This window comes from Halorhabdus amylolytica (assembly GCF_004944975.1).
Lineage (GTDB): Archaea > Halobacteriota > Halobacteria > Halobacteriales > Haloarculaceae > Halorhabdus > Halorhabdus amylolytica.
This window is the reverse complement of record NZ_SPQG01000013.1, coordinates 32340-90010: the sequence shown is the minus strand read 5'-3', so window position 1 is coordinate 90010 and position 57671 is coordinate 32340. Positions and strand designations below refer to the sequence as shown.

General features: G+C 62.3%; 53 protein-coding genes, 2 tRNA genes, 3 rRNA genes and 1 pseudogene (1 of these 59 only partly in view). 35 read left to right on the top strand and 24 right to left on the bottom strand.

The features are described 5' to 3' along the window. A protein-coding gene (locus E3374_RS14225) for an LbetaH domain-containing protein (protein ID WP_136689621.1) crosses the window boundary here: on the bottom strand, positions 1-4 show its start. The gene continues 662 nt to the left of window position 1, outside the view; the window shows 4 of its 666 coding nt (coding positions 1-4); it begins with the start codon at positions 2-4; the stop codon falls past the left edge of the window. Beyond that, positions 1-1098 (bottom strand): phosphonate ABC transporter, permease protein PhnE, encoded by a 1098-nt coding sequence (gene phnE / locus E3374_RS14220; RefSeq protein WP_136689620.1) that lies wholly within the window; start codon positions 1096-1098, stop codon positions 1-3. Before phnE ends, E3374_RS14225 begins: the two co-directional genes overlap by 4 nt. Further along, on the bottom strand, positions 1095-1898 hold the full coding sequence (locus E3374_RS14215; RefSeq protein ID WP_136689619.1) for a phosphonate ABC transporter ATP-binding protein: 804 nt from the start codon (positions 1896-1898) through the stop codon (positions 1095-1097). Before E3374_RS14215 ends, phnE begins: the two co-directional genes overlap by 4 nt. A gap of 6 nt (positions 1899-1904) precedes the next feature. Beyond that, a complete protein-coding gene (locus tag E3374_RS14210; protein ID WP_136689618.1) occupies positions 1905-2981 on the bottom strand; it encodes a PhnD/SsuA/transferrin family substrate-binding protein in 1077 nt (358 codons plus the stop codon). A 220-nt stretch (positions 2982-3201) separates the two neighbouring features. Here E3374_RS14210 and phnG point away from each other — a divergent pair, with 220 nt between their 5' ends. From phnG to E3374_RS14165, 9 genes are read left to right on the top strand one after another with little or no spacing between them, the layout of a single operon-like run. Next, positions 3202-3645 (top strand): phosphonate C-P lyase system protein PhnG, encoded by a 444-nt coding sequence (gene phnG / locus E3374_RS14205; RefSeq protein ID WP_136689617.1) that lies wholly within the window; start codon positions 3202-3204, stop codon positions 3643-3645. Continuing rightward, the gene (phnH, locus tag E3374_RS14200) at positions 3642-4190 is read left to right on the top strand and encodes a phosphonate C-P lyase system protein PhnH (RefSeq protein WP_136689616.1); all 549 of its coding nucleotides are present in this window, start codon (positions 3642-3644) and stop codon (positions 4188-4190) included. Before phnG ends, phnH begins: the two co-directional genes overlap by 4 nt. After that, positions 4190-5338 (top strand): carbon-phosphorus lyase complex subunit PhnI, encoded by a 1149-nt coding sequence (locus tag E3374_RS14195; RefSeq protein WP_136689615.1) that lies wholly within the window; start codon positions 4190-4192, stop codon positions 5336-5338. Before phnH ends, E3374_RS14195 begins: the two co-directional genes overlap by 1 nt. Further along, positions 5331-6464, top strand: a complete 1134-nt coding sequence (locus tag E3374_RS14190) for an alpha-D-ribose 1-methylphosphonate 5-phosphate C-P-lyase PhnJ (RefSeq protein WP_136689614.1) — start codon at positions 5331-5333, stop codon at positions 6462-6464. Before E3374_RS14195 ends, E3374_RS14190 begins: the two co-directional genes overlap by 8 nt. Then, on the top strand, positions 6461-7291 hold the full coding sequence (locus tag E3374_RS14185; protein WP_136689613.1) for an ATP-binding cassette domain-containing protein: 831 nt from the start codon (positions 6461-6463) through the stop codon (positions 7289-7291). The genes E3374_RS14190 and E3374_RS14185 overlap by 4 nt, the downstream gene beginning before the upstream one ends. Beyond that, positions 7288-8025, top strand: coding sequence for a phosphonate C-P lyase system protein PhnL (locus tag E3374_RS14180; protein ID WP_136689612.1), 738 nt, complete (start codon positions 7288-7290; stop codon positions 8023-8025). The genes E3374_RS14185 and E3374_RS14180 overlap by 4 nt, the downstream gene beginning before the upstream one ends. Next, on the top strand, positions 8022-9200 hold the full coding sequence (locus tag E3374_RS14175) for an alpha-D-ribose 1-methylphosphonate 5-triphosphate diphosphatase (RefSeq protein ID WP_136689611.1): 1179 nt from the start codon (positions 8022-8024) through the stop codon (positions 9198-9200). Before E3374_RS14180 ends, E3374_RS14175 begins: the two co-directional genes overlap by 4 nt. Then, positions 9197-10006: a sugar phosphate isomerase/epimerase family protein gene (locus E3374_RS14170; protein WP_136689610.1), complete on the top strand. Its 810-nt coding sequence runs from the start codon at positions 9197-9199 to the stop codon at positions 10004-10006. The genes E3374_RS14175 and E3374_RS14170 overlap by 4 nt, the downstream gene beginning before the upstream one ends. Beyond that, the gene (locus tag E3374_RS14165) at positions 9999-10676 is read left to right on the top strand and encodes an HAD family hydrolase (protein WP_136689609.1); all 678 of its coding nucleotides are present in this window, start codon (positions 9999-10001) and stop codon (positions 10674-10676) included. The genes E3374_RS14170 and E3374_RS14165 overlap by 8 nt, the downstream gene beginning before the upstream one ends. An 11-nt stretch (positions 10677-10687) precedes the next feature. On the opposite strand, the gene E3374_RS14160 is transcribed toward E3374_RS14165, so the two are convergent. Beyond that, the gene (locus E3374_RS14160) at positions 10688-11263 is read right to left on the bottom strand and encodes an LURP-one-related/scramblase family protein (protein ID WP_136689608.1); all 576 of its coding nucleotides are present in this window, start codon (positions 11261-11263) and stop codon (positions 10688-10690) included. A gap of 134 nt (positions 11264-11397) precedes the next feature. Further along, entirely contained in the window at positions 11398-12012 is a 615-nt protein-coding gene (locus tag E3374_RS14155; RefSeq protein WP_136689607.1) for a thermonuclease family protein, read from the bottom strand. Between the two features lie 90 nt (positions 12013-12102). On the opposite strand from E3374_RS14155, the gene E3374_RS14150 reads away from it, so the two are divergent. The 3 genes from E3374_RS14150 to E3374_RS14140 all read left to right on the top strand — a co-directional run bounded on the left by E3374_RS14150 (position 12103) and on the right by E3374_RS14140 (position 16077). Further along, complete coding sequence (locus E3374_RS14150) at positions 12103-12858, top strand: endonuclease NucS domain-containing protein (RefSeq protein WP_136689606.1); 756 nt, start codon at positions 12103-12105, stop codon at positions 12856-12858. Between the two features lie 150 nt (positions 12859-13008). Beyond that, positions 13009-14055 (top strand): tRNA-intron lyase, encoded by a 1047-nt coding sequence (endA, locus tag E3374_RS14145; RefSeq protein ID WP_136689605.1) that lies wholly within the window; start codon positions 13009-13011, stop codon positions 14053-14055. 375 nt (positions 14056-14430) lie between these two features. After that, positions 14431-16077 carry a tryptophan--tRNA ligase gene (locus E3374_RS14140; protein ID WP_248299497.1) on the top strand — a complete coding sequence of 549 codons (1647 nt, stop codon included), beginning with the start codon at positions 14431-14433 and terminating at the stop codon, positions 16075-16077. A 68-nt stretch (positions 16078-16145) separates the two neighbouring features. Here E3374_RS14140 and E3374_RS14135 read toward each other — a convergent pair whose 3' ends face one another. After that, positions 16146-17933 carry an alpha/beta hydrolase family protein gene (locus E3374_RS14135; protein WP_136689604.1) on the bottom strand — a complete coding sequence of 596 codons (1788 nt, stop codon included), beginning with the start codon at positions 17931-17933 and terminating at the stop codon, positions 16146-16148. A 204-nt stretch (positions 17934-18137) separates the two neighbouring features. On the opposite strand from E3374_RS14135, the gene E3374_RS14130 reads away from it, so the two are divergent. The 4 genes from E3374_RS14130 (at position 18138) to E3374_RS14115 (ending at position 23730) form a co-directional block, all read left to right on the top strand. Then, positions 18138-19592 carry an MATE family efflux transporter gene (locus tag E3374_RS14130; protein WP_169051863.1) on the top strand — a complete coding sequence of 485 codons (1455 nt, stop codon included), beginning with the start codon at positions 18138-18140 and terminating at the stop codon, positions 19590-19592. A gap of 337 nt (positions 19593-19929) precedes the next feature. Next, entirely contained in the window at positions 19930-21432 is a 1503-nt protein-coding gene (pheS, locus tag E3374_RS14125) for a phenylalanine--tRNA ligase subunit alpha (protein WP_136689603.1), read from the top strand. Continuing rightward, entirely contained in the window at positions 21432-23180 is a 1749-nt protein-coding gene (gene pheT / locus E3374_RS14120) for a phenylalanine--tRNA ligase subunit beta (protein WP_136689602.1), read from the top strand. Before pheS ends, pheT begins: the two co-directional genes overlap by 1 nt. 328 nt (positions 23181-23508) lie before the next feature. Further along, positions 23509-23730: a hypothetical protein gene (locus E3374_RS14115; protein ID WP_136689601.1), complete on the top strand. Its 222-nt coding sequence runs from the start codon at positions 23509-23511 to the stop codon at positions 23728-23730. 36 nt (positions 23731-23766) lie between these two features. Here E3374_RS14115 and E3374_RS14110 read toward each other — a convergent pair whose 3' ends face one another. After that, positions 23767-24819 (bottom strand): quinone-dependent dihydroorotate dehydrogenase, encoded by a 1053-nt coding sequence (locus E3374_RS14110; protein WP_136689600.1) that lies wholly within the window; start codon positions 24817-24819, stop codon positions 23767-23769. 31 nt (positions 24820-24850) lie between these two features. Beyond that, positions 24851-25048, bottom strand: coding sequence for an AbrB/MazE/SpoVT family DNA-binding domain-containing protein (locus E3374_RS14105; RefSeq protein ID WP_136689599.1), 198 nt, complete (start codon positions 25046-25048; stop codon positions 24851-24853). Positions 25049-25303: 255 nt separating this feature from the next. Here E3374_RS14105 and E3374_RS14100 point away from each other — a divergent pair, with 255 nt between their 5' ends. The 5 genes from E3374_RS14100 (at position 25304) to rrf (ending at position 31299) form a co-directional block, all read left to right on the top strand. Beyond that, positions 25304-25615, top strand: coding sequence for a non-histone chromosomal MC1 family protein (locus E3374_RS14100; protein ID WP_136689598.1), 312 nt, complete (start codon positions 25304-25306; stop codon positions 25613-25615). A 688-nt stretch (positions 25616-26303) separates the two neighbouring features. Continuing rightward, positions 26304-27774: ribosomal RNA gene (locus E3374_RS14095) — 16S ribosomal RNA — on the top strand. Between the two features lie 99 nt (positions 27775-27873). Beyond that, positions 27874-27945, top strand: a tRNA-Ala gene (locus tag E3374_RS14090). Positions 27946-28144: 199 nt separating this feature from the next. Continuing rightward, positions 28145-31062 (top strand): 23S ribosomal RNA (locus tag E3374_RS14085). A 115-nt stretch (positions 31063-31177) separates the two neighbouring features. Beyond that, positions 31178-31299 (top strand): 5S ribosomal RNA (rrf, locus tag E3374_RS14080). The 16S, 23S and 5S rRNA genes sit together here with 1 tRNA gene alongside, the layout of an rRNA operon. A gap of 175 nt (positions 31300-31474) precedes the next feature. Here the strand turns inward: rrf and E3374_RS14075 are convergent. Continuing rightward, entirely contained in the window at positions 31475-31687 is a 213-nt protein-coding gene (locus E3374_RS14075) for a hypothetical protein (protein WP_136689597.1), read from the bottom strand. 427 nt (positions 31688-32114) lie between these two features. Here E3374_RS14075 and E3374_RS14070 point away from each other — a divergent pair. Then, positions 32115-32190 (top strand) — tRNA-Cys (locus E3374_RS14070). Between the two features lie 112 nt (positions 32191-32302). Here the strand turns inward: E3374_RS14070 and E3374_RS17760 are convergent. The 4 genes and pseudogenes from E3374_RS17760 to E3374_RS14055 all read right to left on the bottom strand — a co-directional run. Further along, positions 32303-32560, bottom strand: a pseudogene (locus tag E3374_RS17760) (ERCC4 domain-containing protein); the annotation flags it as partial. A gap of 302 nt (positions 32561-32862) precedes the next feature. Continuing rightward, a complete protein-coding gene (locus E3374_RS17465; protein ID WP_248299496.1) occupies positions 32863-33657 on the bottom strand; it encodes a hypothetical protein in 795 nt (264 codons plus the stop codon). Next, positions 33629-34159 carry a hypothetical protein gene (locus tag E3374_RS17755; RefSeq protein WP_169051862.1) on the bottom strand — a complete coding sequence of 177 codons (531 nt, stop codon included), beginning with the start codon at positions 34157-34159 and terminating at the stop codon, positions 33629-33631. Before E3374_RS17755 ends, E3374_RS17465 begins: the two co-directional genes overlap by 29 nt. Before the next feature lie 364 nt (positions 34160-34523). After that, positions 34524-34952, bottom strand: coding sequence for a hypothetical protein (locus tag E3374_RS14055; protein WP_136689596.1), 429 nt, complete (start codon positions 34950-34952; stop codon positions 34524-34526). A 151-nt stretch (positions 34953-35103) separates the two neighbouring features. On the opposite strand from E3374_RS14055, the gene E3374_RS14050 reads away from it, so the two are divergent. Further along, the gene (locus tag E3374_RS14050) at positions 35104-35982 is read left to right on the top strand and encodes a DUF6159 family protein (RefSeq protein ID WP_136689595.1); all 879 of its coding nucleotides are present in this window, start codon (positions 35104-35106) and stop codon (positions 35980-35982) included. 1220 nt (positions 35983-37202) lie between these two features. Here the strand turns inward: E3374_RS14050 and E3374_RS14045 are convergent. Further along, on the bottom strand, positions 37203-38525 hold the full coding sequence (locus E3374_RS14045) for a DUF6498-containing protein (RefSeq protein ID WP_136689594.1): 1323 nt from the start codon (positions 38523-38525) through the stop codon (positions 37203-37205). A gap of 150 nt (positions 38526-38675) precedes the next feature. Between E3374_RS14045 and E3374_RS14040 the strand changes: the two genes are divergently transcribed. Both E3374_RS14040 and E3374_RS14035 read left to right on the top strand, forming a co-directional pair. Next, positions 38676-39278 (top strand): hypothetical protein, encoded by a 603-nt coding sequence (locus E3374_RS14040; RefSeq protein WP_136689593.1) that lies wholly within the window; start codon positions 38676-38678, stop codon positions 39276-39278. A 72-nt stretch (positions 39279-39350) separates the two neighbouring features. Further along, positions 39351-39998 carry a CRISPR-associated protein Cas4 gene (locus E3374_RS14035; protein ID WP_136689592.1) on the top strand — a complete coding sequence of 216 codons (648 nt, stop codon included), beginning with the start codon at positions 39351-39353 and terminating at the stop codon, positions 39996-39998. On the opposite strand, the gene E3374_RS14030 is transcribed toward E3374_RS14035, so the two are convergent. The 3 genes from E3374_RS14030 to E3374_RS14020 are packed head-to-tail and all read right to left on the bottom strand — an operon-like array spanning position 39990 to position 41402. Then, the gene (locus tag E3374_RS14030; RefSeq protein WP_136689591.1) at positions 39990-40586 is read right to left on the bottom strand and encodes an L-threonylcarbamoyladenylate synthase; all 597 of its coding nucleotides are present in this window, start codon (positions 40584-40586) and stop codon (positions 39990-39992) included. The genes E3374_RS14035 and E3374_RS14030 overlap by 9 nt on opposite strands. Position 40587: 1 nt before the next feature. Then, positions 40588-41100 (bottom strand): redoxin domain-containing protein, encoded by a 513-nt coding sequence (locus tag E3374_RS14025; RefSeq protein WP_136689590.1) that lies wholly within the window; start codon positions 41098-41100, stop codon positions 40588-40590. Then, positions 41100-41402, bottom strand: coding sequence for a glutathione S-transferase N-terminal domain-containing protein (locus E3374_RS14020; protein WP_136689589.1), 303 nt, complete (start codon positions 41400-41402; stop codon positions 41100-41102). Before E3374_RS14020 ends, E3374_RS14025 begins: the two co-directional genes overlap by 1 nt. A gap of 128 nt (positions 41403-41530) precedes the next feature. Here E3374_RS14020 and E3374_RS14015 point away from each other — a divergent pair, with 128 nt between their 5' ends. After that, positions 41531-42934 (top strand): hemolysin family protein, encoded by a 1404-nt coding sequence (locus E3374_RS14015; RefSeq protein WP_136689588.1) that lies wholly within the window; start codon positions 41531-41533, stop codon positions 42932-42934. Positions 42935-42955: 21 nt separating this feature from the next. On the opposite strand, the gene E3374_RS14010 is transcribed toward E3374_RS14015, so the two are convergent. Together E3374_RS14010 and E3374_RS14005 are read right to left on the bottom strand one after the other, a co-directional pair. Continuing rightward, complete coding sequence (locus E3374_RS14010; protein WP_136689587.1) at positions 42956-44140, bottom strand: inorganic phosphate transporter; 1185 nt, start codon at positions 44138-44140, stop codon at positions 42956-42958. Between the two features lie 88 nt (positions 44141-44228). Next, the gene (locus E3374_RS14005; protein WP_136689586.1) at positions 44229-44918 is read right to left on the bottom strand and encodes a DUF5828 family protein; all 690 of its coding nucleotides are present in this window, start codon (positions 44916-44918) and stop codon (positions 44229-44231) included. Positions 44919-45075: 157 nt separating this feature from the next. Between E3374_RS14005 and upp the strand changes: the two genes are divergently transcribed. Next, on the top strand, positions 45076-45750 hold the full coding sequence (upp, locus tag E3374_RS14000; RefSeq protein WP_136689585.1) for a uracil phosphoribosyltransferase: 675 nt from the start codon (positions 45076-45078) through the stop codon (positions 45748-45750). A gap of 53 nt (positions 45751-45803) precedes the next feature. Here the strand turns inward: upp and E3374_RS13995 are convergent, their stop codons facing one another. Then, a complete protein-coding gene (locus E3374_RS13995) occupies positions 45804-46421 on the bottom strand; it encodes an IMPACT family protein (RefSeq protein WP_136689584.1) in 618 nt (205 codons plus the stop codon). 183 nt (positions 46422-46604) lie between these two features. On the opposite strand from E3374_RS13995, the gene E3374_RS17245 reads away from it, so the two are divergent. The 5 genes from E3374_RS17245 to E3374_RS13975 all read left to right on the top strand — a co-directional run bounded on the left by E3374_RS17245 (position 46605) and on the right by E3374_RS13975 (position 50893). Beyond that, entirely contained in the window at positions 46605-46763 is a 159-nt protein-coding gene (locus E3374_RS17245) for a DUF7837 family putative zinc-binding protein (protein ID WP_169051861.1), read from the top strand. Positions 46764-46876: 113 nt separating this feature from the next. Next, complete coding sequence (locus E3374_RS13990; RefSeq protein WP_136689583.1) at positions 46877-47224, top strand: hypothetical protein; 348 nt, start codon at positions 46877-46879, stop codon at positions 47222-47224. A gap of 49 nt (positions 47225-47273) precedes the next feature. Then, positions 47274-48317 (top strand): DUF7350 domain-containing protein, encoded by a 1044-nt coding sequence (locus tag E3374_RS13985; protein ID WP_136689582.1) that lies wholly within the window; start codon positions 47274-47276, stop codon positions 48315-48317. Between the two features lie 63 nt (positions 48318-48380). Continuing rightward, positions 48381-49661 (top strand): DUF7405 family protein, encoded by a 1281-nt coding sequence (locus E3374_RS13980; protein ID WP_136689581.1) that lies wholly within the window; start codon positions 48381-48383, stop codon positions 49659-49661. A 173-nt stretch (positions 49662-49834) separates the two neighbouring features. Then, positions 49835-50893: a hypothetical protein gene (locus tag E3374_RS13975; protein ID WP_136689580.1), complete on the top strand. Its 1059-nt coding sequence runs from the start codon at positions 49835-49837 to the stop codon at positions 50891-50893. Positions 50894-50909: 16 nt separating this feature from the next. On the opposite strand, the gene E3374_RS13970 is transcribed toward E3374_RS13975, so the two are convergent. Together E3374_RS13970 and E3374_RS13965 are read right to left on the bottom strand one after the other, a co-directional pair. Beyond that, positions 50910-51119, bottom strand: a complete 210-nt coding sequence (locus E3374_RS13970; RefSeq protein WP_136689579.1) for a hypothetical protein — start codon at positions 51117-51119, stop codon at positions 50910-50912. Between the two features lie 69 nt (positions 51120-51188). After that, on the bottom strand, positions 51189-51719 hold the full coding sequence (locus E3374_RS13965; protein ID WP_136689578.1) for a DUF1349 domain-containing protein: 531 nt from the start codon (positions 51717-51719) through the stop codon (positions 51189-51191). Positions 51720-51825: 106 nt separating this feature from the next. Between E3374_RS13965 and E3374_RS13960 the strand changes: the two genes are divergently transcribed. Continuing rightward, complete coding sequence (locus tag E3374_RS13960) at positions 51826-52455, top strand: class I SAM-dependent methyltransferase (protein ID WP_136689577.1); 630 nt, start codon at positions 51826-51828, stop codon at positions 52453-52455. 659 nt (positions 52456-53114) lie between these two features. Here the strand turns inward: E3374_RS13960 and E3374_RS13955 are convergent. Then, the gene (locus E3374_RS13955; RefSeq protein WP_169051860.1) at positions 53115-54992 is read right to left on the bottom strand and encodes an ABC transporter permease; all 1878 of its coding nucleotides are present in this window, start codon (positions 54990-54992) and stop codon (positions 53115-53117) included. A 205-nt stretch (positions 54993-55197) separates the two neighbouring features. Here E3374_RS13955 and E3374_RS13950 point away from each other — a divergent pair, with 205 nt between their 5' ends. Together E3374_RS13950 and E3374_RS13945 are read left to right on the top strand one after the other, a co-directional pair. Next, positions 55198-56106: an ABC transporter ATP-binding protein gene (locus tag E3374_RS13950; protein ID WP_136689576.1), complete on the top strand. Its 909-nt coding sequence runs from the start codon at positions 55198-55200 to the stop codon at positions 56104-56106. Between the two features lie 86 nt (positions 56107-56192). Further along, a partial coding sequence (locus tag E3374_RS13945) for a transposase (RefSeq protein WP_248299495.1) occupies positions 56193-57671 on the top strand: 1479 nt, incomplete at its 3' end.

Sequence of the window (57671 nt, the reverse complement as noted above, 5' to 3'; positions counted from 1 at the left end):
TCATGATCGTCGCCCCACCGTCGAGGCAAGGAGCTTCTTGGGGACGTTTGCGAAGGCTTCGAGGACACCCGTCTTCTCGACGGAATCTTCTTCACGGAGCGCGGATCGAACGCGCTGACTGAGGAGTTCTACCGTGCCGGCCAGCAGGAAGATGAGGATGATACACGCCATCATTTCGGTGTAGTGGAACGTCTGGCGCTGGATGTACAGCTCCAACCCGAGACCACCGCCACCGATCAGGCCGAGGCCGATGGCGGCACGGACGTTGTGCTCGATGTCGAAGGCGATCCAGGCGATGAACTGCCGGAACACCTGGCTGAGCATGCCGAAAGAGACGACCTGGGACTTGTTGGCTCCGGTCGAGCGGATCCCCTCGATGGGACCGTCCGCGATCTCTTCCAGTTCGTCGGTAAACAGGCGACCGAGATAGCCGATCGTGTCAACCATGATTGCGAGGGCGGCCGTGAACGTTGTCACACCCGCAAGCGGGATGAGGATGAGGAACCACACGAGCCCCGGGATCGCCCGGATGAGGCTCATCGTCAGTCGGAAGAGGAAATTGAACGGGTACGGGATGACCCGCTCACTGGACATGACCCCGAAAAACAGCGCCAGTGGCATCCCCAGCATCGAGCCGGCGAGTGCGACCGCCAGCGTCTCGAACATCGCACCAGGGACGATCGTTATGCCCTCATAGAACATGGGCGGGAACACGCCCAGTCCGAGCAAACTCCCGCCCATCTCGTAGGTGAGGATCAGGTTCTCCTCCAGCATGAACGCCCAGTACTGCCCCAGATCCACAAACGGGATCCCGACGCCGACGAAGGGGATCGATATTGTCGTCGGCGGGAAGTACTCGGCGAGAGCCTCGATGAACTGTGGCAATTGGGTGAGCAACTCCCCGATCGAGAACCCGATGAGTTCCAGGCTCAACCCGAACAGTACCGCTGTGGCAACGATACCCAGGAAGGTCAGTAGCCGACGTTTCGTCTTCCGGTATTTCAGGGCCGTCAGTTTCTGTTCGGCCGGTGTTTCGCCGACCTCGGCCAGGCCGAGATACGTCCGAACTGGGGCGTCGTCGTGTGGTTTCGTGCTCATTGGGCGAGCACCTGTTCGGTTTCCGGCCCGGGCTCTATCTCCTCGCTCGCCGGGCCATCTCCGTGGGTATCGGCCAGCCCCACCGTGTCAACGTTGCCGTAGAGATCGTCGATCAACTCCGGTGTGAGTTCCGCCCGACGGACATCGAACACCGTCTGGCCGTCGCGTAAGCCGATAAACCGCTCGCCGAAGTGCGCCGCGATGTTGACCTGGTGGAGACTCACGAGCGCTGTCACGTCGTGTTCTGTCGCGGCTTTTTTCAGGTACCCCATGACCGTCTCGGCGCTCGACGGATCGAGACTGGCGACCGGTTCGTCGGCCAGTAACAGTCGCGGGTCCTGCACCAACCCGCGTGCGATCCCGACGCGTTGCTGTTGGCCACCACTCATCTGGGAGACCCGCTGGTGGGCTTCCTCCAGCAACCCGACTGTTTCCAGTGCTTCGAGCGCCTGCAGTTTGTCCTCGCGGGATTGCCACTGCATGAGGCTCCGCAACATCGAGACGTGGCTCAGCGATCCCGTCAACGCGTTCATGTACGCCGAGACGCCTTCGACAAGGTTGTGTTGCTGAAAGATCATCCCGACGTCGGACCGGGACTCCGTGACCACTTCGCCGTCGAGCACGATCGATCCGGACGTCGGCTCGGTGAGCCCGTTGACACACCGAAGGAGCGTCGACTTGCCAGCACCCGACTCGCCAAGCAGGACGGCGAACTCGTCTTCGATCTCGAACGTGACGCCGTCCAGCGCCGTCACGTCGCCGTACTCTTTGGTCAAATCGTCCACAGTGAGCGTACTCATTGGCATTCAGGGTGCGAGACTGATCCCTACCTTGTTCATGCGCTTTCGAATCGGCTGGTAGTCCTCGATCGCTGTGTCCTGCAGTGTCGTGAAGGGGAGATCGTTCTCGTTGTAGTCCGGCGGGTAGTACTGCTTGATCGATTCTTTGTCCGAGTTGAGCAACACGTCGCCGATCTCCTGTTTCTTCGCTGAGTCCCAGGAGGAGCGCGCGTACACAGGCTGTTTCGGAATCGGGAACGACCACCAGATCGGCTTCAGTTTGGGCTTTTCCGTGTCGATCGTGTCGAGGGCCGAGCTTTTGTTGATCACGCGTTCCGGGAACTCGGACTTGAGCTTCTCGGGCACGTGGGGCATGCCGTTGCCACCGTAGGTCGTACAGCCATCGGCCTTTCCCTCGGCGACGCGCTTGACTGCCTGTTCGTGGTCGGACCAGGTGCCGTTGAAATCCGTCGCGGGACCTTTCGGAGCCTCGCCGATGTCGAGCCCGGCCTTCTGCAACGTATACAGTGCGAAGATCGAGCCGCTGGTCGAGAGTCGATCCGCGAACGCCCAGTCTTTGCCCTTCACGTCTGTGCGCTCGTCGATGGAGGAGTCCATCGGGACGAGCATCATCGAGAAGTAAAATGCTGATCCCCCGGTCACCGTCGTCCCGTAGACGTCCATGAGGTCGGGGGCCGAAAGCAACGTCACGTCGTCCATCCCGATCTCGGCCTGTTCGCTTTCGAGCGCCGGTCGGATTGCCGAGTAGTTCAGCGGGACGCGGACGGTGAGGTCGATGCCGTCGACCTTGTCCCTGATGAGGTTTTCCATCGGCTTGTAGCGTCGCTTGGCGTCACTGGGTGTCCCGGGCGTCAGTAGCATCGTGATCTCCTCGGCATTGGGCCCGGGCGTCCCGGTCACGGTCGGCGTTGGGGTGGTTCCGTCGCTGTCGCCGCCGTCACTCCCGCCGCTATCAGTCGTGTTCGAGCCGCCCGAACAGCCGGCCAGACCCATCACGGCTGCGGCCCCGGCCGTGATGAACCCCCGTCGACTGAACCGTCCTGTGCGTCCCGGTCGTCCGTCGCCGCCAGTGCGATCAGACATCGGTCTGGAATCCACAAGTTACCGGAATAACGATTGGCTGGGTAGTGTCCGACGCCGACCACATTCCGGATTGTCGGTCGGGGATCGAACCCGAATCTGCCGGTTCGGTCCAGACGGGTCCGGACTCACTCGTCCGAGCGGGGTACTGAACACACATTCTCGATGGCGAATGGAGAGTACCCAGCGAACCGTTATGGAGGCGCTGTTGGTGCCGTCCGGTATGGAGGATCCGACCGATCGAACCGACCGCTTCGAACTGATCGCAGCGGCCGGGCCAGCCGAACTGGCCGACCTGGCGAACGCTGTCCTGGAAACCGGCCCCAAACTTTCGATTCGTCAGGAGCCTCGGCCCCAGCTGCTCCTCAGCCAGGTACGTGAACCCGTCGAGCGCCGGCCGTTCAATCTCGGCGAGGCCGTCGCGACGCCTGCGGAAGTCACCCTCGACGGCGCGCGCGGCTTCGCGATGGTGCCGGGGAAAGCCGAACGGGCGGCTCTCTCCGGAGCGATCGTCGACGCAGCGGTTGCGGGCGACCATCCGGTCGCCGACGAGGCGACCGAGCGGCTCTCGGCTGTCGGCGAGCGTGACCGTGAGCAACGACGACAGGAGTGGGCCCGGACACGCCACACTGCGGTTGACTTCCGGACGATGGAGGACCAACAATGAGAGCCCTCGGCCTGCATCCCGTGGAGGACACCCGCCGCACGTTCCGGGCACTCCTCTCGGCAATGAGCCGACCGGGGACTGTCGAATCAGTCCCCGCACCGGCCGACCGTGCCGTCGTCTCCACGCTGGTCGACCACGAGATGAGTCTGGCGACCGACGACGACCGGTTGCGCGAGACCCTAGCCAGCCGGGGACGGCTGCATACCCAACCTGTCGAACGGGCTGCAGTCGTCCACGCGACCGATCACACCGGGTGGGACGTCCGTGAGTGCGCTCGCGGAACGCTTTCGGAACCCGCCGACGGGGCGACCGTTATCTATCGCGTCCCGACGATCGTCCCGGAGCCCGACCAGAACGCCGCAACGCTCACACTCACCGGTCCCGGCGTCGACGGCCGGCGGCGGCTCTCGATCGAACTCCCGGAGTCGGAACTCGACGCACTCGCGGCGGCCCAGGATCCGTATCCGCGCGGCGTCGATGCGATCTTCGCCTGCGACGCGCGGATCGCCGCCGTCCCGCGATCGGCGACGCTGGAGGTGGCCTGATGGGCTACGTGGCTGTCACGGCTGGCGAGGAGATCATCGAACGCGCCGAGGACCTCTTCGAGAAACAGCGAACGAGCGGTGAGGACGAGGACATCGGCATCGACCAGCTGGACTCACAGCTCGGCCGGGTTATCGGGCAGGCGATGAGCGAAGCCGGCCTCTACGCCCCCCGACTCGCCGCACTGGCCGTCAAACAGGCCCAGGGCGACACCGTCGAAGCCGCGTTCCTGCTCCGGGCCTACCGCTCGACGCTCGAACGGTTCGACGATCCGGTCACCGCCGATCCCGGCGAGATGATCACCACCCGCCGGGTCTCGCCCGCGTTCAAGGACGTCCCCGGCGACCAGTTGCTCGGTCCGACCAAGGACTACACCCAGCGGTTGCTCGACTTCGATCTCCTCTCGGGCGACCCCGACGATCCCACGGCCGACTGGGACCCCGACGACGCCGGCGAGCCAGAGCGACTGACGAACGTGATGGACCTCCTGCGCGCGGAGAATCTCGTCCCCGACCCCGACCCGCCGACCGACGACGACCCGACGGACACGACGCGGGAGTCGGTCACGCACCCGCCGGACCGGGACGCCGTCCTGCAGGAACTCGCCCGCGGGGAGACCGGTGCTGTCACCGCGCTGGGCTACTCCGCGTTGCGGGGATACGGCCAGGTTCATCCCACGCTCGCTGAGGTCCGGGTGGGCGACCTGCCGGTCCGGATCACCCATCCCTACACTGACGAACCGGCGACGGTCTGTCACGCGACCGTCACGGAGTCCGAGGCGGTCGTGCCCGTCTTCGAGAAACGCGACGACCCGCAGTTCGCCTTCGGATACGGCCTCACCTTCGGGCGCAACGAGCGCAAGGCCGTCGGCATGACGATCCTCGACGCCTCGATCCAGCTGGACGGCAGCGACGAACCTGCCGAGGACGCCGAGTTCGTGCTCGACACGATCGACGGCATGGAGTCCTTTGGCTTCATCGAGCACCTCAAACTCCCCCACTACGTCACCTTCCAGTCGATCCTCGACCGCATCCGGGCGATCCGCGAACGGAACGGGCTGTCGTCGGGTGGTCGCGTGGCTAGGGCGGAACGGGACGACGTCGATTCGCCGCGAGAGCCACCGGTCGCGGAGGTGAGCGACGATGACTGAGGACATCACCGAGGCTGGACCCGCGGCGGTCGAAGACGACCGCGACGGTGGCACGCCGGTCCCGACCGACTCCGTGAGTGTTGCGCTCGACACCGTCCAGGGCGACGGTCTCGCCGGCTACAACTACGCGTACCTCGACGAACACACCAAACGCGAGGTCCGGCGGGCGATGCTGAAGGCCGTCGCGATTCCCGGCCATCAGGTACCCTACGCCTCGCGACCGATGCCGCTGGCCCGCGGTTGGGGGACCGGGGGAATCCAGGCGTCACTGTCGATCCTCGGCCCAGACGACCGTTTCAAAGTGATCGACCAGGGGGCCGACGAGAGCGTCAACGCCGCGAATATCCGCCGGCTGGCCGAACGGACGGCCGCCGTCGAGACGACCACCGACTCGACTGCCGCCGACGTCATCCAGACCCGTCATCGCATCCCCGAGGAGGTTCTGACCGACGACCAGATCCTCGTCCTGCAGGTCCCGATCACCGACCCGCTCCGGAAGATCGACGGGTCGGATGCCGCGAACCGCCGCCGGCACGCCCACGCTAACTACGGGAAGATGTGGGTCCACCTCTACGAGAACGTCGTCGAGTACGGCGAAATCAACATCGCCGCGGCCTATCCCGTGATGGTCGCCGGCCGCTACCTGATGAGCCCTTCCCCGATTCCCCGGTGGGACACCGAGAAACTCGACGACGCCGATCACCTCTCTATTCTCGCCGCCGGTCGAGAAGCCCGGATCTACGCTGTCCCGCCACACACGGACGTCGATCCGCTGGCCTTCGAGGACAGGGAGTTCACGGTCGAGCGCTTCCCCGACCAGGCGTGTCATGCCTGTGGCTCCTCGGATACCTTCCTCGTGGAGGTCTCCGAGACCGCGGGTCCGGAAGCCGACGACGGGACTGACGACGAATCTGGAACAGATGACGCGGCCTTCGAAACGCGCTACGCTTGCAACGACACCAGCTTCTGTGCAAAGCGTCGCGAAACCCCCGATCTTCCGAAGGACCACCACCTCGATCGGTCGGGTGTCGATTGGGGCCCGGCGACACCCGACCACGGCGATGGAGAGCCCCGCGACGACCTGGACAGCGAGGCCGGCGCGTCCCAGCGGGGTGATTCGACGTGACGCTGCTCGAAGCCGAGGGCCTCCGGACGGTCTACGGCGAGGGCTGTTCGGCCTGTCTGGATGCGACGGGCCCGGCCGAAGGCACGAATCAGTGTCCCCATTGCGGGAGCGTCGTCGCCTGTGCCGAGGCCGATCTCTCGGTCGCGGCGGGGGAGGTGCTCGGCATCGTCGGGGAATCGGGGTCGGGCAAATCCAGCCTGGCGGAACTCCTGGCGCTGGAGCACAATCCCGACGCAACGACTGGTGGGACAGTGTCCTACGGTGACCGACCGGGAAACCTCCTCGACGTCGATTACCAGACGCGTCACGATCTCCGGACGGGTGAGATTGCGCTGGTTCACCAGCACATTCGGGACGGGCTCACGCTGGACTTCACAGGTGGTGGCAACGTCGCCGAGAAGCTCCTCTCGGCGGGCTGGCGCTCCTACGCGGACGTTCGCGAGCGCGTCGAGGAACTGTTCGCCGAGACGGAGATCCCGCTCGACCGCATGGACGATCCCACGCACACCTACTCGGGCGGAATGCAACGCCGCGTCCAGATCGCCCGTGCGCTGGCGACCGACCCGGATCTGATCGTCCTCGACGAACCGACGACCGGGCTGGACGTCAGCATCCAGGCGCGCGTCCTCGATACGTTCCGGCGGGTCCAGCGCGAGGAGGGCGTCGCCGCGATCGTTGTCTCCCACGACCTCGGGGTCGTCCGCCTGCTCGCCGACCGGACGCTGGTGATGCGTCACGGTCGGGTCGTCGAGTCGGGGCTGACCGACCGCATCATGGAAGATCCACACCACAACTACACCCAGACGCTCATCAATTCAGTCCTATGACAGCAATCGCGGTCGACGGTCTCGGGAAGACCTTCGACATGCACGTGCTCGACGATCACGAAGTCGTCGGGTTGGCAGACGTCTCGTTCGACGTCCGGGAGGGGGAGTTCCTCGCGGTCGTCGGGGAATCCGGCAGCGGGAAGTCCTCGCTGTTGAAGTGCCTCTACCGGACCTACGAACCGACCGCGGGCGCGATCCACTACTACGGCGACGACCGGATCGTCAACCTGGCAACCTGTGACGACCGGACGGTCATCGCGATGCGTGACGGGACCATCGGCTACGCCTCGCAGTTTCTCGAAGAGATACCGAGAGTTCCCGCGGTCGACGTCGTGGCCCGGCCGCTGATCGAAGACGGGTGTGACACGAAGACGGCTCGGGCCCAAGCGCGGGCACTTCTCTCACGGCTCGACGTCCCCGAACAGCTGTGGGATGCCTATCCGGCGACGTTCTCCGGCGGCGAGCGCCAGCGAGTCAATCTGGCACAGGCCCTGGCACCGAACCCCGACGTGCTCTTACTCGATGAACCGACCAGCGCGCTCGACCCTGGGACTCGCCGGGCAGCGATCGATCTGCTGGAGACGTATCTCGACGAGTCGACGACCGTGATCGGTGTCTTTCACGATACTGACGTGGTTCGGACGGTTGCCGACCGGATTCTCGTCCTTGCGGACGGCCGACTCGAACGGATCGCCCCGGTCGAGGCCCTCGATCGGGAGGTGCTCGTCGGATGAGTTCACTGACCCAGACTACGGAACCCATCCGTGCGATCGTCGGCGGCCGCGTCGTGACACCCGACAGTGTGATCGACGGTGGGGTCACGATTGCCGGCGATCGGATCGTCGACGTCGGTGACGTCGAGCGCGTCGCGGACGCAGAGACCGTGATCGAGGCCGACGGACGGCTGATCGTCCCCGGGCTGATCGACCTCCACGGCGATGACATCGAGCGCCACCTCTTCCCGCGATCCGGAGCCCGCATGGACACGGACCTGGCGCTGGCATCGGCCGATCGGGCGACGATCTCCGCGGGTATCACAACCAAGTTCCACGCCATCGCCTTCGAGATGGACGAGGAGGATGACCGCTCGCCAGAACTCGCGACGACGATCACCGACGCGATCGCCGATGCCGACGATCTCCTCGCGGATCACCGTCTCCACGCCCGGTGTGAAGTCACCCAGCAACACAGCGTCGACGCGGCGCTCGAAGTGATCGAGCGCGGCGGGCCGGACCTGGTCTCGGTGATGAGTCACATCCCCGGAAAGGGCCAGTTTCGTGACGTCGAAGCGTTCAAGCAGTACTACCAGGTAGACAACGACCGCACGCTCGACGAGGCCGAGGCGCTCATCGAGGACCGGTCTTCACTCTCGATGGAAACGATCCGTGAGCGAGTCGATCGTGTCATCGAGGCCGCTCACGGTGCCGGCGCAGTGACGGCCTCGCACGACGACGAGAATCCTGCAGAGATCCACCGCCTCAACGCGGCTGGCGTCGACGTCAGCGAGTACCCGATCACACTTGAGACTGCCCGGGCAGCGGCCGATGCCGGCATGGCGACGGCGATGGGGGCCCCCAACCTCGTCCGTGGCGAAAGTCAATGGGGCAATCTCGCGACGGCCGACGCCATTGACGCCAGCGTCTTGGACATCCTGGTCGCCGATTACCACCCGCCGTCACTGCTTGCCGCACCCTTCGTCGACACCGGGGAGTCCTTACCTCGAAGACTCCGACGGGTCACCAAAGCGCCAGCTGAGGCAGTCGGTCTTTCCGATCGCGGCCGGATCGAAGCCGGTGCTCGGGCCGACCTGCTGGTCGTCGATCCGGACCCGGCGCCGACAGTCGCCCGCGCATTCGTCGCTGGCCAGCCCGTCTACCGTGCGGATCCGACAGCAGGAGGTGACCGATGACGGACCCGTCAGTGGGCGCCGCCATGGACGTCCGCTTTGGCACCACTGTCGAAGGGTTCATGGAATACGTCACGGCTCTCGGCCTCGACCACGTCGAGTTCAAACGCGAATATCTGGCAGGCCACCCAGACACGCCCGACCCGGGACGCATTGCCGAACTCGCCGAGGAGTATGGCGTTTCGATCACCTACCACGCGCCGTTCCGGAACTGGAACCCCGGGAGCTTCGACGACACTGTCCGGCGCGATTCCGTAGCTCGGGTCAAGCGAACGCTGGAGGCCGCTGCCATCGCTGGCGCGGAAGCCGTCGTCGTTCACGGTGGCTCCGTTCCCCATCGCTACCCTGACTGGGTGCGTGCATGCAGCCGCGAGCAGGCTCGCCGATCACTGGCTGAATGTGCCGAGTACGCCCAGTACGTCGGCGTCCCGTTGGCCGTCGAGAACCAGCCACGCCACGATGAGAAACGCCGCTACACCACGACGCCCGATGAGCTCGCGACGCTTCTGGACTCGGTTGATGTCCTCGATGAGTATCTCGGGGTGACGCTCGACGTTGGCCACGCTGCAGTCAGCGACGAGGACTGGCGTGCGTTCGTCGATCGATTCGGGGACCGCATTCGTGTCTGCCATCTCCACGAGAACGATGGCACCAGTGATCAGCACGAACCGCTTCCGGATCATGGTCGATACCTCGAAGAGATCCCTGCAGATCAGTTCGTCTTCGAGATGAAGTCCGTGGCTGATGTCGGGAGTTGCGTTCCAAGCGCTGAGGCCCCACCCGAGCCGGTGGTGCGTATCGATGAGTGACGTCGATATCGCCTACGATGCCGTCGTCTTCGACATGGATGGCGTCATCGTCGAACCGACGGACAGGGACGTTTTGGTCGATGCCGTCTGTGCGGCGTTCGAATCCTTCGGGATGGATGTCCATCGTGAGTTTGCCCGCAAGACCGTCCTCAACGACGCCATCCCGGTCGAGACGATCCGCGAATACGGTCACGATCCGGAGGCAGTCTGGCACACACGCGAACTCGAAGCGAGTCTCGCCCAGCAAGCCCACGTTCGGAACGGCGGCAAACCCGTCTACGACGACGTGACTGCCCTTGATCGACTCGACGTGCCACTGGGCTTGGTCAGCAACAACCAGCAGGCAACCGTCGCATTCCTGTTGGCCCACCACGATCTGCAGTGTTTTGACACCGCCTACGGTCGCGCGCCGACCCTATCTGGGGCCGCACGGCGCAAGCCCGAACCCGATTACCTCGAGGCGGCGCTTTCCGATCTCGACGCGACTCGGGCAGTCTACGTCGGCGACAAGCCAGACGACATCGTGGCCGCAGATCGGGCGGGGATCGACAGTGTTCACCTCCGGCGCGACCCCGGGACGACGGATTCGTCCCAGGTCGAACCGACCTATACGGTCTCGGAGCTGACGGAGTTGGCTGCGGTCATCTCGGGCGCCACGGCCCAAGCGTGACGGACGCCGACTCAGTTCCCCTGGATCGCGTCGATGACCATCGCGGCGGCCACGATCGGCTCGTTGGGAACGTCACTCGTATCATCGAGGACGATATCGTACTCGTCTTTGAGGGAGAATTGGCCCTCGATCTGCCCGACGTGATCGCCCTCAACGTCCGTGATCTCGTATTGATGCGGGATCCAGCCGCCGAAGGGAACAAGGTTCCGAGCTAGCGTTACTGCTGGCCCCCTGGAGTTGATCTCGGCGAGTTTTCGTTCGTCCTGAGCGTCGCGGATTTTCCACGTGTCCTGGAAGAGTGAGTAATCGTTGTCGAGAATGACGATCTCCTCGCCGGTCTGGGCGTCGCTGAGGACGTAGTCACCGGCGACATCGAGGATGCTACCCGCCTTGACAACGAAAACGTCGTTGCCATCGGCGTCGACGAACGGTATCTCCTCTTTCATCTTGAACATCTTCTGTTTGCCCCGCAATACGACGTTCCCGTTGGCGTCCTCGGCCCGGTACTTGTTGCGGATCAGGGCCTGCACGACGCGATAGCGATTTTCGCGTAGTTCGATTCCGTGGATGTCGTACTCGCTGGACATGTCAATAGACCCTCCCCGCGCACGGTTAAAACCACCCACCGCCTTGAGATGCGCCCATCGGATTTTCACAGGTCTTGGGTCGATGTTGCGGACAACCAATGCCGGACACTCCAGCGGACCTCGACTGGCGAGTATCAGTCCGTTCCGAACCCCCAGATGCCCCGATCGGCCGCCTGCGCTCGCGCCTCGGCGTCGCTGAACCGGCCGTACAGAGCGAACGCCGTCTCGTAGCGTCGGGCGTACCCACCTTCCAGCAATTGCTCGCCGAAGACCTCACCGTCTATCACCACGTAGACGAGCAACCGTCCGTACCCGCCGCGTCGACCCGCTGCCCCGTCGGTGACGATCCGGACGTCCTGGCCGGCCAGTCGCTGCTGGGCGAACGCACTCGCGTTATCGGCCCACCCGGCGAGCCACGCACGACCGGCAGCCGTCTCGGGAATCCCGTCCCACTCGGCGGGCGTTACCCCGGCGTAAGGCTCGGGCGTGTCCACGCCAAGCAACCGGATCGTCTCGCGGGTCCCGTTCGTGTATTCGATTTCCATCGTATCGCCGTCGATCACGTCAACGACCGTGACCGTCCAGCTATCGCCCGACGGAAGCGTCGTCGCGGTCGCGCCGTCGAGCGGGGATTCCACCACCGGGGCATCGCTGGGCGGTGCTGTGGTCGCGTCGGGCTGGCCGCCCGGCAGCCCCGAACAGCCCGCGAGGGCGACCAACGCGATCACGACCACGAGACGACCGTCCATGGCGGGGTAGTTGAGCGCCAACGATAGGAACCTTCGGACTCGGACGCCACCGGCCGCGCGTTTATACCGGAAGGGGCGGCCAACGGGCGTATGCACGATGGCATTCACGTCGTCGCCGGGGAGTGTACGACCACTTTCGACGGCTCGCGCGTCCGCGAACACGAACAGCGCGGCCAGGTCCTGGTCGTCGTCAAGCCCGACAACACTGTCCTGGTCCACGACGCGGAGGGCTACCAGCCGGTCGCCTGGCTCACCCGCGCCGAGACGGTAACCATCGAGGGCACCCACCTCGCGGCTATCGACGGCGACCAGCGCCTCGAAGTCGCTATCCACGAAGAGACGGTCAGCGGCCGCTACCCTGCCAGCGCTGCCGGGACGCCGGTCGGCGAGTGTCCGGACTGCGGGGACGCCCTCGTCCGCGTCGCCGATGCCGTCGTCTGTACGGGCTGTGACGCCCGGCACGGACTGCCTGGGGACGCCGAGGTGCTCGACGAGCACTGTGACTGTGGCCTTCCGACGATGCGCGTCGAGCGCGGTCGTGCGTTCGAAGTCTGTGTCGATCGCGAGTGTGAATCGATGGACGAGGCTGTTACCGAGGTGTTCGATCGCGAGTGGGACTGTCCGAATTGTGAGGGTGACCTCCGGATCCTCCGCCGGGGTGGTTTGCTGGCGGGCTGTGAGCACTATCCCGACTGTGACACCGGCTTTGCCTTTCCGGCAGGCGTCGTAGTAGAGGAGTGTGTCTGTGGCCTCCCGCTGTTCGAAACCGCCGGGGGTAAACGCTGTCTGGATGCGACTTGCGAAGCTTGGCGGAACGATTCGACAGCAGTGCGGACCGAACCGTGACGACCGTACCCGTCGAACCGTGACGACCGTACCCGTCGAACCGTGACAACAGTGTTGGCCGAATCTTGATGGGCGCTCGTGGAATGGCTCTCACGTCGGTTTTCGAGTGCCGATCGTAGCCCCTTTGCCCACCCGCGGGGACGTCGACCTATGGAACTGGTCCTGGAAAACGGGGTGGTCCGCGGGGGCAGCGATGCCCGCGAGCGCTTCTACGACTCGCGTGGGTACGGTCGGGTGGAGGCCAGCGGACTGGTGTTGGCACCCGTCGAGGCCGCCCACTTGCTCTACCGGGGTGACGTCGAGGCCGTCCGGGACGGCGCAAGCGGCGACTCCCTGGATTTCCGAGCCCTGCTGTCCTCGGCAGCAGTCTCGGAGATCGCCGTCCTCGTCTACAAGGACCTCCGGGATCGGGGGTTTTACCTCTCACCAGCCTGCGAGGGTTGGGTCGAGGATCCGGCAGGGGCGGACTTCGTCGTCTATCCCCGTGGGCAGGGACCCTGGGACGACGCCGTTGCCTATCGCGTGCGAGCGGAAAGCGAGCGAACAGACGTCTCCGCGGCGTCGCTGGGGGATACCGTCCTGGCCGTCGTCGACGAGGAGTCGGCGATCACCTACCTCGAAACCGCCCACCCCGACATCGAGGGGTCGACGACGGTCGACCTGCCGACCGGCGTCGGGGCCGACCTGCTTGGCGATCGCGTGTTGGTCTGGGATCCGCCCGAAGCACTCTATCACAAGGGGTTCTACGGACAGCCACTGGACGACGAGACTGGCAAGCCCCTGCAACTCTCGCTGGTCGAGGCCGCCGCACTGGCCGGTCGGGGTGTGCTCGACGTGCAGGGTGGCGCAGACGCGATCGTCGAGTGCGGTCGCGAGGTCGAAGGCGAGCGCTTCGATCGCCGGCTGGCGGTGTATCGGACACTCCGGGACCGGGGGGTCGTCCCCAAGACGGGCTACAAGTTCGGCGCGGACTTCCGGACGTACGCCGACGTCGAGAGCGTCGACTCGCTGGGTCACTCCGAGTTACTCGTTCGCGTATTGCCCGCCGATCACGCCTTTACCCCGCGCGATCTCGCGCTGGACGTCCGACTGGCCCACGGCGTGCGCAAGCGGATGGTCTTCGCGCTGGTGACCGACGCTGACGCCAGCAGTGAGCCCCGCATCGAGTGGCTCGAAGTCGGTCGATTGACACCGTAGACGCGCTGAACGGCCGTCCGTCCTCGCGTCACTGGTCGTCCGGACTCGTTTCGTTCATACGATTGCTACGGATCACCGAGTCATATGTTTCTACAACCGGACATATTGGCTTACTGGCGTTGTCTTGCTCGTCGAGTCGTTTCGCTGAGCTTCGATTTACTCTCGGGCGTGTCGTCTCACAACAGTTAAACCCCTGCTGGTGGAGACGTACGCACATGGCGTCCACTTCTCCCGACGTCCGTCGCTGGCACCCCCGGGAAGTGGACAGTGTCGCCGTCCCCGGCTGGCGGGCCTAACTCGCCGCCCGGCGGGCGATGCTCACTCCGCTTTCTCGGCCCGGTGGCTTCGGGATTCGACCACACAAGTACGATAGCAATGACGCGAGACACACACATCGACGACGAACTGACCGATTGCGACCCGACAGACGACGAACAGACAGCCGACCGAGGACGTGAGCCGACTAACTCTGAAACGCGCACCGACGGCGGAACGCGAGCCGAGGGGGCTGACGACACGACGCTGGATCCGTGGGGCTCCTCGACGGTCGCCGACTACCGCAACCTCTTCGAGGAGTTCGGCATCGAGGAGTTCGACGAAGTGCTCCCGGAAGTGCCCGATCCCCACTACCTGATGCGCCGCGGGGTCATCTTCGGTCACCGCGATTACCGACCGGTCGCCCGGGCCATGCGCGAGGACGACCCCTTCGCCGTACTCTCGGGCTTCATGCCCACCGGAGACCCCCATATCGGCCACAAACTCGTCTTCGACGAGATCATCTGGCACCAACGCCAGGGCGGGGACGCCTACGGACTCATTGCCGATCTGGAGGCCCACGCCGCCCGTGGCCTCACGTGGGAGGAGATCGACGAACACGCCAGGGACTACATTCTCTCGCTGCTCGCGCTTGGCTTCGATCCGGAGGAGGGAACCCTCTATCGGCAGTCGGCTAACCGCGAACTGCAGGATCTGGCGTTCGAACTCGGCGCGGAAGCGCGCTTCGCCGAGTTCCAGGGGATCTACGGTTTCGACGGCGAGACCGACGTCAGCCACATGCAAAGCGTCGTGACACAGATCGCCGACATCCTCTACCCGCAACTCGACGAGCCGAAACCGACCGTCATCCCCGTCGGCCCGGACCAGGATCCCCACATGCGCCTGGCGCGGGACGTGGCCGCCCGGATGCGATATTTCGGCGTCACCGAGGCTTACGCTTCCTTCGAGACCGACGACGAGGAACGCCAACTCATCGCCGAGGCTTACGAGACGCTCTCCGAGCAACACCCTGACCAGACCGTTCGGTGTGGTGACGCCGCCACCTACCTCGACAACGGGCGGGACCGGGACGCCACTGATCCCGACACGATGGCGGTCGATCGGGTCATCACGATGCTCCGAGAGACCGGCAAGGAACCACTTCGGCCCCGGGTCCGGTTCCTCGACCGCAACGCCACCGAGGAAGCCTTCGAGGCGCTGATCGAGGCCATCGACGGCGAGAAGCGCGTCTACGACGAACACATCGACGCATTCGAACTGGATCGAGCGGCCGCCGAGGAACTCGCTCGCACGGTCGAACTCGATCACGGCGGATACGGCTTTCTGGCTCCCTCTTCGATCTATCACCGCTTCATGACTGGCCTCACCGGTGGGAAGATGTCTTCCTCCGTGCCGGCGAGTCATATCTCTCTGCTTGACGACCCGGAGGACGGCTACGACAAAGTCCGGGCGGCGACGACGGGTGGGCGCGAGACCGCGGAGGAACAGCGCGAACTCGGCGGAGAACCCGACGAATGTCCGGTCTACGAGCTGTACGCCTATCTGCTCGCAGATGATGACGACGAACTCGCGACGACGGTCTACGAGGAGTGTGCCGGTGGCGAACGGCTCTGTGGGGGCTGCAAGGAGCAGGCCGCCGAACTGATGGCGGAGTTCCTCGAAACCCACCAGGAAAAACGCGAGGAGTGGGCCGAGAAACTCGACGAACTGGACATCTCCTTCGATTCCGATCGGAAACGGGCGTGACTACCGAGGCGGACCGATTGCGGCGCGCCATCGCGGGAGATGCCGGGATTGAGTCGGCAAGCGACCGATCAGAAGATCGCGATCGGGTGGTGTGTCGCCGTCCCGGCAACGATGACCCAGGTGACGAACAGCGCGTTCGTGAACGCGCCTGTCCAGATGCGCCCCGTCTTCCGGAAGAAATACGTCGAAACCAGCGGGACGATCGACAGCAATACCAGGAACTGGAAGGCAACGATAGTCAGCAGGTCGACGCCAGCCGTCAGGAAGTTGTCCATCAGGTAGCCAGTTGTGAACAGCGTCCCGTACTGGACGGTAAGCAACAGCACGAACGGCCCGCCCACGAGTGCCCAGTTGGTTGCTATTTCCCTGCGGACGGACTCGTAGCCGTCGCGCGGGCGCAATTCACCGTGTAGCAGGATACCCAGTGCGATGAAGAACACGATGAATGGAATCAGGTACCGGAGGAAGATCCAGAACTGGAAGGTCTCCAACGGTCGGATCCCGAAGACCCAAAAGCGAAAGCCCTGTCCGGTCAGGTACTCCGTGATCGACAGCAGGAGGTACAGGCCACCGACGATGCCGATACTGACGAGGGCGGCTTTCCCGATCGTCCAGAGGCCATCGTCTGTTCCGAGGCCGTAGGACGCCCGGAGTTCGGCGAAAGACCCCTCGTTCATGTAGTGGAACGCGACGAAGCCAAGCAAGATCACGATGGCGTTGAAACTGGCCCACACCGCGACGCCGGTCGTGATCTGCTGAGGGAGCAAGGCACTCGTCGCGAACGTACTCGATCCCCACCCTTGGAGGTGGTAGTACGTGACGATGGGGAGGAAGAACGCGACCAACGCCGTCCCGATCCGGCCAGCACCTTCGAGACCGACTGAATCCGGGAGGTCTCGGCTGAATCCCGACGCTCTATCGTACCGCTCGACCAGCACCGACCCGAGCGGGAACATGAACAGGATCCCGCCAAACATCGCGATCAGGGTGCCCAGTTCTTTGAAGTACCAGGTCTGGTTGCCGGGCGGTAACGGATCCTCTCCTTCTAAGGTCTCCTGGAACCACTCGATCGAACCGGCGGTCGCAGTGGGTGAGAGGTGCAATCCAGCGTGAGTCCGGGCCGGCGTATACAGCCGCCGGGCTGTTCCATCCTCGATAGACCCGTAGGTCTCATCCTCCTGGATCGTCGAATCCGTCCCGAAGACGTTCTGTAGCTTCGCGCTATCCGGGACATTCTGAGCTTTGTCAACTGCCCACATGTACCGGAACTCCTCGTATTCCCCGTAGATCACCGCGAGGTTGCGCGGGAACTCGGGCGACCCGGGGGGCGCGCCGAACGATCCCGTCGAGGATCCCGCTAACACCATCGACTCGTAGCCGTCAGGGTGGACGGCCGCGGCGACGACGCTCGCCCATCCACCCATCGAGTGGCCTTCGAGTCCGATATTGTCCGTGTCGACCATCGACAACGACCGGAGATATTCCAGGGCCGGTGGACCGCCGAACCCATGAGCGAATGCCGGTGGATCGGACCCGCCGTGACCCGTCTGATCGATCGAGAGCACGACGAACCCACGTCTGGCGTACTCGATCGCGAACGGAGACTGCGTCTCGTGATAGTTGATGTAACCGTGGGTTGCGAGGATCGCTGGCGCCGGGTCGGCCGTCGAGACGCCGGGCGGGATGTACAATTCACCACTCATCATCGTTCCGTTGGTGGCCTCGAACTGCACGTCCCGGACCTCTACCGTCTGGCCGTCCGTCTCCACCCAGTATGCTGTTCCAGTTCCAACTAACACCAACACGAGCGCGACGATGAATAGCGTTGTTCGTGTATCATGCTCTGAAAGCGCCATTCCACCGTCATCATCACATACTAAATATAACAATCTTTGGTAGGAATAAGTCGCTATGCCCTCGAATTCGAAGGCGACCTGACGACATCGGCAGGCTACTGCCAGCGTGCCTTCTCCAATGAGAAGGCCTTTTTCAGGGGACGGACTACGATCTATTACTTCGTGTCTCGCCTCCCGTCGTCGGTCGACAGCGCCGTCCAGTCGATCAAGCGCGCCGGTTCTCGCGCCAATCCCGTCCGTGGCGTCATCCTCCTGATCGGTCTCGGACTCGCCCGTCTGGGACTCATCGACGCCTCGCGGGCACGCCGAGCGACGGATCTCTCCTGGCCGCGCGTCGTCACCGGGATCGCCCGCATGTCGAAGAACGCCGCCGACGTGGCCATGGTCGGGGCGGCCTCTGGACTCGTGGCTAACGACGCCATCTCCGGGGTCGGCCTGGCCGGTCCCTTCTGGGGACTGGCCTTCGCCTTCGGCGGCGGATTCGCCGCCGGGACGATCGCTCTGGTCTCTCAACGGTTCGGCGCGGAAGAGTTCGCCCAGTTGAGTCAGGCCGTCCGTTCGAGTTTCGTAGTGGTCGTCGCGGTGACGATCCCTATCGGCGCGGCGTTCTGGCTGTTCCCCGAACGACTGATCGGCCTGCTCAACAGCGATGCACAGGTCGTCGAGTACGGCTCGACGTATCTCAAGATCCTTGGACTCGGCGTACCCTTCGCTGCGCTCAATCTCGTGGGCAGCCGCGTCCTCATCGGTGCCGACGACGCCCAGATCCCGATGATACTCCGTGGTGGCGGTGCGATCCTCAACATCGTCCTCAACGGCGTGTTCATTTTCGGGATGGGAATGGGCGTGGCCGGTGCAGCCTGGGGGACCGTTCTGGCGAACATCCTCGTCACGACGCTGTTCGTCGTCGGTCTGATCGCCGGCTGGCTCCCCGGTATCGGCCAGTTCCCGGTGTCGGTCTCGCCACGCGGGACGTACTTCCACCGGGAGGACATCACCGACGTCGTCTCGATCGGGACACCCGTCGTCGGACGGAACATGACCTGGACGGTCGCTCGCTTCCCCATGCTGTTCATCGTCGGCATGTTCGGGACGACTGTACTGGCGGCCTACACTGTCTCCCGACGGATCTGGGGACTCATGAACGTCCCCGGCTGGGGTTTCGGGCTCGCGGCATCCAGTCTCGTGGGCCAGCATCTCGGGACGGACGACGAGGAGACCGCCGCCACGTACGGCCGGGAGATCGTCCTGATGGCGGTCGCGACCTACGCAGTCTCGGCGGCGGTCGTCGCGGCAGTCGCGCGCCCGGCTGTGGTCACGTTCGGCACCGAGGCCGGGGCCGTCCCCATTGCCGTCGGCATGGTCTTTGCCGGTTGCCTCGCGATCATTCCCCAGGGGGTCAACAGCACCATCGCCGGGGCCCTGGACGCCAGTGGCGACACAAACTGGCCGTTCGTCTACCAGGCGCTGGGCGTGTTCGCCGTCTCGATCCCTGCCGCCTACCTCGGCGCGACCACACCGATCGGCGTCTGGGGGATCTACGTCGCCTTCCTCGGCGAGACACTCGTCCCCGCTGTCGGGAACTACTACCGCTTCTCGACGGGCAAGTGGAAGGCCATCAGCCGGGAGTACCGCCCCGAGACGGCGCTGGACGATTGAGTTCCGCGGCGCTCAGACGACGGAACGTTTTTGTGTGGCGGCTTACCAACCCACGGGTATGGCACCGAACGCCCAGTTGCGGTGGATCGTCAGCCAGCCGCGAGTCGATCGGGTGTTCGACTTATAACGTGTTCTGACGACCGGTGGACTTCCCGACCCGGACGCCAACTGGGCGGGGACGAAACCGATCGGCCGGGCTCGTTGACGGTCTGCTGACCGTCAACGCGACTCGCGGTTCCGAAGTCACCGCTCGTCATAACGTGGCCCTCGCTCCGCTCGGCCACGCTCCGAGTAAGAACCGTTAACTGAGCAACCCCAGTGTATCCGACAACAACTGATGGAACTCCCGAGCGACCAACTCGCGGTCGTCGAAGCCGCGAGCGCAGACGACCGACGCACCGTCGAGCAACTGAGCGAGGAGACGGACCTGGCCACCGTGGCAGTAACTCGCGCTGCCTTCGAACTCGAAGACGAAGGGCTGGTCACCGTCATCGAGACGACCGACGAAACCGTCTCGCTGACCGAGGAGGGCCAATCGTACCTCGAATCCGGCCTGCCCGAACACCGACTCTACCGGGCCGCCCTCGAACAGGGGGTCGACGAGGACAGCGTCTCGATGGGCGAGGTCATCGGGACCGCCGATCTGGACGGCGACGCCGTCGACATTGCCCTCTCGAACTTCGCCCGGAAGGGCTTCGGCGAGATCGACGCGGGCGAGATCACCGCCGAACCCGACGTCGATCTCGACGCCGACGCGGAAGCGACCGCCCTTGAGACCATCGACGCAGGTGGCTCCGTCGAAGACGACGTTCTCGATCAACTGGACCGGCGCGGACTGATCGAGCGTTCCGAGCGCACCGTCCGGTCGGTCGAACTCACCGACGCGGGCGTGACGGAACTCATGGCCGGGATCGAGGAGGCCCAGGAAGTGGATCGCCTGACGCCGGAACTCCTCACCAGCGGCGAGTGGGAAACCGTCGAGTTCGCCGACTACAACGTCGAAGCCGACGCCGAAGCGATCGACGGCGGGAAGGTCCATCCGCTGCGTGGGATGGCCGAGCGCGTCAAGGAGGTCCTCGTCGGGATGGGCTTCGAGGAGATGGAAGGCCCCCACGCTGACGCGGAGTTCTGGATCAACGACGCGCTGTTCATGCCTCAGGATCATCCCGCGCGCACGCATTGGGACCAGTTCGCCCTCGATGTACCGCCGATGGATGACCTACCTGACGACATCCGCGAGGCCGTCGAACGCGCTCATCGCGAGGGGGTCGGCGAGGACGGCGAGGGGTATCACTCGCCGTGGGGCGAGGAGATGGCCCGCCAGGTCGACCTGCGGGGACACACCACGTCACTCTCTGCCCGCCATCTTGCGGGCGTCGCGAAAGGCGACCTCGAACCTCCCCAGCGTTTCTTCTCCGTCGAGAAGGCCTACCGCAACGACGAGATCGACGCGACCCACCTCCTGGAGTTCTTCCAGATCGAGGGCTGGGTGATGGCCGAGGATCTCTCCGTCCGGGACCTGATGGGCACGTTCACCGAATTCTACGAACAGTTCGGCATCACTGACCTGGAGTTCAAACCGACGTATAACCCCTACACGGAGCCGAGTTTCGAACTGTTTGGCGAGCATCCCGTCACGGGCGAGGTCGTCGAGATCGGCAACTCCGGGCTCTTCCGCCCGGAGTTGCTCGAACCACTCGGCGTCGAGTGTGACGTGATGGCCTGGGGACTGGCCCTCGAACGCCTTATGATGCTCGTCACCGGGGCCGAGGACATCCGGGACGTCCACGGGACGCTCGTGGATCTCGAGTACCTGCGCAACGAGGAGGTGCGTTACTGATGCCCACCGTCGACATCGATACCGACGAACTCCGCGAACTGACCGGTCACGACGAAAAGAGCGACGCTGACCTTCGCGCCGATCTCTTCGAACTCGGCCTGGAGTACGAGGGCGAGACCGACGAGGGCGAATTGCGCTTCGAGTTCGAACCCGACCGCCTCGATCGTCTCTCCGTCGAGGGGGTCGCCCGGTCGCTGCGCTACCAGTACGGCGACGATCGGGGCGTCTACGTCCCAAAGACCAACGACGCCGACTGGACCATCCGCGTCGAGGACGTACCTGAGGAACGCCCGTACGTCACGGGTGCGATCGTCCGCGGGCTCGATCTCGACGACGCGGCGCTGGACTCGTTGATCCAGCTCCAGGAGAAACTCCACGCCACGATGGGTCGCAAGCGTGCGAAGGGTGCGATCGGGGTACACGACCTGACGATGCTGAAAGGCGGCGAGGCCAGTGGCGATTCCGAGAAATCCATCCGCTACACCGGGATCGCCCGCGACGGCGAGGAGTTCGTGCCACTCGAAGGCGACGTAGCGATGACGCCAGGTGAGGTCCTTTTCGAGCACCACATCGGCACGGAATACGCCGATCTCGTTGCCGAGTACGACAGCGTGCCGGCGATCTACGACTCGATCGGGTTGTTCTCGTTCCCGCCCGTGGTCAACGGCCGTCGGACTCAAGTCTCGACCGACTCGCGGGACCTGTTTATCGAGATGACCGGCACCGACCAGTGGACGATCGACCACATGCTCAACGTCGTCTGCTACGCCTTGGACGCGCGCGGCGGCACGATCGAGGATGTCCGCGTCGAGTACGAGGACGCACCCGCAGAGTACGGTGCTGAGCTGGTCCGGCCGGACTTTTCGACGAAGACGAAGACGGTCGCCCACGACCGCATCGAGCGCACGCTGGGGATCGAACTCGCAGAGGAGGACGTGATCGATCTCCTCGAGCGGTCGGGACTGGACGGGGAGATCGCCGACAGTACAGGCCAAGCCACGGATATCGACGACGAACCGGCCTACGACGTGACGATCCCGCCATACCGGGTCGACGTGCTCCACCCTTTCGACGTGATCGACGATATCGGGCGGGCCTACGGGTTCAACGAACTCGAACCGTGCTATCCCGCGGTCGGAACGATCGGCGGGCGACACGAGCGTGCCCGCCTCGAGGAGGCCGTCCGGACCGCTCTCGTCGGCCTCGGGTTCCAGGACCTGCTCAACTTCCACCTCACGAGCGAGGCGGAACTACACGATCGGATGGGACTGGATTCGGGGACTGACGTCCTGGGTGGCGGCGAACCCGTGGCGATCAGAAACCCCTACAGCGAGGACTACACGGTCGTCCGAACGTGGATCCTCCCCTCGATCATGCAGGTACTCTCGAACAATACCCACCGACGCTACCCCCAGGACCTCTCGGAGGTCGGGTTCGTCGCCCGTCGCGACGATGAGGAGAACACAGGCGTCGCCGAGGCCCGCCACGTCGCGGGCGCGCTCGCGCGTCACGACGTGTCCTACGAGGACGCCAAAGCACGTCTCCAGGCACTGGTCGCTGACTTCGGTGTCGATCTGGAGACGCCCCCGACGGCACACCCGTCGTTCATCGACGGCCGGACTGCGGCCGTGGAGATAGACGGCGATGCGGTCGGCGTGATCGGTGAACTCCACCCGGCAGTTCTCGTCGAACACGATCTGGAACTCCCGGTGGTGGCCTTCGAGTTTGACCTGGCGGTGCTTCGGTAGGCGGTTTTCCCCACCGGGAGCGCAAGCGCTCCCGAGCCTACACTCGCTTCGCCCGCGTGGACCACGTTTTGCGCGAGAAGGGGCTCCCCGCCAGTGACCGTTCGTGTCCGAACCCCCTCCGGAATCGATGAGTTCGCGCAGCTACTGCTCACTTATTGAACGTTCTCTTCCCCTATTGAATATTAATATAACGTATCGTGTATTATTTTTCACCAAAAGATGGGATTTTCACTCGAATACGACTCTTGACTCAGGGATTGGCCAATATTTCCGGTACAGTCCGGTATTTGTGTGTGCCACTCTCACAGTGAGACAGGAGACACAGCGTATGTCAACGACCGACGATACCGGTTCAGAGGCGACGTTCGATCCCCCGGCGGACGCTCCGGGTGACGAGGATCCGTCGATCGAAATCGATCGAGCCTACGACGAACGCGAGGATCCAACTATCATGACAGTCTTCCCGGCCGACGCAGAGTGGCCGGAGATCGGAACGACCTGGATCAGTGTCGACGTCGAACACGCTGTCCCGGTAAGTGACTACCGCTGAGAACGTCTGGGGCCCTGTTTTTCGATCTATGGCGGTTCAGAGGTCTGCCCCGACCGCGTCCTCGACGGTATCGAAGCCGTCCCTCTCTAGCAACGTCGCCAGTCCACGGTTGACATCTCGGGCGATGGTCGGCCCGCGGTAAATGAAACCCGTGTAGATCTGGACCAGGCTCGCGCCTGCCCTGATCTTCCGGTAAGCATCTGCTGCCGTGAACACGCCACCGACACCGATCACGGGTACGTCCGTCCGTCGGGCGACGAACTGGACCATCTCTGTCGCCTCGGCCTCGAGGGGCTTCCCCGAGAGACCGCCCTCCTCGACGCGGTCCGGACTCGTGAGCGTCTCGGGGCGATCGGTCGTCGTATTAGTTGCGACGACGCCGTCGAGGTCGAACTCCTCAACCAGTTCTAACGCGTCTTCGATCGCGGGCTCGGGAAGGTCGGGCGAGAGTTTGACCAGAAGTGGGCTCGCGCCAGCCTCTGTCAGTTCCGCGAAGATGTCGGCCATCGACTCGCGATTCTGCAACTCCCGGATTCCCGGCGAGTTCGGACAGGAGACGTTGACGACGAAGAAGTCTCCGCCTGTAGCCACCCGTTCGTAGGTCTCTCGGTAATCCGCCGCGGCTTCCTCCATGGCCACGTCTTCGGTCTTACCGAGGTTTACTCCGATCGGGTGTGACACGTCCGTTTCGGCCAGGCGCCTCCCCACGACGGCCGCGCCGGGGTTGTTCAACCCCATCCGGTTGATGATCGCCTCGTCATCGACGAGTCTGAACACGCGCGGACGTGGGTTGCCCTCCTGGGGTTCGGCGGTGACGCCCCCGACTTCGACGTGGCCAAAGCCCAACGCTTGCAGGGCGCCCGGTGCCTGTGCGGTCTTGTCAAAGCCCGCAGCCACGCCGATCGGGTTCGGGAACGTCTCGCCAAACGCCGAGACCCGGAGACGATCGTCCTCGACGACGAACGCCTGTTCGAGAACGGATTCGATCGGCGTCCCGTCGACGACGGCAAGCCCGCCGTCGGCTAACCAGTGAGCGGTTTCCGGAGATAACTGGAACAATAGCGGCTTGACGATGTCGTACAGTGTCATGGATGGGGTCGTCTCCGTGCCGTCGATGGCGTCAGAACTCGTGTTCGACGTCCTCCGGATTCGCCTTCTGGATGATGATCTTGTTGTCCCGAACCCGTACGAACACCTCGTCGCCGATCTCCAGTCCGGCAACGGCCAGCTCGTCCTCGTGGAGATTGATGTGGACGTTGTGGTACTCCCCGTCCTCGTCTTTCGCGCCACTCGGGCTGAGCTTCTTCTTGCGCACCATCGCGGTATCTCACCCTGTGGCTCGCCGGACCACGTACTTAAGTTTACCGTGCCGGGTCCGTCCCTTGTGCCGTCCGGTGTCTGTTTTTCCTGCTGCGCGCGGGCGAGCGCCGCAATCACTGTTCTGGTGGGCGTTTTCGCCAAATATCGCGGACGGTCAGTTCATCAGATAAATACTTTGTGTCACCCGCCCCCCGAATCGGGGGGTATTTTTATAATGGGTCATGTTCTGAGTTGACATGGAGCGTCGAAAACCATGGCACGCGATACGGACAAGCGTAACTTTGCGCTGCGTGAGGAAGACGGTACAGAGTCGAGCGTCTTCTCGGGGGGTACCCCTCGGCAGGCCGCTCTGAAAGCAGCCCGTCGGCTCGAACCGGCACCGAGCGAGGGCGATGCGGACCCGGAATCGATTCGGCTCCGCGAGAAGGGCACAAAGAAGGTCCATGTCTACGAAGGGTGGGCGTGGGAAGAGGAAGCACCAGACGACAAGCCGGACTGGATGCCGGGCGACATCACGAAGGGTAACGTCTCCAAGCAGGGCGTCGAGCATCTCGAGGAGATCTGATCGGGTCGTCTCACCGGCACATTTTCCTCTGAAGCGTCGACCGTGAGCCGATACGTTCTCGGCCGTCGACGGACAAACTCGAGTGCGCGGCTCCCACTCGGCGCGACTGTCCGTGCACGACGCACGAGATGACCTGCCGACCTCCGGCCGCGCGACACCGCTATCGACCAGTCGTGGATTCACTGCCTAGTCCATCTCAAATGAGGCCGGTGTGTCACGGTACGACATCCCTCCATGCTTGTAATCGCATGACGTGGCGGGCCTCCTTCGACGGGCTTAAGTATTAACCTCCCATCTGAGTAGATACGCAGCGACGAAGGGCGGTCGGCGCCCCTCCGGTCGCGTCGTGCCACTCGCGTGGTGCGATTCAATCCGACGCCCTTAAGTGTAACAGGGCATTCCGGATTGAATACGAACGCGGCTTGGACGGGGCTCGACTCGCCCCGGTCGCGACGGACCATCCGAACGTCAGTTCGGGGCCGACTCGAAGGGTTTATAGCCCTTCCCGGTCTACGATGTGGTCCGGAAGACATGAGGATTCCACCCCTGCGGTCCGCCGTATAGATGGGATCTGATGTTAGCCCTGGTAGTTCGGTGACACCCGACTGGGTGTCAGCGAACGTGCTTACGATAGCGATCACACCCTTCTGGGTGTGTTCCCGCCTAACCCTCCCCATTCCGGGGAGACATTCCGGTTGATCCTGCCGGAGGCCATTGCTATCGGAGTCCGATTTAGCCATGCTAGTCGCACGGGTTTAGACCCGTGGCATATAGCTCAGTAACACGTGGCCAAACTACCCTGTGGACAGAGATACCCTCGGGAAACTGAGGTTAATCTCTGATACGGTTCGCATGCTGGAGTGCAGCGAACTGGAAACGTTCCGGCGCCACAGGATGTGGCTGCGGCCGATTAGGTAGACGGTGGGGTAACGGCCCACCGTGCCAATAATCGGTACGGGTCATGAGAGTGAGAGCCCGGAGACGGTATCTGAGACAAGATGCCGGGCCCTACGGGGCGCAGCAGGCGCGAAACCTTTACACTGCACGACAGTGCGATAGGGGGACTCCGAGTGCGAGGGCATATAGTCCTCGCTTTTCTGTACCGTAAGGTGGTACAAGAATAAGGGCTGGGCAAGACCGGTGCCAGCCGCCGCGGTAATACCGGCAGCCCGAGTGATGGCCGCTATTATTGGGCCTAAAGCGTCCGTAGCCGGCCAGACAAGTCCGTTGGGAAATCGGCGCGCTCAACGCGTCGGCGTCCGGCGGAAACTGTCTGGCTTGGGGCCGGAAGACCTGAGGGGTACGTCCGGGGTAGGAGTGAAATCCCGTAATCTCGGACGGACCGCCGGTGGCGAAAGCGCCTCAGGAAGACGGACCCGACGGTGAGGGACGAAAGCCAGGGTCTCGAACCGGATTAGATACCCGGGTAGTCCTGGCCGTAAACGATGCTCGCTAGGTGTGCCGCAGGCTACGAGCCTGCGCTGTGCCGTAGGGAAGCCGCGAAGCGAGCCGCCTGGGAAGTACGTCTGCAAGGATGAAACTTAAAGGAATTGGCGGGGGAGCACTACAACCGGAGGAGCCTGCGGTTTAATTGGACTCAACGCCGGACATCTCACCAGCACCGACAGTAGCAGTGACGGTCAGTCTGATGAGCTTACCTGAGCTACTGAGAGGAGGTGCATGGCCGCCGTCAGCTCGTACCGTGAGGCGTCCTGTTAAGTCAGGCAACGAGCGAGACCCGCACTCCTAGTTGCCAGCAGCATCTCGCGATGGCTGGGTACACTAGGAGGACTGCCGCTGCCAAAGCGGAGGAAGGAACGGGCAACGGTAGGTCAGTATGCCCCGAATGTGCTGGGCGACACGCGGGCTACAATGGCCGGGACAGTGGGACGCCAGTCCGAGAGGACGCGCTAATCCCCGAAACCCGGTCGTAGTTCGGATTGAGGGCTGAAACTCGCCCTCATGAAGCTGGATTCGGTAGTAATCGCGTGTCAGAAGCGCGCGGTGAATCCGTCCCTGCTCCTTGCACACACCGCCCGTCAAATCACCCGAGTGGGGTCCGGATGAGGCCGTCATGCGACGGTCGAATCTGGGCTCCGCAAGGGGGATTAAGTCGTAACAAGGTAGCCGTAGGGGAATCTGCGGCTGGATCACCTCCTACTGACCGGGACTGGGGCGTTGCCCCAGCCCACCACGCACGTTCGCCGACAGGCAGTCGGGCACCTATGAACTACCAGGGCTAACATTGTACGGCGGATGGGCCCATAGCTCAGTGGTAGAGTGCCTCCTTTGCAAGGAGGATGCCCTGGGTTCGAATCCCAGTGGGTCCATACTTCGTGCCCGATCGAATCCGTGCCCCTTAAGTGGGTCACGGCATTCGATTCCGGGTACGGACGACCGATGCACCATCCCGCGTCAAGGCGTGGATGGGAAGGGTTGATGCACGCACTGCCACCGACAGGCGTGTAAATGACACCGCGTGTACGTGCGATCCAGGCGTCCACTGGACGCGTTACGTCGAGTTCATACTCGACGTGGCTGCTATGTCAGCTGGTGGATGGCTCGGCTCGGGCGCCGACGAAGGGCGTGCCAAGCTGCGATAAGCTCGGGGGAGCCGCACGGAGGCGTAGAACCCGAGATTCCCGAATGGGAACTCCTCATCGCAATTGCCTTGCGCAATGGGGAACGCCGAGAACTGAAACATCTCAGTATCGGCAGGAAGAGAAAACGAACGTGATGTCGTTAGTAACCGCGAGTGAACGCGACACAGTCCAAACCGAAGCCCTCACGGGCAATGTGGTGTGTGGACTGGCACTCATCGTCGGAACGTCCTCTTGAAGTCTCCTGGAACGGAGCGCGATACAGGGTGACAGCCCCGTAACGAGGTCAAGTACGACGTGCGCCAGTTCCCGAGTATCGGGGGTTGGAAATCCCTCGTGAATTTGGCAGGCATCTACTGCTAAGACTAAATACGTCCCGAGACCGATAGCGAACAAGTAGCGTGAGCGAACGCTGAAAAGTACCCTCAGAAGGGAGGCGAAATAGGGCCTGAAATCAGTTGACGATGGAGCGACTGGGCACAAAAGGTCTCTCGATAAACGACCTATCCGCGAGGATACAGTAGGAATCGAGAGAAGCCGGTGTTCAGTCGTACGTTTTGAAAAACGAACCAGGGAGTGTGCTTGTATGGCGAGTCTAACCCGATCATCGGGGAAGGCATAGGGAAACCGACATGGCCGCAGTGCTTTGCACGAGGGCCGCCGTCTTCAAGGGCGGGGAGTCATACGGGCACGACCCGAATCCGGACGATCTACGCATGGACAAGGTGAAGCGTGGCGAAAGCTACGTGGAAGCCTGTTAGAGTTGGTGTCCTACAATACCCTCTCGTGATCTATGTGTAGGGGTGAAAGGCCCATCGAGTCCGGCAACAGCTGGTTCCAACCGAAACATGTCGAAGCATGACCTTCGCCGAGGTAGTCCGTGGGGTAGAGCGACCGATTGCCGTGTCCGCCTCCGAGAGGAGTCGGCGCGGCTGTCAAACTCCGAACCTACGGACGCTGTCGACGCGAGGAGTCCGGTATGCGGGGTAAGCCTGTGTACCGTGAGGGAGACAACCCAGAGCTGGGTTAAGGTCCCCAAGTGTGGACTAAGTGCGATCGAAGGTGGTCTCAAGCCCTAGACAGCCGGGAGGTGAGCTTAGAAGCAGCTACCCTCCAAGAAAAGCGTAACAGCTTACCGGCCGAGGTTTGAGGCGCCCAAAATGATCGGGGCTCAAGTCCACCACCGATACCTAGCCACACCCGTCACAGGGTGGCTGTGTAGGTTGGCGTTCTGCGCGGGTGGAAGCACGGGTGAGAACTCGTGTGGACCGCGTAGAAACGAAAATCCTGGTCTTAGTAGCAGCGAAAGTCGGGTTAGAATCCTGACGGCCGAAAGAGCAAGGGTTCCTCGGCACTGTTCGTCAGCCGAGGGTTAGCCGATCCTAAGATCCGTCGCAACTCGAGCGGATCGAACGGGAAACTGGTTAATATTCCAGTGCCACCGTACATTCAATGTCGACGCCTCGGGGTAGACCGAGCCGGGCACTCGCCCGGTCGAATCGTCAAAGCTCGTGGAAGCCGTAATGGCACGAAGCGGGCGAACGGCGAGATAGAGAAATTTGGTTCAACCTGGGGCCCATGAAAAGACAGTACGGTGCTCGTACCCAGCACCGACACAGGTGCTCTGGCGGAGAAAGCCAAGGCCTGTCGGGATCAATCGACGTTAGGGAATTCGGCAATTTAGCCCCGTAAGTTCGCGATAAGGGGTACCTGCTCGGGGAACGAGCAGGTCGCAGTGACTTGGAGGCTCGGACTGTCTAGTAACAACATAGGTGACCGCAAATCCGCAAGGACTCGTACGGTCACTGAATCCTGCCCAGTGCGGGTATCTGAACACCTAGTACAATAGGACGAAGGACCCGTCAACGGCGGGGGTAACTATGACCCTCTTAAGGTAGCGTAGTACCTTGCCGCTTCAGTAGCGGCTTGCATGAATGGATTAACCAGAGCCTCGCTGTCCCAACGTTGAGCCCGGTGAACAGTACATTCCAGTGCGGAGTCTGGAGACCCCCAAGGGGAAGCGAAGACCCTATGGAGCTTTACTGCAGGCTGTCGCTGAGACATGGTCGCTAATGTGCAGCATAGGTAGGAGACATTACACAGGTACGTGCGCCAGCACGCCACCGAGTCAACATTGAAATACTACCCGTTAGTGACTGTGACTCTCACTCCGGGAGGAGGACACCGATAGCCGGGCAGTTTGACTGGGGCGGTACGCGCTCGAAAGAATATCGAGCGCGCCCTAAGGCCATCTCATCCGGGTCAGAGATCCGGAGAAGAGCGCAAGAGCAAAAGATGGCTTGACAGTGTTCTTCCCAACGAGGAACGCTGACGTGAAAGCGTGGTCTAGCGAACTCATTTGCCCGCTTGATGCGGGCAATGAATGACAGAAAAGCTACCCTAGGGATAACAGAGTCGTCACTCGCAAGAGCACATATCGACCGAGTGGCTTGCTACCTCGATGTCGGTTCCCTCCATCCTGCCCGTGCAGAAGCGGGCAAGGGTGAGGTTGTTCGCCTATTAAAGGAGGTCGTGAGCTGGGTTTAGACCGTCGTGAGACAGGTCGGCTGCTATCTATTGGGGGTGTTTGGTACCTGACGGGAACGACCGTATAGTACGAGAGGAACTACGGTTGGTGGCCACTGGTGTACCGGTTGTTCGAGAGAGCATTGCCGGGCAGCCACGCCACACGGGGTAACGGCTGAACGCATCTAAGCCGGAAACCCACCCGGAAAAGAGGTACCGCTGAGGTTGCTCGTAGAAGACGAGTTCGATAGACTCGGGGTGTACGCACCGAGGTAACGAGGTGTTTAGCCCGCGAGAACTAACTGACCGAAGCCACCATTCATACCGCATGTGAACGCGACGTAGTCGCGTCCAGGCGCAAACTGGATCGCACGTACACGTGGTTGTGCATCGACCGATCGCTGGCCTCGCGTGGTTCGATTCCACGGATCGGCGTTAAGGCGGCCATAGCGGCGGGGCAACACCCGTACCCGTTCCGAACACGGAAGTTAAGCCCGCCTGCGTTCCGGTGAGTACTGGAGTGGGAGACCCTCTGGGAAATTCGGTTCGCCGCCTCCATTCATACCACATTCAACCCATCCGGGAGAGACATCTGTCTCCTCCGGGTGGGTTTTTCGTCGTTATGGACGAGCAGCGACTCTTCTGGATGTTACCGACGCCTCGTGAGCAACAACATGACCGACAAGCAGTGGATAGCGCGGGAAGTAACGGTCAACAGACGACGAGAAATCCACTAGGCACTCGCTCGAGAATCTTCTGCGTTACCAATCGCGACGAAGAGGCCGCCGGCAACAGTCAACAGCAACGTACTGAGGCCGCCGGGAATGTCACCAGTACTCAGTAGCCAGCCGGCAACGCCCAGGCTCGCGACGATCAGGACGGCACCGAGCGCGATCAGATGCGACGTACTATGCTCGTCGGGGAACGTTCGGTCGAGTGTCGACATGTACGCGTCCCTATGGGGAGAACGCCCAAGAACGTTTTTACGTCCTGATAAATTTGGGTCGATTGTGTTCAATTGTTGGGGATTGAGTGGGATAGCGGGCTTTTGGTGGGGATAGTGATCTCTCACGCAATCGTCACTCGTTCACTGTCGGCGGTCGCTACTCGAAAACCTCACTCGACAGACTGGTGAGTGTATACTGCGCTAAGGTGGCAGAGTCTGGCCGAACGCAGCGGCCTGCAGTTCCGGAGCGCAAAGCGCTCCGACCTTCGCGAACGTTGCGTTCGCTTCGTTCTGACAGACTCACTTCGTTCGTCTGTCAACGTCGCGCGCTCTTTCATCGCGTGCGACAGCCACCAATCGCCGGCATCAAACGCGATGTCGGCCAGAACACAACTCATAAATCGTTGCGTCGAAGAGTTTTATACGCGCCAAGGTGGCAGAGTCCGGCCGAACGCAGCGGCCTGCAGAGCCGCCCATCGCCGGTTCAAATCCGGCCCTTGGCTCTCACACATTCCCTAAAATCCAAGACGACGATGTCTTGGCGCGTCTCGCTTTTGACGTCGGTATATCGGAAAGTAGACAGAAAGCTCAACCGAACAAGTTGTCGTGTCGGACTTACTCACGTCGTCGGAGCAAACTGTGACGAACGAGGAGGAGATACGCACACAGTTCGGCTCGTCGGCGTGACTCGGCGAAATGGAACGCAACGTTGTAGTGACGAGTCCATGCCGAGAGGGTGCCCACGATTTGATTCGGATGAATGTCCCGCCACGTCATACAGCCGCGATTGCGAAGCAGGGTTTCCCAGGAAGTCTCGACGACGACAATAAGGGGCTGTAGCCACTCCGCGGCCCGCTGTAGCTCGGAGATGAATCGGTCTCGTTCCCACGTGAGTGCAGTGAGGAAGTCCTGACAGGACTTGCGTTCGACCGCGAACTATGGCTGATAGGTGTTTGCCCCTGGGTCGTGTGTACAGTCGGCTGGGGCGGCATAGTCTCCGGTCGAGAGTGTCACGTCGCACGTCTCGACCAGAGGGTATTGAACGTCCACGGGCGCTGTTCGCGCGTATCCCGAAGGATCGCTGTTGGAATCGGACCTTTCTCTCTGCTTTTGACCACCGATCAGGGCTGGGATCGCTATCACGAGTAAACGTTCGGCGTACAGCACGGAGTTGCTCAAAACCCGGCCTTGTTCAGTTCGTCGAGAAACGCTGGCCGGTTCGAGTGATTGTCTTTCAGGAAATCGACGAACCGCGCTTCGGGGACCAACCCCTGCATCTCTTCTAGGTGGTCGGCGATGTCTCGGTAGTGTCGTCCGGTGTCGCCAGCGGCAAACGGGACGAGAAGTTCCCGGTAGAGCTCGAAGTACTCGACCGGCGCAGTGGTTGTGACTGGATCACGGTACTGGCGAACCGACGAGAGATCCGCCCCGTCTTTCAGTTCGACGAACGCTTTTTCGAGGTCGTCGTCGTGGACGTACAGTGCGACGAGGTCTTTTCTATCGTCCCGTTCGAAATGCCGTTCGAATTCCTCGTAGATCGACTGCCACTCCTGATCGTCACAGACCGACTTCAGGTCGTCGTACGCTGCCCACTCCGTATGATCGAGAAACAACTGTTTCAGCGTGGCACGGTACTCGTCCATATCCCGGTCCTCGTAGCGGTCGGCAGCGAGCCAGCGAAGGGTACGATCCGATCGGAACGTATGGATACCGTCCTCAACGACTTCGATCGCACGGTCTTCGTTACCTTCGTCGATCAGCTGTCGGGCGTACTCCTCGCAGAAGCGCTTGCTTTCGAGGTAGATCTCCTCGTGGAGTTGCGAGAGGGCGTCTTCGCGACCGAGTTCCTCAAGGATGTAGACATAGGTCGAGAATATCGGCCGCTTCTGGAGTGACGACGATATCTTCGTGTCGGTCGTCCCTGATTTGGCTGGTTCGACGCTAGTGTTTCTCGACGGTCGTCGGTTCATCGACGCGTAACTCCTCGAACGCGTCACCGACGAAGTACTCGAGTTTCAGTGTCCAGACGGTCACGTGTTCGACATCTATTGCGCCACCGGTGAAATTGTCGGTGCTGAGTGGTCCATCAGTGAAATATGACACATGGAGAACGTCGCCCGTCCGCTCGGAATGGCCCGTGGAATCGTCGTCTCTCGCTGATCTGTCGGAGGTACCGCCGCTATCTTCAGTGTTATCTCGCTGGTCGTCCATTTCCGAGGACAACTCCCCCGAGAGTATTGCGTCGAGTGTGACACCGGACACACGTGCATCGAGTTGCTCCAGCCAGAATTCGAGGTCTGTGTCCGTCGTACAGAGCGTTCGGAGTGCGTCGTCGTAGTCGTCGCTGGCGAAGCCGTGGTCTGCCCCGACGAACTCCGCCAGGAGATCGAGGCCCTCGAAGAACGCATCGACGACCTCACAAGTTTCAGTACGGGGACAGAGATGTAGGAGTAGACGAGCGTGGGATCTCACAGAACCTCGTTTTCGGCCCTAATATCGCTTTCATGAAGAATATTAACTTCGAGTTAGTGGTTCTAATATAAAATACTGTCTGTTAGCTGGCCCTTGGAATCCCATCTCTTACTGTTCAGGGGTGGGAAGAGGTCTTACGGCCTGTTATAACTGTTAGAGAGGAGGATGTCACGACTGCTGGTCACACCGTAGGCGAGGGCGAGGAATGCTGCATGGGGGAGCAACCGCCGAAGCGTGAGTCGGCTTCGGAGCGTGTGAACGATGCTGGGAACCATACACGTCCGTCAGGCACTTTTGTACTTAAGAGTCATGGCGAGGTTCCACGCTGAGAAAGGGTGGTCTCCAAAGAGATTGTCTGGTGCAATCATCGTTCACCACGTTCCGCAGTCCATTGAGCACTTGCCTCGACAGCGTTTTGCACCGCCAGTCGCGCGATTTCCGGTCGAGCGTTGTTTTCTCCGCCGGCGGGGAGCAACTCGAACGTTGCCGGATCACCACTCTCGCCGAGGCGTGCCGAGAGCGTGACGACCTCGCCTGCGTCGGCATCTACGAACTCTCGTCGAACGTAGGTCTCGCCGGCGGGCACTGACGTTTCGATTGTCGCGTCGTATTCGTCCTCGACAATCGTAATTGAGACGGCCAGCGACTGATCGCCCTTGTTCTCGATTACGACGGTCCCTCCCGGGTATCTTGGGTCGGTCCCACTGGAGGAGAGGACTCCGAGACAGCCCGAGACTGACGCGATACTAATCGTACTCCCCACTGCCGCGAGAAACTGCCGTCTGTTACGCATCATCTCCAGTCCTTTCCTTCACATGTGTTTTCAGCATCATCATCTCGGACTGGTTTCCCGTTTGGCAGCGGGGGATATACGGGTTGTTCAGCGTTTCGGAGTCGGAGACAATGGCAAGCTGTTTTATCGGTTGTGGCCCGGAAACCCGGGTATGGGAGTGATCAAACGTCTCATGATCGGGTTCGGCATGGCACGCCGGAGCGTCTGCGTGCTCCGAGCTCATCCGAAACTATTATTGTTCCCGCTGATCGGCGGGCTTTCGGGCCTCGCGTTCCTCGCGACGCTGTTCGGGAGTCTCGCTTTCACCGGCCCGTTCTTCGAAGAGCCCGGCCCGGCGATCTTCGCCGCGCTGTTCGTCGCGTACCTCGTCGAGACGTTCGTCGCGTCGTTCTTCACGGCGGCGCTCGTCGTAGCGACCCGAACGGCGTTCCGTGGCGATGAGCCGTCGATTCGTTCCGCGTTGGCGGCCGCCTGGCAGCGGAAATTGCCACTGCTTGTCTGGTCGGTCGTCGCCGCCATCGTCGGCGTGATCCTCCGCGCGATCGAGAGCGAGGACAACCTCGTTGCCCACCTACTTGCTGCGGTCTTCGCGGTCGCCTGGAGCGTGATGACGTACTTCGTTGTCCCGGTGATCGTCTTTCGGGACCCCTCGATCACGGAGATGTTCAGAGAGAGCGCGAGGACGTTCAAGGACACCTGGGGCGAGTCCATCGGCGCGATGGGTGCGATCGACGTGGTGACCGTCCTGCTGGCTCTGGGTGGCGTCGTCCTCGGCGCGATCACATACGTCGCGACGACAGGCCTGGGGACCGTCCAGCTGGTGGCGACGCTGTCGGTCGGCGGGACCGTGGTCGTCGTGGGACTGCTGGTCGGCAAGGCACTCAGCGGAATCGCCAAGACTGCCCTCTACGTCTACGCGACCGAACGTACTGCGCCCGAACACTTCGAAGACATGGACTTCGGTGAACTGGGCACAGAAAGCTCGTCTTCGACCGCCGGTTCGTTTGGCCGCGGTTCCGGACGAATCTGACTACAAAGTACTCCTCCCTCTGGTAGTCGCCAGGAGTGCCGATGAACGTGACCAGGTGAACCATATTCAGTACCTCACAAAGTTCGGTACTGAATCCGCAGCCGCAACCGCAGACGGCCGCCGTTGATGGCGAAGAAAGATGGCGAGTAGCGTTCTGACCAACCCATGACTGGTGACTGTTGTCGAGTCGGCGACTGCAGTCGACGACAGCGTTACCACTGCGAAGTTAGGCGTTCCCGGTCGATATCTACCGGGTGAACCGATCGTCTGGTGGCTTGTTCGCTGGAATTTTGCGCCTCACTGAAAGACCTCTCAACTAACAGGCTTTTCGAGAGACTGCCGCTCGTTTGCGGTTGCGGTTATCAGTACCGTACCTTTGTGGGGTACTGAGAATCTTCGATTCTCGTGATCTGATTGCGGGCCGTAGGCCCGCTCGCAGGTTCGTTGTAAACATCAAATTCTCATCACGAAAACCTCCGATTTCCGGACAACCCCGTGGCATTCGCCTCGACAGCCTGTAAACAGAACGAAAAGGGGGTCGGGTAGGGTGGGAAGCGACAACCGGCGGGGGAACCGGGAGTGGAAAGTCAAAACCCGCCTCCGACCTGGGCGGGCATGAGGCGTTGCGAGGCGACGGATAATCAAGTCGTATGCAGTGTTTCCAGGCGCGAAACGCCGGGGATTCCCCTCACGTCACGAGGAACGCTAATCGAATTTCTCGAATGTACCCGAAAATCTTGCGCTCAATGCCATTCACGTTCCTTCTGTTGACGGTGACGACAGGCGTGCTCACGCATATCAGTGAGCGAGTCAAATCGTTGAGGGCAGTTGGAACATTTCAGGAGTGCCATGGGTACTCCTCCGTGAGGCACTCTTTGGCCCGGTGAGACATCAACGGGGACGCAGGATTGCTGGACGCGAAACAGTCCGGAATGACCACGCCCCACTCTCCGAGAAACTGATTTCCGTATTGGGGCGCCCCATCAGCCCCTGTGGCTCTGTGGCGTATTTCGTTCGTGGGAGCGCGAGACGTGCTCGCGCATGTCGGCAAGCGAGTCGAACCGTCCGGAGCAGTTGGAACATTTCAGCAGCGGCATCGTGATACCTCCGCATTTCACAGTGTTCGACCCACGTCCATAATCCTGACATAAGATCAAAGGGACGTTTGAGCCACGTTCAGCGACGATCCGGATAGTGCCCAGAGATCGTCACGTAACCGTTTACTTACTCGCGCTGTCGTCGAGATGCCACGAGAGACCGAGCGTCTCCGTAATCGATCGGGGATCCGTGAGATGGGGCACGTCCATCGCGACGCTCTCGTTGGCATCGTCGTCAGTATCGACTCTCTCGGGGGCTGGGACGAACATCTCCATCGTCGTGTCGTCCGTCGAATACACGTCGAAATCGAGTGACGAACTGTCGAGCAGTCGATCGACCAGTCCGTTCGTGATCGTGATGTCGGTGACCGCGTAATTCTCTACTTTCGCCTGTGGTTCCTCGAGAAGCCGGTCGTACGCGACGAGCACGTCGTCGTAGCAGTGGTATTCAACCGTCCCGTATCGGAGGTAGCGTGTGATCGCTCGTAATGCGACGAAGAACACGCCGAAACCGAGGCCGACGAGGACAATGGCGACACTCGACGCGACCACGCCAAAGCCGACGATCAGGACGGTAACGAACCCGATCGCACCCGCAAGGTAGATGACGCCGTGAACCACAGCGTCAACGACCCGCTCTTTCCGACCCATCGACGTCCGGAGATCTGGTTCCGTATCCGGTGTCTCGACGGGTACGGGTTCGATCTCGGTGCGTTTACTCCCATAGAGTAGCGAGAACAGGCTCCGGCGGTCGTCGTCATGTTCCAGTCGGCTCGCCCGGATGTCGTAGGCGAGTTTCCCGATCGCGAGGGCGAGTACCGACCGCCTGGGATCGAGGATTGTGGTCGTCTCGACGGTCGATTCGAGGCCGAAAAACGCCATGAACAGGAGGCCGACGACGAAGAGGTACTTGAAGGGGACGAGCAGTAGTGACCGTGGGGAGTGCTCGCAATACTCGTTCGCACGGAAGTACTCGCGGTAGCTGTCGATCCCGCGGGTGAGAAAAACCACGGCCCCGCCCAAGAGGAAGGCAGCCGCGTCGGCCTCGGTGACCGTCGGTCGCGTCAAGGCGAAGACGACGAAGGCCAGTCCGACGACGACGGGCGCGATGACGACTGCAAAGACGAGCGTCGGGACGTTTCGCGGGTATACAGGCGGCAGCGGACCCGGCAACCCGACTGCGCCGCGTTTTTCCTGGAGCGGGCCGAGCAGTCTGAATCGGTCGTCGATAGCGTTGTTGGGTCGCTTGTGGGCGAAGGGGATCTTGACCACGGTCCAGACGCAGATTGCGGCCAGTTCGGCCTGATAGACGAGCAACAGCGCTGTCGGCGACCACTCGAAAAAGAGGACGCCAGCGATCGGAATGAGATTCCCTCCGACGACAGGCAGAGCATGAAGCGAGGGGACGGTGGACAGCGAATCGGTGATGGAGGGCGGGACGCGCACGTACCGGTGTTCCAGGGGGCGATCTTCTTTGGGTTTTCGGTTACGTCAGTACGTTTATCCGGAAATAATCTACAATAATCCGTATCAGTCGTCGTCGACAGTCAGGTCCCGTCACCTACAATGGTCTGCAGGTCAAATAGTTCGATCGCAATGGACGAGAAGACGGACGATCTTCGGGAACTGTTCGTCGACGTGGCCGGGACCGATACCGTCACGGAGGATCAGGAAGTGGCCCACGGCGCGCTATCTGATCCGGACGAGGAGACCGTCGAGGCACAGCTCCGGGGGGTCGTCGATCAGATGCGCGAGCGGTTCTCCTTCGAGACCGACCTCGGGGATGACAAGCGGGTGAAGTTGGTCCGGAGGTTCTATCGCGGCGATACCGATGTCGAATTGGCTGACCGATTGTCGATCGACGAGAGGACCGTCGTGGCGGCCAGACTCGAACTCCATCTCTTTCGGGATTCGGACAACGAGGCGCCGATCGACTGGGAGACACTCCGGGGCCGACTCAAAAGGCAGGATAACGACGAGGCCCTGGCCGAGGAACTGGGCCTTGATCGTGACGCGGTCGCTCGCTACCGACGTGTCCTCGTGGCTCGCGAGGAGGCCAGGGGGGTGAGCCATCGGTTCCGGAGCGCGTTCCGGGACGTCCTCCCCGATGCCGACCTCGCCGACCGACTGACGGCGGACGTGACCGAGGACGGCCTCGAGGAGGCTGTCGCCGACATCGAGACGGACGTCTCCTTTTGACGTTTCCCATCTTTTTCCATCCAGTTTCGACCGTTCCGTCGGTTCAAGTGCCAGAACGCAGCTAAAACCGGCGTGCCCACGTTTCACGACCTGGCGATTGCTGCCTACTGCCCTCGCCAGCTGTATTATCGTCAACTGGTGGACGAGGATCCCGAGATACCCGAAGCGGTCGTGGAGACGCGTGCGCTGGCTTTCGAGTACCCGCGTTTACTCGTCGAGTCGGATCTCTCCACCGAGCCCATAGCCGTCACTGGGACACAGTATCGCTCGACATTGCACCGAGCCAAGGCGCGTCTCGATTCCTGGGATCGCCTCGTCGATCCCGCCGGACGGGATGTCTTCCTGGAAGGGAGGGATTGTCGGGGCATCGCCCATAAGGTACTTGAGGAGCCGCTGGCGCCGTCACTTGTGTTCGCCGGCGAGCCGCCCGAGACTGGGATTTGGGGGCCACAGTCCGTACGTCTGGTCGCGGCGGCGCTAGCACTGTCCTACGAGCGCGAGCGTCCGGTCGAGATCGCGTTCGCCGAGTATCCGGCTCACGGCGTCATTCGCCGTATCGACTTGTCCGCTCATCGACGAGCGACCTATCGGGCGACGATGCGGACGGTCGCCTCGATCGACGGCCCGCCCTCGCGGGTCGACAACAGACGGAAATGCGAATCGTGTAACTACCGCGAGGAGTGTGGCGTCCGGACGCGTTCGTTTCGATCGCTACTCTGAACGCTCCCGGAGCCAGCGTTCGACCGCGTCCACGCTCGTTCCATGTCGGTAGATCTCCCCCGCAGCCACGTCGACGACCGTACTCGCCGTTCCCGCCGTCTCGCCACCGTCGAGGATCGCCCCCGAAACCTCGCGGATCTCCGGATCGACATCGGCGACCCGGGTCGCACTCGGTCGTCCGCTGACGTTCGCGCTCGTTGCGGTCAGCGGGCCGGTTCGGGCGAGCAGTTCGCGCGCGAGGTGGTGATCGGGGACGCGGATCCCGACACGTTCGCGTCCGCTGGTGAGGATGTCCGGGACGGTCTCGCGTCGTTCGAGGACGACCGTGACGGGGCCGGGGAGGAACGCCCGCATGAACTGCCGTTCGCGCTCAGAAGCGTGCACGTACTCCAGGGCTCGCTCGACATCCGGGACACCCAGCGAGAGAGGTTTGGAACGATCGCGGCCTTTCGCTTCGAAAACACGTTCGACGGCGTCCGGTTCGAGCGCGTCGGCACCGAGTCCGTAGACTGTCTCGGTTGGATAGATGACTAGCCCGTCGGACGCGACGACGTCCGCCGCGGCTGCGAGATCTGGCCCGCCGGACATGCTATAGCGATGCGAGTGCGTCTTCGACCTCGTCGTAGGGCGGGAACTCGGGCCACTCGCCTGCCACCCAGGCGTAGTCGACGACGCCGTCCCCGTCGAGGACGAACACGGCAGGGCGTGGTTCTTCGATGCCGGCCATTCCGTCGAGGTCGTGAACGACGCCGTATTCCCGTGCGACATCGTTACCGGGGTCCGAATAGAGGCGATAATCCGCGAGGGCTTCTTCCTCGATGAGCCGCTTGTGTGCGTACGGCGTTGCGATCGAGACGCCGACGACGGTCGCGGCCTCGTGCCACTCGCGGTCGTCGATCTCGTTCCAGACGTACGTTGCCGGGAACGATCCGTCCATCGGGTGGAACACCAGGACGACGGGTGGCTGTTCGAGCAGCTCAGCGAGCGGGACGTCTTCCCAGTACTCCTCGTTGACCAGCGGTCGGGTGAACCCGGGTGCCTGCTCGCCCTCGGCGACGTGATCGTCCTCCGGCAGGTCGACGATATCGAATTCGAGGTCCATCAGGCCTCACCTCCCGCACGGTCGGTCGCCGTCTCGGCCGTGGCGCCTTCGCCGTAGGTTCGCTCGAGGTATTCGACGATCCGTGCGCTCTCGCTCATCGTCACGCCTGTATTCTTGTCGACGATCGCGGGGACCGTCCGGGCGCCGGTAAGTCGTTTGACGGCGTTCCGTCGGGAGTGCAGCGGTTCGACGAACCGTGAGCGGTATTCGAGGTCGAGGTCGTGCAGGACGCGGACAACCCGCTCGCAGAACGGACACGCCTGCAGCCGGTAGAGCGTGATCGACGGATCGTTCGTTGACATGGTTCACCGTTGGGGACGGCTCCGGCTAAGTCTGTCGGCGGATCGTTTTTCGGTCGACCCCGAACCGTCACGATCATACCGTAATCCACACAAGAGTTAATTTCCCGGCATGGCAACAAAGGGTGTTGATGGGTATATCTGTACTTACAGCAGTGTCAGGAGTCGGTATCCAACTGTACACTGTGCCGATCGTCGGTGTCGAACTGTCGAAGACGGGCATCACGATGATCGGCGTCCTCATGATCTTGTTTCTCATCTTGGGATCGGGGTTCTTCTCGTCCTCGGAGATTGCGATGTTCTCGCTGGGGGCCCACCGGATCGACCCGATGGTCGAGCAGGGGCTCCGTGGTGCGAAGGCGATCAAGTCTCTGAAGGAGGACCCCCACCGGTTGCTTGTGACGATCCTCGTCGGGAACAACATGGTCAACATCACGATGTCCTCGATTTCGACGACCATCGTCGGTTTCTACTTCGATCCAGGCACGGCAGTGCTCGTCTCGTCGTTCGGGATCACGTCACTGGTTCTGATATTCGGTGAAACGGCACCCAAGTCCTATGCCGTCGACAACACCGAGTTACACGCCCGCCGGGTCGCGCCCATCCTCCAGATTGTCGAGAAGATCCTGTGGCCGCTGATCACCCTGTTCCACTACGTGACGCAGTTCGTCAACAAACTCACGGGCGGCGGCCCGGCCATCGAGTCGTCGTACCTTAGCCGATCGGAGATCAGAGAGATGATCCAGACCGGCGAGCGCGAGGGCGTCCTCGACGAGGAGGAGCGCCAGATGCTCCAGCGGACCCTCCGGTTCAACCGGACGATCGCCAAGGAGGTCATGACGCCGCGGCTGGACATGGACGCCATCTCGGCCGACGCGTCGATCGACGAGGCGATCGAGGAGTGCATCCACAGCGGCCACACGCGGCTGCCGGTCTACGAGGGCAGTCTCGACAACGTCATCGGGGTCGTCAATATCCGTGATCTGGTTCGTGACGCCCAGTACGGCGGGAGGGACGACGTCGAACTCGAGGACCTTATCGAACCGACGTTACACGTCCCCGAGAGCAAGAACGTCGATGAACTCCTCACGGAGATGCGCGATCAACGTCTCCACATGGTGATCGTCATCGACGAGTTCGGGACGACCGAGGGGCTGGTGACGATGGAGGACCTCACCGAGGAGATCGTCGGCGAGATCTTAGAGGGCGAGGAGGAACATCCGATCGAGTTCCTCGATGACGACACCGCGATCGTGAAAGGCGAGGTCAACATCGAGGAGGTCAACGAGGCCCTTTCGATCGATCTCCCGGAGGGTGAGGAGTTCGAGACCATCGCCGGGTTCGTCTTCAACCGTGCGGGCAGACTCGTCGAGGAGGGCGAATCCATCGAGTACGACGGCGTCGAGATTCGGGTCGAACAGGTCGAGAACACCCGGATCATGAAGGCCCGCATTACCCGGCCCGACGAGGAGATACTCGCGGGTGACGTCCAGGCCGCGGGCGACACCGACGAAGGGACGGACGAGGACGTCTGACGTGGGGGATCTGGCGCCTACTCACACCATCGCCAGCACCGTATAGCCGACGTATCCCACCACTAGCGCGAGCACGAGCGACCCGATCCAGGCCAGAACGGTGTAGCCCATCTTTCGTCTGCTGATCCCGCTGCCGCCGGCAGCCAGACCGCTCCCGACGATCGCGCTGACCATGATCTCGTTGAACGAGACGGGGATCCCGAAGAAGACGGCGGTCTGGGCGATGACGAACGCGGGGATCAGCGCCGCGATCGACCGGCGTGGAGAAAGCGAGGAGTAGTCCTGACTCAGCGCCTTGATCATCCGGGGGGCGCCGGTCCAGGAACCCGCGAGCAGTCCCAGACCGCCGCCGAACAGCACGGCGATCAGTGGGATGTCGTAGGGATCGACGACCGGGAGGACGGGGCCGATCGCCAGGCCGACCTGGCTGCCGCCCGCGGAGAACGCGACCAACCCGCCCAACACGAGCAGGAACCGCCGCTGGCTCGTCTCGCGGTCCCGACTGGCCCCGCGGTAGAGCAGTCCAGCCGCGATCGTCGTCATGAGGAGGGTGACGACGACGCCGATCCATGGGGGACCGTCGAACGCTCGGGTGGTCGCGGTCGCGATCGAGGCCTGTTCGCCCTCCGGGGCGAGGACGCTGAACCGGACGTTCGCCAGGATCGCCCCGACCAGTCCCGCGAGGACTGCCACGATACGGGCTTCCCCGCCAGCACCACTCCGGAGCCATCGCGTGGTCGCGTAGGCCGCGCCGCCGCCGACGAACGGAACGGCGATCCACAGTACGACGATCCCCTGGTAGGTTCCCCATGCCGGATCGCCGCCTAGCGCCAGACCGACACCGACGACCGCGCCGGTCACCGTGAACGCTGTCGCGATCGGGTAGCCGGCGAAGACGCCGACGGCGACGAGGCCGCCGGCGATCAGGAGTAACAGGATCGCTGCAGTCGGCGTCAACCCGCTACCCTCCGGGAAGATCACGAGACCGCGACCGACCGTTTCGGTGACGGCAGCGCCCTGGAGGACCGCGCCGGCGAGGCCGAGCACGCCGACGACGAGTCCAGCCCGCATCACGGAGATCGCGTTGGCGCCGACCGCAGGGGCGAAGGGGGTCGAACCGGACGAGCCAGCACCGATCGCCCACGCCATGAAAAGACTCGCCAGACCCGCCACGACGAGGGTCCCCAACGTCACCAGCAATCCCATTTGGTCCCCGTTCTCCCTGTATCCGGTAATACCCTCTGATGTCGGTTGTTCTCGGCAAGGACTCAGCACTCGCTCCACGATGTCGAAGTTAGTTAGTCTTGGCGTCCATTTCGTCGTCGTCGTTCGATGGGACCTCGACGCCCTCTGCGGCCTGGGGTGCCTCGGTTTCCTTTTCGGTGTCGACGTGCCAGCGGTCGACAGTCTGCTCGTAGTCGGCGAGTTTGTTCGAGACGCGGATCTTCAGGTCGTCGTCGTTGACGTTCACCTCGAGGACGTACTCCGGGTTCTCGTCGTCGATCCGCCGGACGTTGGCGCTGATGAGGTCGTTGTCGAAGTAGTAGGGTGCCATCCGGGTCATGACGTTGCGGTAGACCCGGTCCTCGACAGCCCGGATCGCTTTCCGGCCGGCCGAGTCGGCAGCGCGGGCGACGTAGTCGATGGACTCTCCCCAGGCGTCGACGGCCTCGTCGGGTTCGTCCAAGTTCTCGTAGGAATCGGCGAGTTTCTCGCCGGCCGTCCGGAGGTCGTCGTCCGGATCCTTCCCCTTTTTTTCGCCTTCGCCCTCGTCGACGCGTGCCTGCTCTGCGGTCTTCTCGTTGACGTCCTCGTCGAGGCGTTCGTGACTCTTCGGTCGCCACTCGTCGAACTCCGCGAGGGCCTCGGTGTCGACGTCGTACTCGTCGGCGAGTTCCTCGAGGGCCCGCATGAGGCGCTCGCCGTGTTCGACGATATCGATCCAGTCGCCGCGAACCTTGAAGCCGGAGACGCTCTCTTCCATTGGCTATCCGGGAGCGCTTTCCGGGATGGCTCCCATTAGTGGCGGGCATTTGGCGCGCTCGTCCATAAGGCTTGTCGGCGTGTGAGACTCTCTACCGACCCGACGGCCCGGATACGAATATCAACGCCTTTGACGCGGGATGTTCTCAGTGACGACGATGACTATCGAAGACCACGGACACGCGAAAGTCGTCTCCCACGCGCTGGCGCGTGACACGCTCACGCGACTTCGAGACGTGGAAACCGAGCAAGTCGCCTTCCGGAAGGGTCTCGTAAAACTCGGCCGGATCTGTGGCTACGAGATCGTCGACGGCCTGCTCGAAAGCGAGACTGTCACCGTCGAGACGCCCCTGACAACCACCGAGGGTGAGCGTGTCGGCGAGATGGACGACGTGGTGATCGTCAACGTCCTCCGGGCGGCGACGCCGTTCGTCGAGGGCCTGCTCAAGGCCTTCCCCCGCGCCAAGCAGGGTGTCATCAGTGCCGGCCGCGACGAGGAGGGCGGCATGGACCGCGAGGGCCGTTTCGACATCTCCATCGAGTACGTCAAGATGCCCGAGATCCACGAGGAAGACACCCTCATCCTCGCCGACCCGATGCTCGCGACCGGCTCGACGATGTGTGCGGTCCTCGAAGAAATACTCGACGGTGCCGACCCCGAGCGCGTGATCGTCCTCTCGGCGGTCAGCGCGCCCGAGGGCCTTGATCGACTCCGCGAGGAGTTCCCCGACATCGAACTGCTGACCGTCGCCGTCGACGACCACTTAGACGACGACGGCTACATCGTCCCCGGTCTCGGTGACGCCGGCGATCGCGCGTTCCGGACGACGTGAATCGCCTCGGGGTCCAGCCCTGGGGCATTCGCCTTGACCGCCTGTAAATCCGCTCAAGCCCTGTCGTTCACTGTTTTGAGTGTTGCCCGTCCGCTCGTCGCGCTCGCGATCCGATCACGAAGCGCATCGGACTCGGCAGTCGGCACCCGCACGACGAACCGCACGCGCCCCTCGTAGCTGGCCTCGAACTCCACGCCCTCACTCTCCAGAATCCCACGTACAGTCCCGGAATCGTCGTACTCGACTTCGATCGCCAGGCGTTCGTGCGGACGCTCTTCCCGGATGCCGGCGTCGTCGATCGCCTCCTTCACCGCCCGGGAGTAGGCACTCACCAGGCCGCCGACGCCCAGTTCAGTCCCCCCGAAGTACCGCGTTACCACGACGACTACGTTCTCCAGATCCTGGCCTTCGAGGACGTTCAGCGCGGGCTTGCCCGCCGAACCCGAGGGCTCGCCGTCGTCGCTGGCCCACTCTCGGAGTGGATCGGCCCGCACCCGGTAGGCCGGGACGTTGTGGGTCGCATCGTCGTACTCCGCCCGAACTTCTTCGACGAACGCCTCCGCCGCCTCGACGGTCTTGACGGGTCGCGCGTGGCCGATGAACTGCGAGCCCGATATCGTGAACCGCGCCTCGCCGGGGCCGGTGACCGTTCGATAGCGTTCGTCGCTCACTGCGGGGGCTTTGGCGGGCGTGGTGAAACCAGTTTCGCGACTCGATACCCGCCATTGCGACGTCGTCGGATAGTTTCACTTTCACCCCGGTGGGATTGATTATTTACCCTTTCCCGATCCAGTCGGAACTGGAGCGTCGCTGTTCACACGCAGTCGCACGCTCCGTCGTTCCCCTTTCAGTACATGCATCCAGACACCCGTCCAGTTGGTCGCTGTCCCCGGTGTGGTGCCCCGATCACGCCCGGCCGCGTCCTCATCCGCTACGAACGCGAGGGCGACCAGGCGATGTACGCGACCTGTCTGGACTGTGCCGACGTGGTCCGTCCCGAACGGTCGGCCTGACGTAGCGACCGTTATTAATAACGATCTGACATTCCGACCGAATCCATTCATTCAGTTCACATTCGACCGGCCGAACCGAAACCGTTTGTACACCTGCCGACGTCGACCCAACCATGGTAGCGTTCGGTTCGTGGCTGTTACACGCTCCCGAGACCGGGACGATCGACGGCGGGTTGACGGTCGCGGTCGTCGCTGGCGGGACGCTCGCGGGACTTGCACTCGCCAGGCTGGCGGTCGGTCAGCGGCCGGAGGGGGCCTGGATCCGTGCGTTCCTCCTGGCAGTGCTGGTGGTGATGGCCGGCAGGACCGGGCTGGCGTTCGCCGGCCTGGGGGCCGGTTCGTTCCACGCGCTCGAACACGTCCTCGACGCGGCGATGATCGCCTTGACAGTCGCGACGCTGTACGCCGCCCGGACACGACGACGCGAGCTCGGAACCGCCGGCTCGCCCGCCTCGCGGTAGCGCCGGCCGCGAACGCAACCCGTTTTGGTGATCGCCGCGTACCGCGACCGTGTTCAGACGGCAGTTTCTCGCAGGCGGATCGGCGATCGGGGCCGCCACGATCGCAGGCTGTGGCTCTCTCGAGTCCCGTGCGATCGACGTCCCGCCAGTTCTCGACGATCCGCCCGACGCGATCTACGTCCCGGGTCACGTCGAGGGCATGGACCTGGTCGGGACGGAAACCACCGGCGAGTACACTGTTGGCCTCTCCTACAGCTATCCCCATCGCTTCTGGACGATCACCGGCAACGAGCGCGAGCGAACTTCGATCGACGAGACGGATTCGGTGCACCTGATGGCGACTGTCTGGGACCCCGAGACTGGGCTTGTCCTCCCTGACGTGGGCGTTTCGATCGAGATCACGCAGGATGGATCGCTGGTCTCCCAGGAGACCGTCTATGCGATGCTCTCCCAGCCGATGGGCGTCCATCACGGCGGGAACTTCACCGGACTCTCCGACGGCGAGACTTACGCGGTTCGCGTGGCCGTCGGAGCCACGGCGAGTCGTCCGACTGGCACGTTCACCGGCCGGTTCGACGAACCGGCGACGGCGACGTTCGAGTTCACGTTCGAGACGAGTGCCATGCAGGCGATCCGGTTCGAACGCCTCGATCGCGCCGGGGAACGCGACGCGCTCGAAGGGATGTCGATGGACGCGGTCCCAACAGGCGTCGCCCTTGCTCCCGAAGCAATTCCCGGGAGGACGGCGACGACGATGGCCGACGACATCCGCTACGTCGCGTCGCTCGTCGATCCGCCCGCTGGAGTCGACGGACAGGAGTCATACCTCGCGGTCTCGCCACGAACGCGGTACAACGGCTATTCGCTCTCGCGGATGGGACTTTCGGCGACGCTCGAAGACGACGAGACCGTGACCGACGGACAACTGACCCGGACGATCGACCCCGACCTGGGATACCACTACGGCACCACAGTCCCCGCCGTCGACAGCGCGGAACTGTCGATCACCGTCGACACCCCGCCTCAGGTCGCCCGTCACGAGGGCTACGAGACGGCCTTTTTCGACGTGCCAACGGCGAAGCTGTCGCTGTGAGGGAACGGGACCTGGTTCGCCGATGCCGACGCGGTTTTGGCTTCGGCCCGTCAAATGCAGGCGATGGAAGCTCGACCGGGCTACGATCGCCGGCAGTTCCTGAAGACTGCCGTGGCTGCGGGTGGGACGGTCGCACTGAGTGCGTGTCTCGAGATCAGCGACGAGCAGGTTCCGGGTGGCGTCGGGGACCCGTCGTCGTTGCCCGACCGACAGCACGCCTGGAACGACCGCGTCCGATCCGACGAGTACGGCAACGTTTCCCTCCCGCGTCACCAGTCGCTGCTGTACCTGGCACTCGACCGTGACGGACCGCCGACTGACGCCGACCGCAAGGTCGTTGGTGGCGCGCTCCGGACGCTCGACCGCGCCTACGAACGATCGAACGAAGGGTTGATCCATTCGATCGCGTACTCGCCGGCGTACTTCGAGCGCTTCGACGAACCACTGCCGGCGAGCGTGGATCTACCGCAGCCGCGGCGACTCTCGCCGTTCGAGGAACCCCAGTTCGACACCCAGGATGCCCTGCTTCACCTCGCCAGCGACCGCGCCGAGGTGATTTTGGAAGCCGAGGCGGCCTTGCAGGGCGAGCGCGAGCAGGTCAACGGCGTCGCCGTCGACGTGTCTATCACGGACGCACTGACCGTCGACGATCGCCGATCGGGGTTCGTCGGGCCCGGGATGCCGGCAGACCGACAGGATGTCGCTGGGATCCCGGATACCGAGCCAGTCCCCGAGGCCGCTCCGCTGTTCATGGGTTTCGAGGCAGGATTCCGGGGCAACCAGGCCACCGAGGACTACGTCACGATCGATTCGGGCCCGTTCGCCGGGGGGACGACCAAGCACGTCTCGCGGCTCCGCCAACGTCTCGAAGACTGGTACGTCGAGCAGGACTTCGAGGACCGCGTCACTGAACTGTTCAGTCCCGCCCACGCCGCCGAGGGCCTCGTCGAGGGCGTCGGCGAGAACCTGGGCAGCGACAGCGGGCTCACGCCGGAGATGATCGAGAACGTCCGCGAACACGCTCGCGAGTTCGGACGGGTCGGCCATGCCCAGAAGGCCGCCCGGGCGAACCGTGACGAGGAGGGCAACGTCCGACTGCTGCGACGCCACGTCGAGTCGACGGACGGCGACGTCGCCGCGTTGCACTTCCCGTCGTTGCAACAGGGTATCTCGGCCTTCGAGGAGGTCCGGCGGGCGATGAACGGCACCGATCTGACCGACGAACCGGCGATCCGCCAGCGGGTCAACAACGGGATCCTGGAGTACATTTTCACTACTCACCGGGGCAACTTTCTGGTGCCGCCGCGGCGTCATCGGGTGTTACCGAGCCCTCGGCCTGCATGAATCGGCGGCTATCGAGTTTTCGCGCGCCACGGATCGTGACTACTGAATCTGCTCGCCTCGTGAGCGTCGGGGGCCAGGTGACTCGGGCGTTATGATCGTGGGGCCCGGGCGTTATCGATCGATTTTTCCCGGTGTCGTAACGTTTACCGGGCGCCCCACCGCATCGACGTGATATGCAACGACGCGCAGCGGCGGTCTACATCGCGCTCTTCCTCGTCGTGGGGGCCGGCGCCTACGGGTTCATGGGACTGACCGAAGAACCCTCGGTGTCGTTGGCCGGCGAGACGTACACCGCCGGGGATACCCTGACCGTACAGGACCGGACGTACACCGTGGGGTCCGTCGACGACGGCTCGGGTGAACTCACCTGGCGTGATCCGTCGGCCGAGTTCTCGGCCACCCTGGAGAACGGAACGACAGTCTCGCCGCTGACGCTCACCTGGGACGGCCAGGTGGCCCGTTGGTCGACCACTCTCGCCGATGGCACAGAGATATCCACCGCCGACGGGACGGTCCAGATCGGGGTGAACGCGTCGGCCGATCCGCCGACGGCCGCGCTCGAACCCGTTGAGAACGATTCTGAGACCGAGACGATCGCGGTCGGCGATACCCTGGAGTTCCGCGGCAACGAAACGACGGTGACGGCCGTCGACGCCGAGGGCGTGACGCTGACCTGGGGCGAGTCGTACCTCGTGTCCGTTCCGAACGCTTCGGACCCGGACTCGGTGACGTTCCGCCAGCAGCTCGATGTCTCGACCCGGCTGGCGAACGATCCGGCCGTCTACAACGAGACAGTCACGGTCGACGGCGTGGAATCGGTCGTCTGGCGCTCGAACGATTCGACGATCCCGCTCGAGACGTATCTACCCGAACCGGACACGGCGTCCTTCTCCGAGGGTGACTCCCTGACATACGAGGGATCGACGGTCACAGTCGGCAACATCACGGCCGGGACCGTCCCCCTCTCCTGGACGGACGAGCGGACGAACACGATCACCTTCTCGGAGGGGGCCAATATCACGCTGGCCGGGCAGTCGTACTTCGCACACTTCCCCGACGATTCGTCCGTCCAGATTCTCCCCCACGGCGAGGCCTACGAGTCCTACCAGCAACAACTCGAGGAGATAGATTACTACGGGGAACGCATGCTCGGCCTCTGGGGCGTGACGATCCTCAGTCTGATCGCCGCGATCCTGCTGCTTGGACTGGCGTACCTCCCCGTGAAAGGGTAAAACGAGCCGGCGATTATCACTCGAGACGGGCAAGCCAGGCGAGGCCGACGCCGATCGCGATCATGCCCGCGACGCCGAGTAACTGCACGGCCGATACCAGCACACTGCCGTTGGTCGTCCAGGGCATCCCCGCGATCGTTCCGAGCGCGACGACGACGAGAAAGGCGCCCGTTGTGACGCCTAGCGGTTCGAGTCGATCGGCGAACCGGTCCGTGAATCCGTTCATACCCGTGCCTGTGCGTTCCAGGTAGTAAAGCAACCGGTTCACTACTGGGGGACGATCGCGTCACGCCGCTCACTCGACCGTGAAGTCCTCGAAGGTCACCTCGAACCCATCGCCAGTCGGAGCCGCTGCCATCATCCCGACGCGTAGCGACTCCGCGTCCGTCAGATACCCCTGGCGAAGCATCGTATACGACTCGCCATCCAGAGAGAGGGACGTCTCGACGGTCTCACCGGTGCGTTCGACGCGAACCGATACCGACTTCGGATCGTCTTCGAGCGGTGAGACCGACCAATCGGAGAACTCCCTGGTGAGGACGGTACTGGCCTGTTGTACCCCGTCGACGTACTCGACGCCGGTCTTCAGCCAGATAGATTTCTCTTCGCGGACCATCAGTCCTGCCTGATCGTACTGCTCGGCGTACCCACCGGTGACCGTCACCGTGGCGGTGAAATCCCCGTCCACCGTACGGTGGTAGAAGTGCGCGTCGTCGGCGACGAAGTCGTGGGCCGTCACGCGCCAGCAGTCCGTTTCGGGCTCGACGCCGACAGTGAGCCGGTCGTCGTCCCCTTGCCACTCAGCAGGTTCGTTGAGCCACTCCATGGTCCTCGTAGACACCGACGGCAGAAATCGTTCGGGGGAGGGGACACGGTGAGAAAGAACAGCCGGGAAACCAAGACACTCACTGCGGGCCCGTCTACCAGGGGTGATGACCCAGGACGACACGCCCGCCCATCCGCTGTTCGCTGCGATCTACGATCCGGCGATGACCCACGCCGAACGGATGATCCTCGAACCCCACCGGGAGTACCTCGCGGACGATCTCACGGGGACCGTGCTGGATCTCGGCGCAGGCACCGGCGCGATGTTCCCATACTTCGACGAACGGGCGACCGTCCACGCCACCGAGCCCGATCCACACATGCGCCGTCGAGCACGTTCGCGGATCGAAGACGCTGCATTCGACGTCGAACTCCACGACTCCGGGGCGGCCGATCTGTCGTTCCCTGACGATCACTTCGACGCCGTGGTGTCCTCGATGGTGTTCTGTACGGTGGACGACTTCGCGGCTTCGCTCTCGGAGGTCCGGCGGGTGTTGAGGCCGGGCGGGGAGTTCCGATTTCTCGAACACGTCGCCGACGACGGCTGGCGAGAACGGGTACAGACGACCGTCGCACCTGTCTGGAAGCGACTCGCCGGCGGGTGTCACCTCACGCGTCGGACGGCCTCGCGGTTCGCGAGCGACGACGCGTTCGACGTCGTCGAGATGGATCGATTCGAACTCGGCGTCACGCCGGTCCGGCCGTTCGTGCGTGGTCGACTCAGGCGGCGAAGCTGAGTTCAATATGGTCGTATATGGTTTATAGAGGCAGTAGTCGGATCGCCACAGGTCGGTTGATCGCCAGCACTCCGAACCCCGAGGGCCGCTCTGGAAACTCGAGGATGACGGAGGTTCTGGAGATCTGTTCCCCTCGACAGAGTTCCGGATCGATACGGGCCTGTCTGTTCCTTTGGCCCAGTCGTGGTGGCCCCGGTCACCAACGGCGTTTTCGTGAGGAAGTCTGATCGGACCCGTCGTGAGCGCGGGGAGTTGTTAGGCCGGTACCGTGCCTGTACCGTATCTGGATCCACGCCGAGCACTCACACGCAAAAGCAGATCTCCGGGCCGTCGGTTTCGAGCTATTCCCGGATTTGCTGTCCCTAGCGAGACTGTCCCCTGGTGTCCCGGCGGGGTCGTCTCGCTCCCACCGCTGCCCGTTGTTTCGCCTGGTTGAGGGCGATAAATCGTATGATGATATATCAATATCGCGTTCCAGTAGTTGAGACTGGTACGCCTAATGCATACGATATTGCCATCACGAGTCCTATTTAGTGAGATGGTGACTGAACCAGGTGCTTGGTAAAGCTGCGAACGCAGATATAAGACAGAGAATTGAGCTACAGCAACCCTGATCTCCCCGCACCCAGTATCTGTTTGCTATGTACATACTGTCGCGGTTAGTCAACACTACGATACTGATAGAGGACGAGTGCAACCCCGAACGGGATGACACACCAGAGGATGAGCTCGACGAACGCAACTGTTGGATGCAGGTACCACACAGGTACGTTCGAGCCATAGGCTGATTGTACGACCACGATATTCGAGAACACGTTCTCCTGCAGATCGCGGATAACGCCGGCCGCTGATGCTGCCGAATTCGGGACCCCGAGAATCGGGTTTGTAACGACATTGAACAGTCGGAGCGGTGGGAGCCAGCGTACGAACACGAATATCGGATTGTCCGGTGGAGCGAACCCGTCGACACTCGTACCAGTGGCAACACTGTAGATTGCGTTCGATATTGGGAACCACGCAAAATGAAGCCCGGTGAACACGAGAATCACTGTTCCAGCAATGGATTGGCTCCGTATGACTGTTGAGATTGCAACGCCGAGTCCAGCCATACAGCCAACAAAGACGAGAGTAACTGCCAGAAAGCCGGCAAGCGTACCAAAGGGAACCAGCCCGTATCGAGGGATTGCAACAAGACAGGTCCCAAGAACAGCACCGACGACTGGAACGGCGAACGCGCTCGCACGGCCGAGAACGAGACCAACAAGGGTATTTGTCCGTGAGGCCGCGGTGCCTGCAGTCACCCGGATGGTCCCAGTATCGCGTTCGCGTGTGACCGTCCGGAAAGTGCCAAAGAGGATACCAACACCGCCCAGCAAAGCGATAGGCGTCTGAAGCCCTGTCAGAGGGACACGGGCACCAAGCGAGTCCTGAACGAGCGTGGTCGGGGAGAGGCTCAAAACGCCAGCACCGAGAACGAGAACGCCGAGCACCCACACGCCAGGTGTTCGAACGAGACGACGGAACTCGCGGCGAGCTACTGGCTGCCACGACCCAGGTAGTGAATCAACGACACCGTTCTGGCCGGGTATCCATTTGAATGGGAACCGACCCAACAGGAGGTGTGACGGGGATCGATTCCAGAGCTTCTGAAGAATTCCCGTCTCGCTGGCTGGGGCGAGATCATTCCGTCGAAAGACCGCTGTACCGCTCCACAGAGCTATCGCCGGCCACGCAGAGGCGATTATAACGGCAGTCCATAGAGGAATCACTGGACCCGTTGATGTGGCCTGCCCAGTTTTTCTAAGAGCATCGGAGACCTGGGAAGCTGCACTCGTGGGCCCGACAGGCCCGCCGAGAAGCCAGTCGGTAAGGGCGTAGTACGCGCTCGGAAGCGAGAGCCACTTTGCAGCCTCGAAGGCTGCCGGATTTGCCATCTGGTTGCTCGGTGCGGAGCCGGTTACAAACTGCCAGAGGAATGGGAGCGTGAGAGAGTTCCAGAAACCACCGAGAAAGAGCGTTACACCGAAGACGATTACGGCAGCACGAGCCGTTGACGAACTCGCAGCCGATAGCCCCACTGTCACCCCGACCCATGCAAACACATAGCCGAGGGAAATGAGTAGTAGTCCGACCAGTAGTGGGACCGAGAAACGGCCATATTGGAAGACATCAGAGCCGACGATGACGATGGTTCCAGCGACAATTGGGACGGCGAGAGCTGCGCTACGGCCGAGTGTTTTGCCGAGAACGAATTGACGTCGAGTAAGCTGGGTCCCGATAAGTACCCGAGCAGTTCCGTTCTCACGTTCGCCGATAATCGATCGAAAGCCGAGCGCGGCCGCAGCGAATGGCACGGTGACCGCAACGGCAACTTGGGCATCTACGAACACGACTGCATCACCGAGAACCTGGACAACGTCTGCGTCCGGTTGCGTCGGCAATCCGCTCACCAGGACGAAGCACAACCCGATAATCCACGGTGTCTTCCCGCGGAGATAGCGCCGGGATTCGGTCCGCATGACGGAGGTGGAGGGCATCGATACTGGGTCGTCATTGCATTGATGTAATACTCCCGAAACAGTCCACTGCGACTTCGCTTCTGTCTGGACGACGTTTAATAAGCATAGATTTGAAAAGGACAGTCGTTCCAAATGTTTTTACAGGTATTCTACGAACCGCTGGTATGGTCCTCCAGAACGATATTCCGGTGTTACAGTCGGCGAGTAGCCCCCTCCGAGTGCGATGACTGCAATCAAAACGTCAGGGCTCACAAAACGCTACGATGGTCAACCCGTTGTTTCCGACCTCGACCTCTCTGTCGAGGACGGTGAAGTGTACGGGTTCCTCGGCCCGAACGGCGCTGGCAAATCAACGACCATCGATATGCTGATGGATTATACGCGACCCTCTACAGGAACTGCAATCGTTCTCGGGATGGATGCCCGCCAGGATGCCAGTACGATCCACGCACGAACTGGTATTCTCCCCGATCAGTTCGGGGTCTATGGTTCGCTTTCCGGCCGTGAACACGTCGAGTACATCCTCGATGCGAACGACGCGAGCGGTGATCCCGAGACGGTTCTTGGACGTGTCGGTCTCGGTGACGCAGTTGACCAGCGTGCTGGTGGCTATTCGAAAGGGATGCGCCAACGTCTCGGCCTCGCGATGGCGATTGCTGGCGAGCCAGACCTGCTCATTCTGGACGAGCCCTTTTCTGGGCTCGACCCCTACGGAGTACGACTCGTGCGGGAGGTCGTCACCACCGAACGAGAGCGCGGGGCGACTGTCTTCTTCTCGAGTCACGTTCTCGATCAAGTCGAGCGTGTCTGTGATCGAGTAGGTCTGCTCGCCGAGGGCCATCTTATCGCTGAGGGTACACCGAAAGAACTCCGCGACATGGCCGGGGTCGAAAGTCATCTCCGAATAGAGACTGACGGCGACGACACTGCGCTAACCGCTATCCGGAAGATCGACGGGGTCGAGCGTGTGTCCCAAGCGGGTGGAGATATTGTTGTGACGTGCCCCCGCGACCTCCGCTATCGTATCCTTGATGTGCTTGAAGAAACTGGAGCGACTATTCGTTCATTTGATGTCGATCAAGGTACCATTGAGGATGCGTTCGTGGAGATAGCAAACAAGCAAACTGCGTAATCAATATATGTAGTAGTTGACGATCCATACGTGGAAAATCATTCGGATAGACGAGTTCTTATTTATGTATTTGCCAGCATCTCTTAGTGGCTCCGACACTCAGATCTCGCCAGATTACCTTTCGGCAGATAGCTCGTCAGCCGTACACAGACTGGCCCGCATACAATTCGACGCCGCTGTACGACCGTGCTTCTCTCACCGCGCTGGAATCGGATGTCCGAGTCGTTTCAGAGGTCTGGTTTACTCATCCGAGTCACGACTCGGTTGAGCAGTTCGTCTGTGAACTTCCACTAACCTACTTCCGATTCGAATCTCACGACTGCTATGAGAATTCGACATACTATGATATGGAAACCCTTCTTCGCGTGTTCGTACTGAAAGAACTTCATGAATGGGAGCATGAAACAGCACTCGTCAGTTACCTCAAGAATCACCCTGAACTCTGCGAACAACTGGGTTTCGAGTCGATTCCGGACCAGTCAACACTGTGGCGGAGCTGGCACGATCGGTTCACTGCTGACCTCAGGGAAACAGTTGAGGCGGCGGCTCGAACCATCCTCATCAAAGCCCAGAATGCGGGTGTCGCGGTTCCGCGTGAGCCGGCACGAAAGCTCCAATACCACGGGAACGAGTCTGGTGAGTCAGACCCGGATGATCAAACCACGTTGAAGCAGGCAGAGAAGATCACTGACCACGTCAGCCGCATCGTTTTCCCGGCGTTCTCGCTGGACCGTGGCGAGGGCTGTGCAATCCACGAGAACGCCTACTGGGGCCTGCAGACATATCTCGGACTTCGTGAGAGTCTCGCTGCAAATGAGGGGGCTCGCAGTTTCGTCTACGAGTCGACTCGGGAGCGGACACCACTCGGGCACGCTCATCGTGACCACATTCGCAACCTCTCGATACCGGAAGTTCGAGAGATGTACCGACAGTCAATTCGGCAACTCATCAACGAGGTCGCAGAGACGGAGGAGTTCTTCCGCGCAGGGATCGTCGCCATCGACATCACCGAAGCCGACCCATTCACAGGCGACCGCACGGGTCACGAGGACGAAATCATCGGAACGAAAGAGAACACCGACGAGTACGCCTACCAATGGGCGACAGTCCAGTTGGTCGGCAACGCCGTTCCGCTCGTGCTTGATGCCCGCCCGGTACGGAAAGGCGAGTCACGCAAGGAGATAGTCGAGAACTTGCTGGATTCGGCTGAAGAGCTCGTCCACGTCGATAACGTGCTAATGGACCGGGAGTTCGACAGCCAGCACGTTCTGGAGATGATCAGCCAGCGTGGACTCTCCTACGTCGTTCCCAAGCGGATGCAGACCAGCGAGAAAGCCCAGGCCAAGCGGTTGCTTCGACATGATCAAGACCGGTACGAGACTAACCGGAACCTCCATCTCGGGAAAAACGAGTGGCACGAGACGACGCTGATCTATCGTCGAAAAGAAGATTCCGAGCACGACGATCACCGGCAGTACTCGGTATTCATGACGAATCGCGGTAGTGGTCACCTTACGGAGTACGGCTATCGCTGGGAGATCGAGAGTGGGTACAGGTCGATCAAA

Coding starts and splice junctions, on each gene's coding strand:
- E3374_RS14170 (WP_136689610.1), top strand. CDS start 9,197: ATGACGGACCCGTCAGTGGGCGCCGCCATGGACGTCCGCTTTGGCACC.
- E3374_RS14075 (WP_136689597.1), bottom strand. CDS start 31,687: ATGTCGACACTCGACCGAACGTTCCCCGACGAGCATAGTACGTCGCAT.
- endA (WP_136689605.1), top strand. CDS start 13,009: ATGGAACTGGTCCTGGAAAACGGGGTGGTCCGCGGGGGCAGCGATGCC.
- E3374_RS14040 (WP_136689593.1), top strand. CDS start 38,676: ATGGACGAGAAGACGGACGATCTTCGGGAACTGTTCGTCGACGTGGCC.
- pheT (WP_136689602.1), top strand. CDS start 21,432: ATGCCCACCGTCGACATCGATACCGACGAACTCCGCGAACTGACCGGT.
- E3374_RS13965 (WP_136689578.1), bottom strand. CDS start 51,719: ATGGAGTGGCTCAACGAACCTGCTGAGTGGCAAGGGGACGACGACCGG.
- E3374_RS13975 (WP_136689580.1), top strand. CDS start 49,835: ATGCAACGACGCGCAGCGGCGGTCTACATCGCGCTCTTCCTCGTCGTG.
- pheS (WP_136689603.1), top strand. CDS start 19,930: ATGGAACTCCCGAGCGACCAACTCGCGGTCGTCGAAGCCGCGAGCGCA.
- E3374_RS14100 (WP_136689598.1), top strand. CDS start 25,304: ATGGCACGCGATACGGACAAGCGTAACTTTGCGCTGCGTGAGGAAGAC.
- upp (WP_136689585.1), top strand. CDS start 45,076: ATGACTATCGAAGACCACGGACACGCGAAAGTCGTCTCCCACGCGCTG.
- E3374_RS17245 (WP_169051861.1), top strand. CDS start 46,605: ATGCATCCAGACACCCGTCCAGTTGGTCGCTGTCCCCGGTGTGGTGCC.
- E3374_RS14030 (WP_136689591.1), bottom strand. CDS start 40,586: ATGTCCGGCGGGCCAGATCTCGCAGCCGCGGCGGACGTCGTCGCGTCC.
- E3374_RS13990 (WP_136689583.1), top strand. CDS start 46,877: ATGGTAGCGTTCGGTTCGTGGCTGTTACACGCTCCCGAGACCGGGACG.
- E3374_RS14215 (WP_136689619.1), bottom strand. CDS start 1,898: ATGAGTACGCTCACTGTGGACGATTTGACCAAAGAGTACGGCGACGTG.
- E3374_RS14050 (WP_136689595.1), top strand. CDS start 35,104: ATGGGAGTGATCAAACGTCTCATGATCGGGTTCGGCATGGCACGCCGG.
- E3374_RS14135 (WP_136689604.1), bottom strand. CDS start 17,933: ATGGCGCTTTCAGAGCATGATACACGAACAACGCTATTCATCGTCGCG.
- E3374_RS14025 (WP_136689590.1), bottom strand. CDS start 41,100: ATGGACCTCGAATTCGATATCGTCGACCTGCCGGAGGACGATCACGTC.
- E3374_RS17465 (WP_248299496.1), bottom strand. CDS start 33,657: ATGAACCGACGACCGTCGAGAAACACTAGCGTCGAACCAGCCAAATCA.
- phnH (WP_136689616.1), top strand. CDS start 3,642: ATGAGAGCCCTCGGCCTGCATCCCGTGGAGGACACCCGCCGCACGTTC.
- E3374_RS14140 (WP_248299497.1), top strand. CDS start 14,431: ATGACGCGAGACACACACATCGACGACGAACTGACCGATTGCGACCCG.
- E3374_RS14055 (WP_136689596.1), bottom strand. CDS start 34,952: ATGCGTAACAGACGGCAGTTTCTCGCGGCAGTGGGGAGTACGATTAGT.
- E3374_RS14160 (WP_136689608.1), bottom strand. CDS start 11,263: ATGTCCAGCGAGTACGACATCCACGGAATCGAACTACGCGAAAATCGC.
- E3374_RS14175 (WP_136689611.1), top strand. CDS start 8,022: ATGAGTTCACTGACCCAGACTACGGAACCCATCCGTGCGATCGTCGGC.
- E3374_RS14020 (WP_136689589.1), bottom strand. CDS start 41,402: ATGTCAACGAACGATCCGTCGATCACGCTCTACCGGCTGCAGGCGTGT.
- E3374_RS13955 (WP_169051860.1), bottom strand. CDS start 54,992: ATGCCCTCCACCTCCGTCATGCGGACCGAATCCCGGCGCTATCTCCGC.
- E3374_RS14005 (WP_136689586.1), bottom strand. CDS start 44,918: ATGGAAGAGAGCGTCTCCGGCTTCAAGGTTCGCGGCGACTGGATCGAT.
- E3374_RS13970 (WP_136689579.1), bottom strand. CDS start 51,119: ATGAACGGATTCACGGACCGGTTCGCCGATCGACTCGAACCGCTAGGC.
- E3374_RS14115 (WP_136689601.1), top strand. CDS start 23,509: ATGTCAACGACCGACGATACCGGTTCAGAGGCGACGTTCGATCCCCCG.
- E3374_RS14210 (WP_136689618.1), bottom strand. CDS start 2,981: ATGTCTGATCGCACTGGCGGCGACGGACGACCGGGACGCACAGGACGG.
- E3374_RS13960 (WP_136689577.1), top strand. CDS start 51,826: ATGACCCAGGACGACACGCCCGCCCATCCGCTGTTCGCTGCGATCTAC.
- E3374_RS13950 (WP_136689576.1), top strand. CDS start 55,198: ATGACTGCAATCAAAACGTCAGGGCTCACAAAACGCTACGATGGTCAA.
- E3374_RS14110 (WP_136689600.1), bottom strand. CDS start 24,819: ATGACACTGTACGACATCGTCAAGCCGCTATTGTTCCAGTTATCTCCG.
- E3374_RS14180 (WP_136689612.1), top strand. CDS start 7,288: ATGACAGCAATCGCGGTCGACGGTCTCGGGAAGACCTTCGACATGCAC.
- phnE (WP_136689620.1), bottom strand. CDS start 1,098: ATGAGCACGAAACCACACGACGACGCCCCAGTTCGGACGTATCTCGGC.
- phnG (WP_136689617.1), top strand. CDS start 3,202: ATGGAGGATCCGACCGATCGAACCGACCGCTTCGAACTGATCGCAGCG.
- E3374_RS14155 (WP_136689607.1), bottom strand. CDS start 12,012: ATGGACGGTCGTCTCGTGGTCGTGATCGCGTTGGTCGCCCTCGCGGGC.
- E3374_RS14190 (WP_136689614.1), top strand. CDS start 5,331: ATGACTGAGGACATCACCGAGGCTGGACCCGCGGCGGTCGAAGACGAC.
- E3374_RS14015 (WP_136689588.1), top strand. CDS start 41,531: ATGGGTATATCTGTACTTACAGCAGTGTCAGGAGTCGGTATCCAACTG.
- E3374_RS13980 (WP_136689581.1), top strand. CDS start 48,381: ATGGAAGCTCGACCGGGCTACGATCGCCGGCAGTTCCTGAAGACTGCC.
- E3374_RS14195 (WP_136689615.1), top strand. CDS start 4,190: ATGGGCTACGTGGCTGTCACGGCTGGCGAGGAGATCATCGAACGCGCC.
- E3374_RS14010 (WP_136689587.1), bottom strand. CDS start 44,140: ATGGGATTGCTGGTGACGTTGGGGACCCTCGTCGTGGCGGGTCTGGCG.
- E3374_RS14150 (WP_136689606.1), top strand. CDS start 12,103: ATGCACGATGGCATTCACGTCGTCGCCGGGGAGTGTACGACCACTTTC.
- E3374_RS14105 (WP_136689599.1), bottom strand. CDS start 25,048: ATGGTGCGCAAGAAGAAGCTCAGCCCGAGTGGCGCGAAAGACGAGGAC.
- E3374_RS14165 (WP_136689609.1), top strand. CDS start 9,999: ATGAGTGACGTCGATATCGCCTACGATGCCGTCGTCTTCGACATGGAT.